This window comes from Shewanella xiamenensis, assembly GCF_014647135.1.
Classification (GTDB): Bacteria; Pseudomonadota; Gammaproteobacteria; order Enterobacterales; family Shewanellaceae; genus Shewanella; species Shewanella xiamenensis.
The window spans coordinates 1-57521 of record NZ_BMOP01000012.1 but is presented as its reverse complement, the minus strand read 5'-3'; the positions used below and the strand labels follow the sequence as shown (position 1 = coordinate 57521).

At 45.6% G+C, this 57521-nt stretch carries 57 protein-coding genes and 2 tRNA genes (1 of these 59 running past the window's edge); 41 read left to right on the top strand and 18 right to left on the bottom strand.

Annotation, left to right across the window (positions count from 1 at the left end):
• From IEY09_RS11995 to lolE, 3 genes are all read left to right on the top strand, one after another.
• On the top strand, positions 1-74 hold the end of the coding sequence (locus IEY09_RS11995) for a lipoprotein-releasing ABC transporter permease subunit (RefSeq protein ID WP_069454850.1). The gene continues 1159 nt to the left of window position 1, outside the view; the window shows 74 of its 1233 coding nt (coding positions 1160-1233); its start codon lies beyond the left edge, outside the window; it ends in the stop codon at positions 72-74.
• A 98-nt stretch (positions 75-172) separates the two neighbouring features.
• Positions 173-865, top strand: a complete 693-nt coding sequence (gene lolD / locus IEY09_RS11990; protein ID WP_037418293.1) for a lipoprotein-releasing ABC transporter ATP-binding protein LolD — start codon at positions 173-175, stop codon at positions 863-865.
• The gene (lolE, locus tag IEY09_RS11985) at positions 862-2112 is read left to right on the top strand and encodes a lipoprotein-releasing ABC transporter permease subunit LolE (protein ID WP_140907026.1); all 1251 of its coding nucleotides are present in this window, start codon (positions 862-864) and stop codon (positions 2110-2112) included. Before lolD ends, lolE begins: the two co-directional genes overlap by 4 nt.
• Positions 2113-2204: 92 nt before the next feature.
• Here the strand turns inward: lolE and suhB are convergent, their stop codons facing one another.
• Positions 2205-3008 (bottom strand): inositol-1-monophosphatase, encoded by an 804-nt coding sequence (gene suhB / locus IEY09_RS11980; protein WP_011072272.1) that lies wholly within the window; start codon positions 3006-3008, stop codon positions 2205-2207.
• 154 nt (positions 3009-3162) lie between these two features.
• Between suhB and trmJ the strand changes: the two genes are divergently transcribed.
• From trmJ to IEY09_RS11910, 14 genes are all read left to right on the top strand, one after another.
• Positions 3163-3888: a tRNA (cytosine(32)/uridine(32)-2'-O)-methyltransferase TrmJ gene (gene trmJ / locus IEY09_RS11975; protein WP_188871209.1), complete on the top strand. Its 726-nt coding sequence runs from the start codon at positions 3163-3165 to the stop codon at positions 3886-3888.
• 45 nt (positions 3889-3933) lie between these two features.
• The gene (gene cysE / locus IEY09_RS11970; RefSeq protein ID WP_037418369.1) at positions 3934-4755 is read left to right on the top strand and encodes a serine O-acetyltransferase; all 822 of its coding nucleotides are present in this window, start codon (positions 3934-3936) and stop codon (positions 4753-4755) included.
• A 351-nt stretch (positions 4756-5106) separates the two neighbouring features.
• Positions 5107-5568, top strand: a complete 462-nt coding sequence (gene iscR, locus IEY09_RS11965) for a Fe-S cluster assembly transcriptional regulator IscR (RefSeq protein WP_006081858.1) — start codon at positions 5107-5109, stop codon at positions 5566-5568.
• A gap of 78 nt (positions 5569-5646) precedes the next feature.
• Complete coding sequence (locus IEY09_RS11960) at positions 5647-6861, top strand: IscS subfamily cysteine desulfurase (RefSeq protein WP_037418361.1); 1215 nt, start codon at positions 5647-5649, stop codon at positions 6859-6861.
• A 37-nt stretch (positions 6862-6898) separates the two neighbouring features.
• Entirely contained in the window at positions 6899-7282 is a 384-nt protein-coding gene (iscU, locus tag IEY09_RS11955; protein WP_011072277.1) for a Fe-S cluster assembly scaffold IscU, read from the top strand.
• 14 nt (positions 7283-7296) lie between these two features.
• Positions 7297-7620 carry an iron-sulfur cluster assembly protein IscA gene (iscA, locus tag IEY09_RS11950; protein WP_011072278.1) on the top strand — a complete coding sequence of 108 codons (324 nt, stop codon included), beginning with the start codon at positions 7297-7299 and terminating at the stop codon, positions 7618-7620.
• A 15-nt stretch (positions 7621-7635) separates the two neighbouring features.
• The gene (gene hscB / locus IEY09_RS11945) at positions 7636-8160 is read left to right on the top strand and encodes a co-chaperone HscB (protein ID WP_188871207.1); all 525 of its coding nucleotides are present in this window, start codon (positions 7636-7638) and stop codon (positions 8158-8160) included.
• Positions 8161-8227: 67 nt separating this feature from the next.
• A complete protein-coding gene (gene hscA / locus IEY09_RS11940; protein ID WP_069454854.1) occupies positions 8228-10090 on the top strand; it encodes a Fe-S protein assembly chaperone HscA in 1863 nt (620 codons plus the stop codon).
• An 8-nt stretch (positions 10091-10098) separates the two neighbouring features.
• A complete protein-coding gene (fdx, locus tag IEY09_RS11935; RefSeq protein WP_037418353.1) occupies positions 10099-10434 on the top strand; it encodes an ISC system 2Fe-2S type ferredoxin in 336 nt (111 codons plus the stop codon).
• A gap of 154 nt (positions 10435-10588) precedes the next feature.
• Complete coding sequence (gene rimK / locus IEY09_RS11930; protein ID WP_037418350.1) at positions 10589-11488, top strand: 30S ribosomal protein S6--L-glutamate ligase; 900 nt, start codon at positions 10589-10591, stop codon at positions 11486-11488.
• A gap of 68 nt (positions 11489-11556) precedes the next feature.
• Complete coding sequence (iscX, locus tag IEY09_RS11925) at positions 11557-11754, top strand: Fe-S cluster assembly protein IscX (RefSeq protein ID WP_037418347.1); 198 nt, start codon at positions 11557-11559, stop codon at positions 11752-11754.
• A 207-nt stretch (positions 11755-11961) separates the two neighbouring features.
• A complete protein-coding gene (locus IEY09_RS11920; protein WP_037418345.1) occupies positions 11962-12129 on the top strand; it encodes a hypothetical protein in 168 nt (55 codons plus the stop codon).
• A gap of 232 nt (positions 12130-12361) precedes the next feature.
• Entirely contained in the window at positions 12362-12793 is a 432-nt protein-coding gene (gene ndk / locus IEY09_RS11915) for a nucleoside-diphosphate kinase (protein WP_011072285.1), read from the top strand.
• Between the two features lie 298 nt (positions 12794-13091).
• Positions 13092-13535, top strand: a complete 444-nt coding sequence (locus IEY09_RS11910; protein ID WP_037430809.1) for an Hsp20 family protein — start codon at positions 13092-13094, stop codon at positions 13533-13535.
• Between the two features lie 112 nt (positions 13536-13647).
• Here the strand turns inward: IEY09_RS11910 and ilvN are convergent, their stop codons facing one another.
• The 3 genes from ilvN to IEY09_RS11895 form a co-directional block, all read right to left on the bottom strand.
• Positions 13648-14142 carry an acetolactate synthase small subunit gene (ilvN, locus tag IEY09_RS11905; protein ID WP_011072288.1) on the bottom strand — a complete coding sequence of 165 codons (495 nt, stop codon included), beginning with the start codon at positions 14140-14142 and terminating at the stop codon, positions 13648-13650.
• The gene (locus IEY09_RS11900) at positions 14142-15860 is read right to left on the bottom strand and encodes an acetolactate synthase 3 large subunit (protein ID WP_109277758.1); all 1719 of its coding nucleotides are present in this window, start codon (positions 15858-15860) and stop codon (positions 14142-14144) included. The genes ilvN and IEY09_RS11900 overlap by 1 nt, the downstream gene beginning before the upstream one ends.
• A 449-nt stretch (positions 15861-16309) precedes the next feature.
• A complete protein-coding gene (locus tag IEY09_RS11895; protein ID WP_188871205.1) occupies positions 16310-17533 on the bottom strand; it encodes a multidrug effflux MFS transporter in 1224 nt (407 codons plus the stop codon).
• 481 nt (positions 17534-18014) lie between these two features.
• On the opposite strand from IEY09_RS11895, the gene IEY09_RS11890 reads away from it, so the two are divergent.
• On the top strand, positions 18015-19889 hold the full coding sequence (locus IEY09_RS11890) for a choice-of-anchor I family protein (protein ID WP_188871203.1): 1875 nt from the start codon (positions 18015-18017) through the stop codon (positions 19887-19889).
• A 128-nt stretch (positions 19890-20017) separates the two neighbouring features.
• Here the strand turns inward: IEY09_RS11890 and IEY09_RS11885 are convergent, their stop codons facing one another.
• On the bottom strand, positions 20018-21376 hold the full coding sequence (locus tag IEY09_RS11885) for an aminotransferase-like domain-containing protein (RefSeq protein WP_188871201.1): 1359 nt from the start codon (positions 21374-21376) through the stop codon (positions 20018-20020).
• Between the two features lie 91 nt (positions 21377-21467).
• Between IEY09_RS11885 and IEY09_RS11880 the strand changes: the two genes are divergently transcribed.
• Together IEY09_RS11880 and IEY09_RS11875 are read left to right on the top strand one after the other, a co-directional pair.
• On the top strand, positions 21468-22094 hold the full coding sequence (locus tag IEY09_RS11880; protein ID WP_188871199.1) for a LysE family translocator: 627 nt from the start codon (positions 21468-21470) through the stop codon (positions 22092-22094).
• A gap of 224 nt (positions 22095-22318) precedes the next feature.
• Positions 22319-24076 carry a SulP family inorganic anion transporter gene (locus tag IEY09_RS11875; protein WP_037418330.1) on the top strand — a complete coding sequence of 586 codons (1758 nt, stop codon included), beginning with the start codon at positions 22319-22321 and terminating at the stop codon, positions 24074-24076.
• Positions 24077-24626: 550 nt separating this feature from the next.
• Here IEY09_RS11875 and IEY09_RS11870 read toward each other — a convergent pair.
• Entirely contained in the window at positions 24627-25298 is a 672-nt protein-coding gene (locus IEY09_RS11870) for a glutathione S-transferase (RefSeq protein ID WP_188871197.1), read from the bottom strand.
• 272 nt (positions 25299-25570) lie between these two features.
• On the opposite strand from IEY09_RS11870, the gene trhO reads away from it, so the two are divergent.
• Complete coding sequence (trhO, locus tag IEY09_RS11865; RefSeq protein ID WP_037418375.1) at positions 25571-26572, top strand: oxygen-dependent tRNA uridine(34) hydroxylase TrhO; 1002 nt, start codon at positions 25571-25573, stop codon at positions 26570-26572.
• Between the two features lie 383 nt (positions 26573-26955).
• Here trhO and ylqF read toward each other — a convergent pair whose 3' ends face one another.
• Both ylqF and IEY09_RS11855 read right to left on the bottom strand, forming a co-directional pair.
• Positions 26956-27897: a ribosome biogenesis GTPase YlqF gene (gene ylqF / locus IEY09_RS11860; protein WP_011622949.1), complete on the bottom strand. Its 942-nt coding sequence runs from the start codon at positions 27895-27897 to the stop codon at positions 26956-26958.
• 124 nt (positions 27898-28021) lie between these two features.
• The gene (locus IEY09_RS11855; RefSeq protein WP_188871195.1) at positions 28022-28861 is read right to left on the bottom strand and encodes an isopenicillin N synthase family dioxygenase; all 840 of its coding nucleotides are present in this window, start codon (positions 28859-28861) and stop codon (positions 28022-28024) included.
• A 377-nt stretch (positions 28862-29238) separates the two neighbouring features.
• Between IEY09_RS11855 and IEY09_RS11850 the strand changes: the two genes are divergently transcribed.
• Positions 29239-30144 carry a bifunctional methionine sulfoxide reductase B/A protein gene (locus tag IEY09_RS11850; protein ID WP_188871194.1) on the top strand — a complete coding sequence of 302 codons (906 nt, stop codon included), beginning with the start codon at positions 29239-29241 and terminating at the stop codon, positions 30142-30144.
• A 95-nt stretch (positions 30145-30239) separates the two neighbouring features.
• On the opposite strand, the gene hemB is transcribed toward IEY09_RS11850, so the two are convergent.
• The gene (hemB, locus tag IEY09_RS11845; RefSeq protein ID WP_140907016.1) at positions 30240-31238 is read right to left on the bottom strand and encodes a porphobilinogen synthase; all 999 of its coding nucleotides are present in this window, start codon (positions 31236-31238) and stop codon (positions 30240-30242) included.
• Between the two features lie 378 nt (positions 31239-31616).
• Between hemB and tsaB the strand changes: the two genes are divergently transcribed.
• The 7 genes from tsaB (at position 31617) to rnd (ending at position 38363) form a co-directional block, all read left to right on the top strand.
• Complete coding sequence (gene tsaB / locus IEY09_RS11840) at positions 31617-32327, top strand: tRNA (adenosine(37)-N6)-threonylcarbamoyltransferase complex dimerization subunit type 1 TsaB (protein ID WP_069454863.1); 711 nt, start codon at positions 31617-31619, stop codon at positions 32325-32327.
• A 143-nt stretch (positions 32328-32470) separates the two neighbouring features.
• Positions 32471-32779 (top strand): hypothetical protein, encoded by a 309-nt coding sequence (locus IEY09_RS11835; protein WP_069454864.1) that lies wholly within the window; start codon positions 32471-32473, stop codon positions 32777-32779.
• Entirely contained in the window at positions 32772-33479 is a 708-nt protein-coding gene (locus tag IEY09_RS11830) for a M50 family metallopeptidase (RefSeq protein ID WP_037430432.1), read from the top strand. Before IEY09_RS11835 ends, IEY09_RS11830 begins: the two co-directional genes overlap by 8 nt.
• A gap of 130 nt (positions 33480-33609) precedes the next feature.
• Complete coding sequence (locus IEY09_RS11825) at positions 33610-34422, top strand: class I SAM-dependent methyltransferase (protein ID WP_037430429.1); 813 nt, start codon at positions 33610-33612, stop codon at positions 34420-34422.
• A gap of 21 nt (positions 34423-34443) precedes the next feature.
• The gene (locus IEY09_RS11820) at positions 34444-35310 is read left to right on the top strand and encodes an alpha/beta hydrolase (RefSeq protein ID WP_144346188.1); all 867 of its coding nucleotides are present in this window, start codon (positions 34444-34446) and stop codon (positions 35308-35310) included.
• Between the two features lie 199 nt (positions 35311-35509).
• Positions 35510-37183 (top strand): long-chain-fatty-acid--CoA ligase FadD, encoded by a 1674-nt coding sequence (gene fadD, locus IEY09_RS11815; protein WP_188871192.1) that lies wholly within the window; start codon positions 35510-35512, stop codon positions 37181-37183.
• 70 nt (positions 37184-37253) lie between these two features.
• A complete protein-coding gene (gene rnd / locus IEY09_RS11810; RefSeq protein WP_188871249.1) occupies positions 37254-38363 on the top strand; it encodes a ribonuclease D in 1110 nt (369 codons plus the stop codon).
• Between the two features lie 179 nt (positions 38364-38542).
• Here the strand turns inward: rnd and minE are convergent, their stop codons facing one another.
• Genes minE through minC form a run of 3 tightly spaced genes read right to left on the bottom strand, consistent with a single transcriptional unit; the run spans position 38543 to position 40305 of the window.
• Positions 38543-38800 (bottom strand): cell division topological specificity factor MinE, encoded by a 258-nt coding sequence (gene minE / locus IEY09_RS11805; RefSeq protein ID WP_007648439.1) that lies wholly within the window; start codon positions 38798-38800, stop codon positions 38543-38545.
• Between the two features lie 2 nt (positions 38801-38802).
• Positions 38803-39612: a septum site-determining protein MinD gene (gene minD, locus IEY09_RS11800; protein WP_037419172.1), complete on the bottom strand. Its 810-nt coding sequence runs from the start codon at positions 39610-39612 to the stop codon at positions 38803-38805.
• A 27-nt stretch (positions 39613-39639) separates the two neighbouring features.
• Positions 39640-40305 carry a septum site-determining protein MinC gene (gene minC / locus IEY09_RS11795; protein WP_037419169.1) on the bottom strand — a complete coding sequence of 222 codons (666 nt, stop codon included), beginning with the start codon at positions 40303-40305 and terminating at the stop codon, positions 39640-39642.
• Positions 40306-40427: 122 nt separating this feature from the next.
• On the opposite strand from minC, the gene IEY09_RS11790 reads away from it, so the two are divergent.
• The 3 genes from IEY09_RS11790 to IEY09_RS11780 all read left to right on the top strand — a co-directional run bounded on the left by IEY09_RS11790 (position 40428) and on the right by IEY09_RS11780 (position 41830).
• Positions 40428-40706 carry a YcgL domain-containing protein gene (locus IEY09_RS11790; RefSeq protein WP_037430455.1) on the top strand — a complete coding sequence of 93 codons (279 nt, stop codon included), beginning with the start codon at positions 40428-40430 and terminating at the stop codon, positions 40704-40706.
• A 222-nt stretch (positions 40707-40928) separates the two neighbouring features.
• On the top strand, positions 40929-41087 hold the full coding sequence (locus IEY09_RS11785) for a hypothetical protein (protein WP_188871189.1): 159 nt from the start codon (positions 40929-40931) through the stop codon (positions 41085-41087).
• A gap of 302 nt (positions 41088-41389) precedes the next feature.
• Positions 41390-41830 (top strand): YcgN family cysteine cluster protein, encoded by a 441-nt coding sequence (locus IEY09_RS11780; RefSeq protein ID WP_037419163.1) that lies wholly within the window; start codon positions 41390-41392, stop codon positions 41828-41830.
• A gap of 189 nt (positions 41831-42019) precedes the next feature.
• Here IEY09_RS11780 and IEY09_RS11775 read toward each other — a convergent pair whose 3' ends face one another.
• Positions 42020-42514 carry a peptidylprolyl isomerase gene (locus tag IEY09_RS11775; protein WP_037419214.1) on the bottom strand — a complete coding sequence of 165 codons (495 nt, stop codon included), beginning with the start codon at positions 42512-42514 and terminating at the stop codon, positions 42020-42022.
• 22 nt (positions 42515-42536) lie between these two features.
• Positions 42537-43952, bottom strand: coding sequence for a DEAD/DEAH box helicase (locus IEY09_RS11770; RefSeq protein ID WP_188871187.1), 1416 nt, complete (start codon positions 43950-43952; stop codon positions 42537-42539).
• A gap of 352 nt (positions 43953-44304) precedes the next feature.
• Between IEY09_RS11770 and IEY09_RS11765 the strand changes: the two genes are divergently transcribed.
• On the top strand, positions 44305-46083 hold the full coding sequence (locus IEY09_RS11765; protein ID WP_188871185.1) for a DUF885 domain-containing protein: 1779 nt from the start codon (positions 44305-44307) through the stop codon (positions 46081-46083).
• A gap of 165 nt (positions 46084-46248) precedes the next feature.
• On the opposite strand, the gene IEY09_RS11760 is transcribed toward IEY09_RS11765, so the two are convergent.
• A complete protein-coding gene (locus IEY09_RS11760; protein WP_037419155.1) occupies positions 46249-46569 on the bottom strand; it encodes a hypothetical protein in 321 nt (106 codons plus the stop codon).
• A 218-nt stretch (positions 46570-46787) separates the two neighbouring features.
• Between IEY09_RS11760 and IEY09_RS11755 the strand changes: the two genes are divergently transcribed.
• On the top strand, positions 46788-47282 hold the full coding sequence (locus IEY09_RS11755; protein WP_037419152.1) for a putative 4-hydroxy-4-methyl-2-oxoglutarate aldolase: 495 nt from the start codon (positions 46788-46790) through the stop codon (positions 47280-47282).
• A gap of 38 nt (positions 47283-47320) precedes the next feature.
• Entirely contained in the window at positions 47321-49141 is a 1821-nt protein-coding gene (locus IEY09_RS11750; protein WP_188871183.1) for an AsmA family protein, read from the top strand.
• Between the two features lie 219 nt (positions 49142-49360).
• Here IEY09_RS11750 and IEY09_RS11745 read toward each other — a convergent pair whose 3' ends face one another.
• Both IEY09_RS11745 and gloB read right to left on the bottom strand, forming a co-directional pair.
• The gene (locus tag IEY09_RS11745; protein ID WP_037427661.1) at positions 49361-50908 is read right to left on the bottom strand and encodes a LysM peptidoglycan-binding domain-containing protein; all 1548 of its coding nucleotides are present in this window, start codon (positions 50906-50908) and stop codon (positions 49361-49363) included.
• Positions 50909-51159: 251 nt separating this feature from the next.
• The gene (gloB, locus tag IEY09_RS11740) at positions 51160-51963 is read right to left on the bottom strand and encodes a hydroxyacylglutathione hydrolase (protein WP_188871181.1); all 804 of its coding nucleotides are present in this window, start codon (positions 51961-51963) and stop codon (positions 51160-51162) included.
• Between the two features lie 160 nt (positions 51964-52123).
• Between gloB and IEY09_RS11735 the strand changes: the two genes are divergently transcribed.
• The gene (locus IEY09_RS11735; RefSeq protein ID WP_037419144.1) at positions 52124-52858 is read left to right on the top strand and encodes a methyltransferase domain-containing protein; all 735 of its coding nucleotides are present in this window, start codon (positions 52124-52126) and stop codon (positions 52856-52858) included.
• Between the two features lie 23 nt (positions 52859-52881).
• Positions 52882-53781: a LysR substrate-binding domain-containing protein gene (locus tag IEY09_RS11730; protein ID WP_188871179.1), complete on the top strand. Its 900-nt coding sequence runs from the start codon at positions 52882-52884 to the stop codon at positions 53779-53781.
• Between the two features lie 23 nt (positions 53782-53804).
• On the opposite strand, the gene rnhA is transcribed toward IEY09_RS11730, so the two are convergent.
• The gene (rnhA, locus tag IEY09_RS11725; protein ID WP_037419137.1) at positions 53805-54281 is read right to left on the bottom strand and encodes a ribonuclease HI; all 477 of its coding nucleotides are present in this window, start codon (positions 54279-54281) and stop codon (positions 53805-53807) included.
• A 70-nt stretch (positions 54282-54351) separates the two neighbouring features.
• Here rnhA and dnaQ point away from each other — a divergent pair, with 70 nt between their 5' ends.
• The 4 genes from dnaQ (at position 54352) to IEY09_RS11705 (ending at position 56935) form a co-directional block, all read left to right on the top strand.
• Entirely contained in the window at positions 54352-55080 is a 729-nt protein-coding gene (gene dnaQ / locus IEY09_RS11720; protein ID WP_037419134.1) for a DNA polymerase III subunit epsilon, read from the top strand.
• A gap of 10 nt (positions 55081-55090) precedes the next feature.
• The gene (locus IEY09_RS11715; RefSeq protein WP_229777884.1) at positions 55091-56560 is read left to right on the top strand and encodes a TIGR03503 family protein; all 1470 of its coding nucleotides are present in this window, start codon (positions 55091-55093) and stop codon (positions 56558-56560) included.
• Positions 56561-56724: 164 nt separating this feature from the next.
• A tRNA-Asp gene (locus IEY09_RS11710) sits at positions 56725-56801 on the top strand.
• Between the two features lie 57 nt (positions 56802-56858).
• Positions 56859-56935 (top strand) — tRNA-Asp (locus IEY09_RS11705).
• Positions 56936-57521: the final 586 nt, after the last annotated feature.

The following is a 57521-nucleotide window of genomic DNA, read 5'->3' as shown; positions in this document are numbered from 1 at the left end:
CCCTAGTGGCAACTCTTTACCCTGCGCTACGGGCTGCAAGGGTGCAGCCAGCGACAGCGCTGCGTTATGAATAACGGTGTTTTCAACGACTAAAAAAATTGCGCCAAAGTAAAAGTCGAATTTAGACGTGGCACTTAACCCATGTCATATAGAATCAATAGCGAGAATCTCAATGCAAGATGTGTTACTGCAAGTGCAGGCGGTGAGTAAGAGTTATCACGATGGCGATGTGACCACGCAAGTGTTATCCGACGTCGATTTACAGGTATTTAAGGGCGAGCAACTGGCGATTGTGGGCACTTCTGGCTCCGGCAAAAGTACGTTACTGCATATTATGGGGACGCTTGATAAACCTTCATCGGGCAAAGTGTTGTTGGCAGGTGAGGATTTATATCAGGTGAGCAGTGCGCGTCAGGCGCAGATCCGTAATCAGGATTTAGGCTTTATTTATCAATTCCATCATTTATTGCCTGAATTTACCGCCCTGGAAAACGTGGCAATGCCGGCATTTATCCAAGGTCGTGATCGCAGCCAAGCGCAAGCCGATGCCAAGGTTTTGCTCGAGAGAGTGGGTCTTGGGCACAGAATGAGCCATATTCCTGCTGAGCTTTCGGGCGGTGAACGGCAACGAGTGGCAATCGCCCGTGCGCTTATCAATAAACCCAAACTCGTACTGGCCGATGAACCTACGGGAAATCTCGATGCGAAGAGCGGCGAGGCCGTGTATGAACTCATTCGCGAATTGGCCAATCAACTCGGTACCGCGTTTGTGGTGGTCACCCACGATCCTAAATTGGCTGCGCGGATGGACAGACAACTCACCATGAAAAATGGTTATCTACAAGTACCGGATAGCGCCCAATGAAAGGACCATTAGCCCTCTCGATTGGTTGGCGCTTTTACCGTGCGCGCCAATCCAATAGTTTTATTAGCTTTATTTCCTTTGCATCGACAGCGGGTATCGCCTTAGGCGTCGCCGTATTGATTATCGTGCTCTCGGCGATGAATGGATTTGAGCGCGAGCTGGAGCAACGTTTACTCGGGGTGATCTCCCAAGCCGATGTGGTAGGCGTGAATGAGCCGATTGCTGACTGGCGCGCTGTTGAGCAAACCGCGTTGCAGATTGAAGGCGTTACGGCGGCGGCACCTTTTATTCGTATGCAGGGTTTAGTGCAAAAGCCCGGTGGTTTTCAGGGGCTTGCTGTCGTTGGCATTGATCCTGAACAAGAGGCAAAAGTCTCTACATTGTCGCAATTTATGAATCCCGAGACTTGGCAGAGCTTGAGTGAAGATGATAATCACATCGTCCTTGGTGAAAGTTTGCTGAAAAAATTAGGCCTCGAAGTCGGCGATACGCTGGCGCTGTATGTACAAGATCTTGACCCTGAACATGCGGGAAGCTTACGTGCTGCAAAAAGCCATCGCTTTGTGGTGTCAGGTGTGTATCGCTTAGGTGGAGAGCTTGAATTAACCACCGCGTATATTCCCATGCGTTATGCGGCAAATATCCTTAATTTACATCAAGGCGTGACGGGGGTTCGCATCAGCGTGGCGCAGGTGTTTGAGGCGCCAGCGAAAATTCGCGAGTTAGGTTATGCGTTGAATCAGTCAGTGTATATTAGTGATTGGACTCGAACACAAGGTCATTTATATCAAGATATTCAATTGGTTCGCACCATAATGTACCTCGTATTAGTACTGGTGATCGGTGTGGCCTGTTTCAATATTGTCTCGACCTTGGTGATGGCGGTGCGCGATAAGGCCAGTGAAATTGCGATCCTGATGACCATGGGACTGAGTCGTTTATCGGTAATGGGCATTTTTATGGTGCAGGGAGCATTAAACGGTTTAGTGGGGTGTGCGCTCGGAGGGGTGATTGGTATTGCGACAGCCATTAATCTCAGTGCTATTGCTCGTGGCATTGAGCAATTACTTGGGATCCAATTGTTATCTGCGGATGTGTATTTTGTGGATTTTCTTCCCTCCGAACTGCATATGGCGGATGCCGGTTTAGTGATTGCCACCGCGTTTATAATGAGCCTGATTGCAACCCTGTATCCTGCATGGAAAGCAAGTCAAATTGGTCCTGCACAGGCATTGGCGGGCAGATAACTGGCGCTACCGTTCTGCACTTAAAAGCTCAAAAACAAAAGGCCAGTGATAATATCACTGGCCTTTTTGGTCTTGTTTTGCGCTAAACGTGATTAACGCTTTAAGCCTTCGTTTAGTAAAGGACGCATGGTTTTTACTAATTCGGTCGTCACTTTCGGAGAACCCGCAACGATATTGCCAGAGATCAGATAGTTATGACCGCCAGTAAAGTCAGTGACTGTGCCACCCGCTTCACGACATAACAGATCGCCAGCAGCGATATCCCATGGCTTTAAGCCAATTTCAAAGAAACCGTCTAAACGGCCTGCGGCCACATAGGCTAAATCTAATGCTGCAGAACCTGTGCGACGTAAGTCTGAACAATGACCAAACACTTCGCCGAAAATGGCCATATAGGTTTCGGTATGTTGACGGGCTTTAAATGGAAAACCTGTACCGATAATGGTTGGTGCTAGTTCGTTAACATTGGTCACGCGAATACGGAAATCGTTTAATTTGGCGCCTTTACCACGGATAGCGGTAAATAATTCTTCACGAACTGGATCATAAACAACGGCAACTTCAGTTTTGCCTTTGTATTGGAGTGCGATAGAAACCGCAAAATGGGGAATGCCTCTAACGAAGTTGTTAGTGCCATCCAGAGGATCGACTATCCAAATATAGTCTTTGTTTTCACCGCGGTTTTCGCCTTTTTCTTCACCCACGATAGTGTGATCTGGGTAAGATTTACGAATTTGATAGGTAATAGCGGCTTCTGCTTCCTTGTCTACACTGGTAACAAAATCGTTGATACCTTTAGCACTGACTTCAACTCGGTCAAGTTCAGTGTAGGCACGCATAATAGTTTGGCCGGCCGCGCGAGCAGCGCGAACAGCAATCGTCAGCATCGGATGCATTGCAATCCCCTGGATGTTAAAGAACGTTAAAAATAGCGGGCGGCATTATACTCGATTTGATTGTTATATCAAATACCGATTTTCATATAAGCATTCGCGCACGCCTGTGATAGTATTCGCTCCCTGTGTTTTGTGAATTAAATTAAGTCGTTTCATGCTAAGTAATATTCGGGTGATTTTAGTGGGGACATCGCACCCCGGCAATATTGGCTCAACCGCCAGAGCGATGAAGACGATGGGGTTATCAACCCTGTATCTTGCCGAACCAAGATGTGAAGTGGACGGTCAATCCATTGCCTTGGCCGCAGGCGCTTCGGACATTTTAAAACATCTGGTTAAAGTGAATTCCTTAGAAGAAGCCATCGCCGATTGCAGTTTGGTGATTGCCACCAGTGCCCGTAGCCGTACCTTGGATTGGCCTATGCTCGATCCGCGAGAAGCGGGACAAAAGCTGGTGACCGAAGGGATAACTGGGCCTGTCGCCATCGTCTTTGGTCGTGAAAATCATGGGTTAACTAATGAAGAATTACAGCAATGTACTTACCATGTGGCGATTCCTGCTAACCCTGAATACAGCTCATTGAACCTCGCGCAGGCTGTGCAAATCATTTGTTATGAGACGCGTGTGGCACATTTAGCCCAAACGGCGGTGTCACAAGAGGTTGAAGAATATCCACTCTCTGCCGATCTTGAGCGTTTCTTTGTACATCTTGAAAGTACTTTATCATCGACTGGCTTTATTATTAAAAACCATCCCGGCCAAGTGATGACAAAGTTACGCCGTCTATTCAGCCGTGCACGTATCGAAAGTCAAGAAATGAATATTCTTCGGGGAATTTTGACTTCGATTGATAAAGTGGTGGGTAATAAACAAAAATAGCCAAAGCAAATTTGGTAAATAACGGTAATCGCGAAGGATTGAGTAATGGGTGTGATAGCTAGGCTAAAAGAAGACATTGAATCTATATATCACCGTGATCCCGCGGCGCGTAGCGCCTTTGAGATCTTGGTTAATTATCCTGGCATGCACGCCATTTGGCTGCACCGGATAAGCCATAAATTATGGAAGCGTGATTGGCGCTTAATGGCTCGTTGTTTATCGACTTTTTCGCGTTGGTTGACCGGAGTGGAGATCCATCCTGGTGCTACTATTGGCGATCGTTTCTTTATCGACCATGGTATGGGCGTAGTGATCGGTGAAACCGCTGAAATTGGCGATGATTGCACCTTGTATCACGGCGTGACATTGGGCGGCACCACTTGGCAAGCAGGTAAGCGTCACCCAACACTGGGTAATAACGTCGTTGTTGGTGCTGGCGCCAAAATCTTAGGTCCTATCACCATGCATGATGGGGCGCGTGTCGGCTCAAATTCTGTTGTAGTAAAAGATGTGCCTAAGGATACGACAGTGGTTGGTATTCCTGGGCGTGTGGTAGCAACGCCCTCACCACAATCAAAAGAAAAATCCGAACGCCGTAGTGCTATGGCTAAGAAGTATGGTTTCGATGCTTACGCGGTCTCACCTGATAATCCCGATCCCGTTGCTAACGCGATTGGTCAAATGCTGGACCATATGCATTTGATGGACTCAAAGGTGCAGGAATTGTGTCAAGCTATCCAGCGTTTAGGTGGCGATGTGTGCACCGAAAGATTGCCAGAGCTGAATGTTGGCGATTTTAACGATGTCGAAAAGGCGGCTGCTGATAAGCGCCAAAGTGCGCTTGATGAGTTTGATCCAAGTATATAGTCCTGAAAATAGTAGAGTAGAAGCAATTTCATTAGAGTGTCACCACTCTGCTAACGCTTTTATTTCGATAGTGCAAATCCCATTGCATAGCTTTTGAACACTTTGGGCATGCGTGCTCTGCTTTCATTTCAAGATAGTGCGTTAGATCCCGATATCAGGCCAATTTGGGTGATTAATTGCCCCTTTGGCATTGAATCTTAGGGCAGAAAAAGGTTAAATACCCCACCAAGATGAAAGGGTATTGGTTAACGGCACGCTTAAATACTTGAGTGTTTTACTCGGTTTTATACTTGACTGATTTACTCGGGTATGTTGAAATAGCTCCATACCTGTTCGGGAGCTATGGTAGTTATGAAACTTACATCTAAAGGTCGTTATGCAGTAACCGCAATGCTTGATGTGGCTATCCACTCAGCTTCAGGACCAGTTCCCTTGGCGGATATCTCTGAAAGACAAGGGATTTCGCTTTCCTATCTGGAACAACTCTTCGCAAAGTTACGCAAACATGGCCTAGTGGCAAGTGTCCGTGGTCCTGGTGGTGGTTACCGTTTAGGCCTAGAGGCAAATGATATTTCTGTTGGCATGGTGGTTCATGCCGTTGACGAGTCTGTCGATGCGACTCGTTGTCAAGGATTAGGCAATTGCCAGAGTGGAACTCGCTGCTTAACGCACTCGCTTTGGGGCGATTTAAGCAAACAAATTTCAGATTTTTTAGATGGTATCAGTCTTGCGGGCTTAATGCAGAAACGAGATGTGCAATTTATTTCGCTTAAGCAAGACACTATGCAAAAGGAGCAAAGAGTCAGCTTATAGGCTTTTTGTTATACGATAAAAATTATTTTTGTACGTTGTATGTAGCCTCGGCAGAGACTGCTAAGTACGGAGTGTGTTATGAAGCTTCCTATCTATTTAGATTATGCCGCCACCACGCCTGTTGATCCGCGAGTTGCGGAAAAAATGTTCCAATACATGACGATGGATGGCATTTTCGGTAACCCAGCATCACGTTCTCACCGTTATGGTTGGCAAGCTGAAGAAGCGGTAGATGTCGCTCGCAACCAAGTGGCTGATCTTATCAATGCAGATCACCGTGAAATCGTGTTTACCTCTGGTGCAACTGAGTCGAATAACCTCGCCATTAAAGGCGTTGCGCATTTCTACAATAAGAAAGGCAAGCACATTATCACCAGTAAGACTGAACACAAAGCTGTGTTAGATACTTGCCGTCAACTTGAACGTGAAGGTTTTGAAGTCACCTATTTAGAACCAGAATCTAACGGCATTATTCCGATGGCGCGCTTAGAAGCGGCAATGCGTGACGACACTATTCTCGTCAGCATTATGCACGTCAACAACGAAATCGGTGTGATCCACGATATCGATGCAATCGGTGAGTTATGCCGTTCAAAAGGCATTATTTTCCATATGGATGCGGCGCAAAGTGCTGGTAAAGTACCGATTGATGTGCAACGCACTAAAGTAGATCTGATCTCCATTTCTGGCCACAAAATGTATGGTCCTAAAGGGATTGGTGCCTTGTATGTTCGTCGTAAACCTCGTATCCGCTTAGAAGCGCAAATGCACGGTGGTGGTCATGAGCGGGGTATGCGTAGTGGTACTCTGCCAACTCACCAAATCGTCGGTTTAGGTGAAGCTGCGGCGATTGCAAAAGCTGAAATGGCAACAGATGACGCGCGTATTGCTAAGCTGCGTGACAAATTATGGAATGGCATTAAACACATTGAAGAAACCTATATCAACGGTGATATGACTCAGCGTGTGAGTGGCAGTCTCAACGTTAGTTTCAACTATGTTGAAGGTGAGTCACTGATGATGGCCTTAAAAGATTTAGCGGTTTCATCGGGTTCGGCTTGTACCTCAGCCAGTTTAGAACCGAGCTACGTGTTACGTGCACTGGGCTTAAATGATGAAATGGCGCATAGCTCGATTCGTTTCTCTATCGGCCGTTTTACCACCGAAGAAGAAATCGACCACGCTATTGAAGTTATTACTCAATCTATTGATAAATTAAGAGAAATGTCTCCATTGTGGGAAATGTTTAAAGATGGCATCGACCTGAATCAGGTGCAGTGGGCCCATCATTAATTCGACTAATGACAATAGATAATTTTGGAGCAGTATCATGGCTTACAGTGAAAAAGTGATAGATCATTACGAGAACCCACGTAACGTTGGTTCTTTCGATAAAAACGATCCTTCAGTCGTAACCGGTATGGTGGGTGCACCAGCTTGCGGTGACGTGATGAAGTTACAACTGAAAATCGGTGCTGACGGCATTATCGAAGATGCTAAGTTCAAAACCTATGGTTGTGGTAGTGCGATTGCATCAAGCTCACTGGTCACTGAGTGGGTTAAAGGCAAGACAATTGAGCAAGCTGCGGCGATCAAAAACACTGATATAGCTGAAGAGTTAGCTCTGCCACCCGTAAAAATCCACTGTTCTATTTTGGCTGAAGACGCCATTAAAGCGGCGATTGACGAGTACAAATCTAAACAAGCTAAGTAACATCTGGAGTTAAGATGGCAATTACAATGACCCCAGCGGCAACTGAACGCGTCAGGTCTTTCTTAGCAAATCGAGGCAAGGGCATTGGTCTGCGCCTCGGCTTAAAGACGTCAGGCTGTTCAGGTATGGCTTATGTGCTTGAGTTTGTTGATGCACTGAACGATGACGATGAAGTATATGATATTGATGGTGTAAAAATCATTATTGATGCGAAAAGCTTTATCTATCTTCAGGGCATTGAATTGGATTTTGTTAAAGAAGGACTGAACGAAGGTTTCCAATTTAACAACCCGAACGCAAAAGGTGAGTGCGGTTGCGGTGAGAGTTTCACTGTTTAATTGCCGAATTGACGCATGAATTATTTCGAGCTGTTTAAGTTTTCTCCTACCTTCGATATTGACACCGCATTGCTTGCAGAACGCTACCGCGACCTGCAACGTGCGGTTCATCCCGATAAGTTTGCCAATGATACCGAGCAACAACGGTTGTTGTCGGTGCAACGCACCGCACAAGTCAACGACGGTTATCAAACCCTAAAAGACCCCATCCGCCGTGCTGAGCATATGCTCTCCCTGCGTGGTATTGATTTAAGTCATGAGACCACGACAGTGAAAGATACTGCATTTTTAATGCAGCAGATGGAATGGCGTGAAGCACTTGAAGATATTCGTGATAGCGCCGATCCCCAAGCCAGCATTGATGAACTGTACGATTCTTTTGCGACTTACCGCGCTCAGTTGAATAAAGTATTGGCTTCACAGCTGAGCAGTGGCCGTGACGAAGACGCCTTGCTAGCGGCAGATCAAGTTCGCAAACTTAAATTTATGGCAAAATTACACGATGAACTGACGCGTATCGAAGACGCGTTGCTCGATTAATTTTTCTTATTGCAGTTATTTTGCCGATTCCGATTGATTTGAGTCGGCGTTACTAAGTTGGATACATATGGCCCTTTTGCAGATTGCTGAGCCCGGACAAAGTGCCGCGCCGCACCAACATAGACTTGCCGTTGGCATCGATTTAGGTACAACCAATTCACTTGTGGCTGCTGTACGCAGTGGCGTAACGGCAACCTTGCCTGATGAAAACGGACAGCATTCTTTACCTTCGATAGTTCGTTACACTCATGATGGAATTGAAGTGGGTTATGTGGCGGCGTTAAGTTCAGCGCAGGATCCTAAAAACACTATCGTTTCCGTTAAACGTTTCATGGGGCGTAGTCTTGCGGACATCCAAGCTGGTGAGCAATCTTTCCCATATCAATTCGAAGCCAGTGAAAATGGTTTACCGCTGTTTGTGACGCCCCAAGGTCGAGTGAATCCGGTGCAAGTTTCTGCCGAAATTTTACGTCCCCTAATTGAGCGCGCCGAAAAAACCCTTGGCGGTGAGCTGCAAGGCGCAGTGATCACTGTGCCTGCGTATTTCGATGATGCCCAGCGTCAGGGAACTAAGGATGCAGCATCGTTATTGGGTATTAATGTTTTACGCCTATTAAATGAACCCACTGCGGCTGCGATTGCCTATGGCTTAGACTCTAAGCAAGAAGGTGTTATCGCCATTTACGATCTCGGTGGCGGCACCTTTGATATTTCTATTTTGCGTTTAAACCGTGGCGTATTTGAAGTACTGGCTACGGGGGGCGATTCGGCGCTCGGTGGTGATGATTTTGATCATCTTTTACAAGCACATATGCAACAAGTGTGGCAACTGACTGATATCGACTCTCAGTTAAGTCGCCAGCTATTGATTGAAGCACGCAGGGTGAAAGAAGCCTTAACCGATTCGAGTGATACTGAGGCTAGTCTTACCCTTGCCGATGGTTCGGTGCTCAAACAAGTGGTTACTAAGGCGCAATTTGAGAGCCTCATCGCTGCGCTTGTGAAGAAAACCATCGCAAGTTGTCGCCGCACCCTACGTGATGCGGGCGTAACGGCTGATGAAGTGCTTGAAACCGTCATGGTTGGCGGCTCTACCCGCGTGCCTTTAGTACGTGAGCAAGTTGAAGCCTTTTTTGGTAAAGCGCCATTAACTTCAATCGATCCTGACCGTGTTGTCGCCATTGGCGCGGCGATTCAGGCTGATATTTTGGTTGGTAACAAACCCGAATCTGAATTATTACTGCTCGATGTGATCCCCTTGTCGTTAGGGATTGAAACCATGGGCGGTTTAGTGGAGAAAGTGGTGTCTCGTAACACGACTATCCCCGTGGCACGCGCCCAAGAGTTTACCACCTTCAAGGATGGGCAAACGGCGATGGCGTTCCATGTCGTGCAGGGTGAGCGCGAGTTAGTTGACGATTGTCGCTCTCTAGCACGCTTCACTTTAAAAGGTATTCCACCGTTAGCGGCAGGAGCTGCCCATATCCGGGTGACCTTCCAAGTGGATGCTGATGGATTATTAAGTGTGACGGCCATGGAGAAATCCACTGGCGTGCAATCGAGCATTCAGGTCAAGCCTTCGTTTGGTTTATCGGATACTGAGATCGCGACTATGCTCAAAGACTCGATGAAGCATGCTAAAGAAGATATCAGCCGCCGTATGCTGGCTGAGCAGCAAGTTGAGGCGGCGAGGGTGCTTGAGTCCTTGAATGCGGCGCTCTCTAAAGATGGTGACTTACTCACAAGCGATGAGCGTCAGCAGATTGATACTGTGATGGCAGAGCTGGTTCACGTCGCTGGCGGTGATGATGCTGATGCAATTAAAAATGCGATCGAAACTCTTGATGAACATACTCAAGATTTTGCCGCAAAACGTATGGATAATTCTATTCGAGTGGCCTTTAAAGGTCAGTCAATTGACAAGATATAGGTGATGTGATGCCCCAGTTAGTCTTTCTTCCCCATGCTGAGTTGTGTCCCGATGGCGCAGTGTTGGAAGCTGAAGTAGGTGAAACGATTCTCGATGTGGCGCTGCGCAATGGCATCAATATCGAACATGCCTGTGAAAAATCCTGTGCTTGCACTACGTGCCATTGCATTGTGCGTGAAGGATTTGATGAGCTAGAGCCAAGTGATGAACTTGAAGACGATATGCTTGATAAAGCTTGGGGACTCGAGCCTGAGAGCCGCTTATCCTGTCAGGCTAAAGTGGTAGATTGCGATTTGGTGATTGAAATGCCTAAATACACTGTCAATATGGTGAGCGAAGGCTAAGTCACTTTTGTGCTGAAATCGCCAAAAACCAGTCCTAGTGACTGGTTTTTGGCTTTTGTAGACTAGCATTTGCGCAAGCAATAATAGCCATGATTGATTTATCCTTAAGCAAGCGTATTATGCGCTCAAAATGAAATGGTTGTCGGAGACCAGAATGAGAATCGCGATCCTATCGCAAGGGCCTGAGCTATATTCCACAAAGCGACTCGTTGAGGCTGCGACATTACGTGGTCACGAAGTCAAAGTGATTAATCCGCTCGAATGCTATATGAACATCAATATGCGCCAATCGAGCATTCATATTGGTGGTGAAGAATTACCGCCCTTTGATGCGGTGATCCCACGCATAGGCGCATCAATTACTTTTTATGGCTCTGCGGTATTGCGCCAGTTTGAGATGATGGGCGTCTATGCGCTCAATGATTCTGTCGGCATTTCGCGCTCCCGCGATAAGCTGCGTTCAATGCAGTTGATGTCACGTCGTGGTATTGGTTTGCCGATCACCGGCTTTGCGAACAAGCCAAGCGATATTCCTGATTTAATCGATATGGTTGGTGGTGCGCCGCTAGTGATTAAATTGCTTGAGGGCACTCAAGGTATTGGCGTTGTTTTGGCTGAAACCCGTAAAGCGGCCGAAAGCGTGATTGAAGCTTTTATGGGATTAAAGGCTAATATCATGGTACAAGAATATATCAAAGAAGCTAACGGTGCGGATATTCGTTGTTTTGTCCTTGGTGATAAAGTAGTCGCCGCGATGAAGCGCCAAGCCATGCCTGGGGAATTTCGCTCAAACCTCCACCGTGGTGGTACGGCGAGTTTAGTTAAACTCACGCCAGAAGAACGCTCAGTGGCTATTCGTGCCGCTAAGACCATGGGCCTGAACGTTGCGGGGGTGGATTTATTGCGTTCCAACCATGGCCCATTAGTGATGGAAGTGAATTCTTCACCAGGCCTTGAAGGGATCGAAGGTGCTACAGCTAAGGATGTCGCTGGGGCGATAATCGAGTTTGTTGAGAAAAACGCAATTAAGACAAAAAAAACAACTCAAGCGTAAAGTGAGTGGTGATTAAGCTAAACTCAGGTGAAATGCGTTGAAATGTCCGTTTGCATAGGGGAAAGAGGATGTCATTAAAGTGGATTGATTCATTAGATATCGCCTTGGAATTACTAGAAAAACATTCAGATGTTGATCCCCGCAAACTGCATTTTACCGAGTTGTATGAGTGGGTGTTAGCGCTAGAGGATTTTGATGACGATCCTAAACATTGCAATGAAAAGGTATTAGAAGCTATTCAACAATGCTGGATCGAGGAAAAATAACATCAGTTACTCACCTTGTTGTTGCGGCAACTTGTCCACGAAAAAACTAATTTGTGTGACATTCATCACGCTTATTTGGCTGTGAAATGGGATTTTAGTCGGAGTTTGATCAGTATCAACTTCCTTTTTATTGAATAACGTACCTTGTTACTTATCGGTTAAGCAGTTAACCGCTTAATATTATTCTCGCAACGCAAGGATGTTCACATGAAACTTTTGTTTGCTATGTTATTCACACTGTTACCCGCGTTGGCATGGGCTCATCCTGGTCATGGCGGTGTCGGTTTATTCCATCATTTGCTCGATTTAGCGCCAGCGGTTATTTTGGTTGCTTTGATTGCTTGGGCAGGAATTTGGGCAAAAAATAGAAAGTAAGCTAATTTGATAATACTTACTCCTGTATTTATCTCCTTAGAGATATCTCGATAATAAATTGCCAGTTGCCCTTAAATGACAACTGGCGTTTTTTTGTGTGATCAATCTGGTTACAAATCCAGCCAATGTGCGCAATATCTCAGACTTATGTGCTTTAAAGATAGGATTTACTTTTTAAATTTCGTATAATCCGCGCGAATTTTTTCAAACTTGCTGACAAAGGAAGCTTGTTATGGCGATCGAACGCACATTTTCTATCATTAAGCCTGATGCTGTTGCTAAAAACCACATCGGTGCAATCTACAACCGTTTTGAAACTGCTGGTCTGAAGATCGTTGCAGCTAAAATGTTACACCTGACTAAAGAACAAGCTGAAGGTTTCTATGCTGAGCATAGCGAGCGTGGCTTCTTCGGCGCTCTGGTTGCTTTCATGACTTCTGGCCCAATCATGGTTCAAGTATTAGAAGGCGAAAACGCTGTTTTAGCTCACCGCGAAATTTTAGGTGCAACTAACCCAGCTCAAGCAGCTCCAGGTACTATCCGTGCTGATTTCGCTCAAAGCATCGACGAAAACGCAGCTCACGGTTCAGATTCTTTAGCATCTGCAGAACGTGAAATTGCTTACTTCTTCAGTGCTGAAGAACTGTGTCCACGTACTCGTTAATTTGAGTGCGGACCGAAGAAGGGAGCCTTAGTGCTCCTTTTTTATTGGCTGGAATTGGCTAACGGAATCGCGTTGGCGTGTTTGTAATGCACTATTTTTATTTGGTTTTTAAATTTTTTTAAATTTCTTCCTTGAAATCCGCTTTCCTATCCTTATATCTATTGCAGGATCGCTCGATGAGGATCCCAATCGATTCTGTGCCGTTAGGACAGAAGTTAATTTAGGCGAAACAAATGTGTGTTTTCAACCTGAAAACCGTTCGCCAATTTCCCATATTGCTTAAGATAAGGATATGAATATGCGTACTTATGATTTAACTCCTCTTTACCGTAGTGCTATTGGTTTTGATCGTTTAGCCCAGATGGCAGAACATGCTGCCGCGAATAATGGCAACTCAGGTTATCCTCCATATAATATTGAACTCCTCGGCGAAAATCGTTATCGCATTACGATGGCCGTGGCAGGATTCTCGATGGAAGAGCTTGAGATCAGTAGCGAAGGTGAGAAATTACTGGTTAAAGGCAATAAGGCCGAAAGCCAAACTGAGCGTAAATACCTATACCAAGGTATTGCCGAGCGCGGTTTTGAGCGCACCTTCCAACTGGCGGATTATGTGACTGTATTGGGTGCCAGCTTAGAGAATGGTTTATTGAACATTGATTTAGTGCGTGAGATCCCAGAAGCGTTAAAACCACGCAAGATTGAAATCACCACCTCGCGCTTATTAGATAGTCAATCCTAATTCAGCATCGCGCGGATAAGGAAGGGGAGCTAAATGCTCCCCTTCCTTTTTGTTATCTCTTATCTGGCTCGAATTGGAGATGTTTTCTAAGCGTTATCTTAATAAAAGTTCTTTAGGCTTTCATCGCTTTTTCGCCGCGAGCTAAGCCGACAACGCCCGAGCGTGATACTTCAACGACTTTGGTCACTTCACCCATGGAATGAATAAAGGCATCGAGTTTTTCGGTCGTGCCCACCAATTGGATGGTGTAAAGATTGGCGGTGACATCGACAATCTGCCCACGGAAGATATCTGCGGTGCGCTTAATTTCTTCCCTAAGCTCCCCTTGGGCACGGACTTTAACCAGAGCCAGTTCCCGCTCAATATAAGCTGACTCGGTAACATTCGACACCTTAAGCACATCGACCAACTTGTGCAGTTGTTTCTCGATTTGCTCAAGCACTTTCTCATCTGCAACCAGTGAGATATTAAGACGTGACAAGGTATTATCATCGGTCGGCGCCACGGTTAAGCTTTCAATGTTATAACCGCGCTGGGAAAAGAGGCCGACAACACGGGATAGGGCGCCGGACTGGTTTTCGAGTAATACAGATATAATTCGACGCATTAGCATTTCTCCGTTTTGCTTAACCACATTTCATTCATCGCGCCGCCGCGGATAAGCATCGGATATACGTGCTCAGTCTCATCCACCATAATGTCGATAAATACCAGTCTGTCTTTCATGGCAAGGGCTTCGGCCATCTTAGACTCAAGCTCAGCAGGATCGCTAATCGTCATACCAACATGGCCATAGGCTTCGGCAATTTTGGCGAAGTTGGGTACCGAATCCATATAGGAATGGGAATGGCGACCCGAGTAGATCATATCCTGCCACTGCTTAACCATGCCGAGGAAACGGTTGTTTAAGTTGATAATTTTAACCGGCGTATCGTATTGCAGAGCGGTTGAAAGCTCTTGAATATTCATCTGAATCGAACCATCGCCCGTTACGCACACGACGGTTTCGTCTGGCATCGCCATTTTGACCCCCATGGCTGCGGGTAAACCAAAGCCCATGGTGCCAAGGCCACCGGAGTTAATCCAATGGCGGGGTTTATCAAAGGGATAATAGAGTGCGGCAAACATTTGATGCTGGCCCACATCCGAGGCGACATAGGCCTCACCATTAGTGAGTTTGTAGAGAGTTTCAATCACTTGCTGTGGTTTGATCCGATGACTTTCCTTATCGTATGCCAAGCAGTTACGCTCGCGCCACACAGTGATTTCTTGCCACCATTGATTGAGCGCCTCGCTATCGTTGCTCTCCTTCGATTCTTCAAGCAGGGCTAACATGCTGTCTAATACAATATCGGCCGAGCCAACGATCGGGATATCCACTCGTACGGTTTTTGAAATCGATGAGGGGTCGATATCAATATGTAAGATGGTGGCGTTAGGGCAGTATTTTTCGATGTTGTTGGTGGTTCTGTCATCGAAACGCACGCCAATTCCGAAGATAAGATCGCAGTTATGCATGGTCATGTTAGCTTCATAGCGACCGTGCATCCCCAACATACCTAAGCTGTTTTTATGGGTGCCAGGGAAGGCGCCAAGGCCCATTAAGGTGCTGACAACGGGGATATTTAACTTTTCTGCTAGGGTTAAGATCTGCTTTTCACTGCTAGAAATAATCGCACCGCCACCCACATAGAGCACGGGTTTTTTCGCTGCTAATAATGCCTGTAATCCTCGACGAATTTGACCTTTATGGCCCGATGTCGTTGGATTATAGGAGCGCATTTTTATGCTCTCGGGGTAAATATAGTCGTGCAGTAATGCCGGATTGAGGCAATCCTTGGGCAAGTCTACCACGACGGGGCCAGGACGACCCGTGGAGGCAATATAAAAGGCTTTTTTAATGATCTCAGGAATTTGAGTGGGATCTTGGACTAAAAAGCTGTGTTTGACGACTGGGCGTGAAATCCCAATCATGTCGCATTCTTGGAACGCATCGTTACCGATTAGATTGCTCGGCACTTGGCCAGATAACACCACTAATGGAATCGAATCCATATAGGCAGTGGCGATGCCAGTAATGGCATTGGTGGCTCCTGGGCCTGAGGTCACGAGTACTACGCCCACTTTACCCGTGGCGCGGGCATAACCATCGGCCATATGCACGGCGGCCTGTTCGTGGCGAACCAGGATGTGTTCAATACCGGGGATAAGGTGCAGGGCGTCGTAGATATCTAACACTGAGCCGCCAGGATAACCAAATATGTGCTTTACCCCTTCATCAATAAGGGAACGCACAATCATGCTGGCGCCGGATAACTTCTCCATGTGAAACTCCTATTGCATAGTACCGTTACGGTAAACAGTATCTTGTTACAGCGACGGTAATCGCTCTAAAAATAAGCCTGAAGGGTAATTCAGACTCCGTTTGCTGAACTTGAAATCATCGATTTCAAGCGCTCATCCCTTTGGATGCAGCAGCTGTTGCAATGAACAGAATTTCATCATATTCAAAAAAGAACACATTTCAAGGGTTTTCTGTAAAAAATAACCAACTTGAGACAATTTCATATTTAGGCGCGATAAATGCTCATGAAACGGGAGTTTTTGTGTGGGATAATTTTATTTAATCACTTTAATTAGAATGGGTTAGGTGGTGTATAATGAAAAACGGCACCTGAGCGCCGTTTGTTTAGGGAAGGCTTAATTTGTTACAAATCAACCACAAAAGCGATGTAAACTATGATTGCTTCGCTTACGCGGCATAAAGGCGCAGATTATTGCTTTGGTTTGGCTTGATGAGTCTGTCGGTTAAATTGACAGAATCCCACCAATAATACCGCCGTCAACATTAATGCCGAGAAGGGCACTGCGGTGCCATTGTAAAACAGCGCGAGTAATGGTCCTGCAAGGGCACCAAAGCCAAATCTTAAGGTGCCAATCACCGCCGTTGCCGTGCCGGTTTCCTGCTTAAATTTCATTAACACAATGGCATCAGCATTAACTGACATAATGCCAAGAGAACCCATCAGTGGAATAAGCATTAATACCGTAAAGTGGTAACTGAGACCCAATAAATTCACTCCCAGTAAACCTGCAGCTGCGAGCGCTCCTAAGAAAGTCGACACGTGCAACATCCTTAACGAGCCATAACGGCCCACAATTCGGGTATTGATGATATTTGCCAGCATCAGAGCGCCCACATTGGTACTAAAGAGTAGGGCAAATAAGGATTTATCTAATGAAAAAACCTCCATATAGACAAAAGGCGATGCCGTTAAATAACAGAAAAAGGCAAAGGAGGTGAGCACTCCGCTGGCAATATTCATTTTGACGCCTGGGCGTGAAAACACAGTGGCATAGGCGCCCAAAAAAGATTTTTGGCTGCGGCTACTTTGATCTTTATCGCTGGGCATTCTCAGCAGCGTAATGACCAACATCAGTAATAACAGGGCATAGGCTGATTGGATAAAGAATATCAAATGCCATTCGCCAAGTTCGAGGATAAGACTACCAATACTGGGGGCTAATAATGGCGCTAACATCATGATCAAACTGACATAAGACATACCTTTAGCCGTGTTTTCACCATAGACTTCTTTGATATAGCCAGGGACAACCACAGTGGCCGCTGCGCCGATAAAAGCTTGTAAAAAGCGCAGGCCCAAAAACACTTCAATCTGCTCAGCTAAGCCTAACAACAGGCTAGCTAACATAAAACCTGATAGCCCCATAATCACCATGGGACGACGGCCAATACGGTCAGCAAGCGGCCCAAAGCACAGCATGCCGAGGGCATAGCCGCCTAAGTAAACACTCAAGGATTGTTGCACTAAGGTGATATCGGTATGAAAGCTATGGGCAAGTGTTGCCATAGCGGGCAAATACATGTCAATCGCGAGCGGCGTGATCGCGACAATGGCGGCAAGCATTGGGATAAGCAAGGCCAAATGGGGAATATTACGCTGTGTGGTTGAATTAGTTGACGATTGTAGGTCCACAGTTACCTCGAGTGGCGAAAGAAGGCGATATAAAGTGTTATGTCACTCGAAAATCAAAATTGTAGGGTAACAATTTTGCCTATTGGCGACTCATTTCGCCTCGATTGACATAGCATATCGTGCCATGAGCATTGGAGGATTATAGGGGAGAAATGAGTGACCAGCGTAGACCCAACCAACAGTTGAACTGAGTGATTGGTCTTGTCATCGAGTATAAGGATATTAAGCCATAACATAGTAAAACGCTCAGCCGAATAAGCCAATCTCGATGACGATATCTTTACACTTAAATTGTAACCAAAATCGATTTACTGCCTTTTTATTGCATTGATGCACCAATGTACGCCTGAGCGTCATTCCTTCGACTGGGATTGTCACGTCACCGTCATCTATATGTCATCTAACCGTCTTGAATGCGGATTAGTTTATTGGGCTTTAGTTTAACCCTACGACTTATAACAACACATTCAGGAATGAAGCAATGAACACAAAACGACTGCCGCTGGCTGGTGCGATACTGGCAAGTTTACTCCTTAGTGCCTGTAATGGTGATGACGGTACCAATGGTGAACAGGGGGATAACGGCTTAAATTCATTAGTGAACGTGACTCCACTCTCTATTGGTGATGCAAACTGTCCCGCAGGTGGTCAACGTATCGATACCGGGCTTGATGCGAATCGTAATGGTAAGTTGGAAGAGACTGAAATCGATGCGGCGCAAACACAATTTATTTGCCAACCTCAAGCTGCGGGAGTCACAGCCGAGCTGATTGGCCGCCATCAAACGGGCGTTTATGGCCTGAGTGCAGCTGAGATTGTCGAATATCACAGTACTTCTCAGCGTATTTTTGTGGTTAATGCGAGAAGCGGTAAAGTTGACATTATCGATGCTCACTTACTTGGTAATGCGACCACGGCAACTGCGCCATTAGCCTTGAATAATCTTGATAAGTTCGGCGAGCTGGATGTCGCCAAGGATGTGGGTTTAAGTTTTATGGGCAGCGTTAACAGTGTCAGTATTTCTGGTAACTTGTTAGCGGCGGCCATTGAGCGCGGCGATGCGGCGGGCAATAAGACTCAAGCCAATGGTTATGTGGCTTTCTATCAACTCAATGGCAATGACGCGCCGCAGTATCTCAGCGCGGTAGAAGTTGGTGCATTACCGGATAACGTGGTGTTTAGCCATGATGGCAAAACGGTACTCGTTGCGAATGAAGGCGAACCAAATCAAGACTATAGTGTCGATCCTGAGGGCAGTGTAGCGATTATTGCCATTGCGGATGGCAAACCCGCAGCAACGGCGACGCTAGTGACATTCACCGAATTTAATCAGGGTAATGCTCGCTATAATGAAATCACCAAGGACATTAAAATCAATGGCCCTATGGCCACAGTCGCGCAGGACTTAGAGCCTGAATATATCAGTGTCAGCCCCGATAACAGCCGTGCCTTTGTGAGTCTGCAGGAGAACAATGCCATCGCTGTGATCGATATCGCCAATGCCAAAGTAACGAAGATTTTACCCTTAGGGCTGAAAGATTACGGTCTTAATGTGAATAAAATTGATGCAAGTGATAAGGATGATATGATCAACCTTCAGGCCTATACGGGCGTGTATGGCATGTATCAGCCCGATACCGTAGCGAGTTACCGTTGGAATAATGCTGATTTTATTGTTACCGCAAACGAAGGGGATTCCCGCGACTATGCAGGGTTTTCGGAGGAGGCCCGTGCCGGAGACTTAACTTTAGATCCTAATCATCCACAATTTGCTGCCGCAAAAGATAAGACCCAATTAGCCCGTTTGAAAGTGACTAAGAGTATGGGTGATGACGATAACGACGGCGATTATGACAAAATTGTGAGCTTCGGCGCGCGTTCTTTCTCAATCTGGACCGCCGATGGTCAACAGGTGTTTGACAGTGGCAGCGATTTTGAGCGGATCACCGCAGCCTTGTTAGGCAATAACTTCAACAATAACAATGAAGAAAACAAAGGCGATAGCCGCAGTGATGATAAAGGATCCGAGCCAGAAGCCTTAGTTCTAGGCAAAATTGGCCAAAAACGCTATGCCTTTATCGGGCTTGAACGTACCTCTGGTTTTATGATGTACGACGTGACAAATCCTTTTGATGTGCATTTTGTGGATTATGTAGTAAACCGTGATTTTGACTCGAGTTTCAGCATTAATACAGATACAGGTGAAGTGAAAGGTGATGCCAGTTTAGCGGGAGATTTAGGGCCAGAAGGCATGAAGTTTGTGAGTGCCGAGAAGAGTCCTAATGGTCAGCCTCTGTTGATCATTGGTAATGAAGTCAGTGGCACAACCAGCGTGTACCAGATCAAGGTGCAATAGCCATAGCTTCTGTTCAAGGTGCGATAACTTTAGATCTCAACATCTTAAATGCTTGTAAGTAAGCTTAAAACGCCAGAGCATCACTCTGGCGTTTCTTTTTGCTTCTTTCTCGCGATAAAAATGCAAGGTTAAACGACTGAATAGGCGTTTTGCTTGAGTGCGTTAAAGGTGGATTCGATGCATTCGAGCGCAAGCTGGAATTGGGTATCGTTTTCGGCGCCACCTAAACTTAAACGGATAAAGTTATCATGACAGTTAAAGTCATCCCCATTGCGGATCAGTACACCTTTTGCTGCTAAGGCGGTCACCAGATGATGGGCTTTAATGTCTTCGGGTAACTGGATCCAGCCATTTAAACCCCGCCAGCGCTGAGTTAACCCTAGCTTGTCGCCCAATGCTATGCATTGCTGCTGACGCGCGCGAATAATTGCATCGCGATTGGCCGTGATGTGCCCGCGCTTAATCAGCTGACAGGCTAACTCCACATTGAGCGGTGAAACCATCCAACATTGGCTATGAATGGCGAGGCGCAATGGCGCGATAAGCGGCTCGGGTACGAGGATAAAACCTTGCCTTAAGCCCCCTGAAAACAGCTTAGAAAGGCTTGAAATGTAAATGACCCTCGGCACATTCAGCGTCTGCGCTAACTGCCACAGTGGAGGGTGCCATTCCTCGGGGAGAGAATAATTCACATCATCTTCAATGATATAAAACTGGTACTGCTCCGCGAGTGCCAACAGTTTTTCTCTCTGTTGCTCACTGTATTGAATGCAAGTGGGGTTTTGATTGTTGAGGGTTAAGTACACCAATTTAGGTTGATGGATTTGTACTAAAGCCTCGAATCTTGCCAGATCGACTCCGTCAGCGGTTAATGGCACGCCAATGCTATTGATATCCAATTGTTTCGCGCAAATACGCACACCGGGATAGCTGTACTGCTCGTGCAGTAGCACCTCGCCCTTGGTGAGGAAGGCATTAAGGCAGGCAAAAATGGCCTGTTGCCCACCATGGGTAAAGATCAGTTGCTCGGGTTGCTGTTCAATACCGCGTTGTAAAAGCCAGTGGTGGAATATCTGTTGATGTTGATCTAAGGGGCTGGCGCGATAGCCAAGGAGTTGACTCAGTTTCGCTGGATCCTTAGCCAGTTGGCTTAGGCAATCACTCAGCGTACTTATTTGATCCGTCAGCGGTTGCTGACAAGTCGCCATATTGAGCTGCAAATGACTGAGCTCTGGCACGGGAGAGGCGTTGACATAGGTACCATCACCGATACGCGCTTCCACATAACCGCGTTGCTCCGCTAGAGCATAGGCCCGAGTGACAGTGCCTATGGTCACTCCAAGTGCATCGGCTAAACGCCGCTGTGGTGGGAGTTTTGTGCCATGGGGCAGGGTCTTACACAAAATGCCTTGTTCGATCGCACTGACCAGACGTTGATATTTAGGACCTATAAATGCTTCTAGATCCGGCGTCCAAATTGTACCCATGACAATAAATCCATTGATCTCCGCTAATCTCCCTATATTATTTATTGTATCTTTTATTGTCAAACATTGTATGCATACAATTTAGGTGTTTATGGATATTCAACTTTTTAATGATCCACAACTCTGGACTTTAATGGCCTCAGCGGCACTTTTTTGTGCAACCATGACCATGACTCCGGGGCCGAATAATATTTTACTCGCCAGCTCCGGCGCTCATTTCGGGGTGATGCGTACCATTCCACATATTGCAGGGATCCGCTTAGGTTCGACCTCTTTGCATCTGTCGGTGTTATTGGGTCTTGGCGCTTTATTCGAGGCGTTTCCCGTGTTGCATCAAGCGCTAAAGTACGCAGCGTTACTATATTTGTTGCACCTTGCCTATCGATTAGTCACCACTCCTGTTAAGGCGGCGCATTTGGATGACGGGCGTCAGCCGATGAGTGTGATGGAGGCGGCGCTGTTTCAGTGGATTAATCCTAAATCTTGGATGTCGACCATTACACTTTGTAGTGCGTTTACCTTAGGGGGCGATGGTTTTTGGCTCAGTGCATTACTAGGCGTGTTAGTGTTTAATCTGGTGGGATTTCCCGCGTCCTTCACTTGGGTGTTTGTTGGTGCAGCAATCAGTAAAAAACTGAATACGGATAAACGTCGACGCCATTTTAACTGGTTTATGGGCAGTTTATTGTTAGTTTCATTGCCGATGATCCTGCGGTAAGCAGAGCTAATTAGGCTAAAAGCTTAAATATTCTGGGATACTGACTCGCTTAATGATTGGCTTTATGCCATAACCAACATAATATTGATGGCTTTTTTAGATAACGGTTTTATATACCTAAATAAACTGAAGAAGTTGGTGCCGTGGGTATTGCACCGATATAAGGTGAGTTATCTAACCATAACAAGTTAGCAATTGACTTGGGAGTATATGGAGGTTAGCGCGTGAAGTTTCCCAGTTTAGTATCATTTATGCCTGGTTTGGCGCAGATGCTGCAGTACGAGAAGCAATGGCTCAGGGATGATGTTCGAGCCGGATTATCCGTGGCGGCGGTCGCTTTACCTGTAGCCATTGCCTATGCACAACTTACAGGGGTTAATGCCGCTGTCGGTTTATACTCCTGTGTATTGCCAATGTTAGTGTATGCATTGTTTGGTACTTCTAGACAATTAATCGTTGGTCCCGATGCCGCGACTTGTGCCGTGATTGCCGCAGTTGTGACGCCACTTGCTGCTGGCGACAGCATGAAGCACTGGCAACTCGTGATGACCATGACGGCCATGACCGGTTTTTGGTGTTTAATCGCCAGCCGTTTTCGCCTTGGCGTCTTGGCGGACTTTCTCTCAAAACCGATTTTAATGGGGTTACTTAATGGTGTGGCGATCACTATTATCGTCGGTCAATTCTCAAAGATTTTTGGTTTCACCTTCGATGAGCGTTATTTGATTGAGCGCTTATCCGGTGCGCCTTCCTATCTCACCAAAACACACTGGCCCACCTTATTGATGGGATTGGTGACCTTAGCCACCTATGCCTTAATAAAACGTTATCGTCCACAATGGCCTGCTTCAATGTGTGCAATGGCAATGGCTGCATTTTTGGTTTGGGCCTTTAACTTAACCAGCTTCGATATCAATGTGGTGGGCGAGGTGAGTGCAGGCTTACCTTCGTTTCAAGCGCCGGTTTTTAATATTGGTATTGCCCGTGAACTAGTTGTGCCTGCGCTTAACTTAGCCATGGTGAGTTTTGTGAGTATGATGCTTACTGCACGCAGTTTTGCGGCTAAAAATGGCTATGATATCGATGCGGACAAGGAGTTTCGAGCCCTCGGCATTGCCAATATTGCTTCAGCTTTATCACAAGGTTTTGCGGTCAGCGGTGCTGATTCGCGTACAGCTGTCAATGATGCTAACGGCGGTAAAAGTCAGCTTGTATCAATCATCGCGGCGTTATTGATTGCGATCGTCGCGTTGTTTTTTACTGCACCATTGAAATATATCCCCAGTTCTGCGCTTGGGGTCGTGTTGGTGATTGCCTCAATTTCATTGATTGATTTAAAGGCGCTGTGGAACCTGCGCGTACGGGATCGCTCCGCCTTTTTACTCGCCTGTACAACCTTGTTTTCGGTGCTGTTTATTGGGGTGATCCCTGGTATCACCTTAGCGGTATTGTTGGGCTTATTCCAATTTTTAGCGACTGTGATGCGTCCTACCGATCAAGTACTTGGACTAGATCATAAAGGCGTTATTCGCAGTGTGGATGATTCGGGTAAGGCTAAATCTGTCCCCGGCGTATTTATTTACCGTTTCAATTCACCATTAACCTACTTTAACGCCACTTACTTTAAACGCCGCTTACTGGAGAAGTTTATCCGTGAGCCTGAACCCGTCGATTGCATCATTATTGATGCCGTGCCGTGTTTTACCCACTTGGATTTAAGTGTGATGGCCATGCTTGCAGATCTCCATCAATTATTGAAGAAGCGTGGTATACGTTTAGTCTTGGCGGGGCGTAAAAGGCAGATGCTTGGCTGGTTTGAACAGGCGGGGATCCCGTCAGGCGAAGGCGGCATTTTAATTCGGCCAGATTTATATCTTGCGCTGAAAATGAACCAAAGTTACAAGCAAGCACTAGCTGAAGGCCAAGCACCTGTTATCAAAAAAGCGCCTGAGGATGATGTGCTACTTCATAGTCATTTATAGGATACTATTTTAACGAAAATCGCGGTAATGTCCGCGCTTTTTGGTTTATTGTTCAAGTGCATAGAGTTATGCACTTTATATTTGATGCCTCAAAAGTATGATGGTTGTGGCGTAAAGAGCCGCTCGTCATTTGAGTATCATAACTACGCGTCATTCCTCGTTTCGCGAGCTTGCGCAACATCTAAAGCTTAAACATCAACCCGTTCTAGTCATTTTGCAGTTTATCTAAAGGGATTAAACCATGATAGGCATAGTAGCCTATGGGGCCTAAAAATAAGCTTAGCAGGCACCATAAACATTTTTTGTTAGTGCTGAGATTAACTTGGCTCTTAAATACTCGAGCTGCGAATAAGCAATGCAGTAGGGCTAAACCGATGAGCATCGCTATGATTATAATATCCGTATTATCCAAGTACTTTATCCCTGTAATTCATCGTGATGATTTAGCATAAAATGTTAAAAAGGATTTACTCACTTTACCTAAGTGAGAGCTACTTTACGTGAACATTTTACCGATTGCTATGGGGTATATAAAAATAAACGTTAATTCTTATTTACTTATAGAAGTTCCTAACAAGTAATTTGGGGTATTACCAGACTGCCAGATCACATATTTAGTCATGGCATGTTGAAATATGTCAGTGCTTGTTAGCTCAGTTAACCATGCCATAAGCCGTGGGAAATCCCCGTTCAAATCCCGTTTGGCATCCACCGCAGTAAATTGGCGGATAAAAGGCATAATGGCAAAATCAGCAAGGCTTAACGCAGGGCTGATAAGATAAGGATGTTGCTGAAGCTGTGCTTCGAGTCGTACCAGAAAAGTGCTGGCCTTGGCGAAATAATCCGCCTGCGAGTATTCTGGATACCGGTCTGCATATTTGTACTTATCCAGCCAAGGTTTAAATTCAACATCATTTTGCACAATAAGCTCATTAATCAGGCTTTGCGCTGAGGTGGTTTGTCCGAGTAACTGCTGTGCGGCTGGCGAGTCAGCCTTATGCAGTCCCCAGATCATAATATCCAAGCTCTCAGCAATCACCTCTCCAGTAGGGAGCTGCAATATGGGCACTGTGCCCTTGGGGGAGATGGCTAACATCTCCGCGGGTTTCGCTTTAAGGGTGATTTCTCTCACTTCCACTTGGCATTGGCCGAGCAATAGCCCAAGTCTAGCGCGCATAGCATAAGGACAGCGGCGAAAACTGTAGAGTATGGGTAAGGGCATAGTCTTATTCCTTAATACAATGATAAAAACGATTTAGTCACGACTGTGGGTTAAAAGTCGGCAATAGTAGTGACTTTAAAACAGAAATACTGCGTTTATTACTGATTATTCCACCGTTTGCCTGTAAATAAGCAATGACCTTGGTTTTTGTCTGTGTTTATCCGACTGTGACTCAGGTAGAATTTCGCCCTATTTTTGCGACCTAGCTTAGGCTTGGGTGATTATTGGTTAATGCACTGGAAATTAAGTTCCAGCCAGCAGTTGAGGGTGTTATGTCTAACGTTGTTGTTTGTGCTTTATATAAGTTTGTTTCATTACCGCATTTTGAGTCGCTGCGTGAGCCACTCCTGTCCATGATGGAACAGGCCGAGATTAAAGGCACATTGTTGCTGGCAAGTGAGGGAATTAACGGCACAGTGGCCGGCACTCAAGCGGCTATCGACGCACTGCTGGCTTGGCTGAATAACCAAAATGGCCTTGAAAACATCGTTTACAAGTTATCCTTTGACGACGAAATGCCTTTCTACCGCACTAAGGTGAAGCTCAAAAAAGAAATCGTCACCATGGGCGTCGAGGGTATCGATCCGCTTAAAGTGGTGGGCACTTACGTTAAGCCACAGGACTGGAACGCGCTGATTTCCGATCCTGAAGTCATCCTAGTGGATACCCGTAACGACTATGAAGTGCAAATCGGCACCTTTAAAAATGCCATTAACCCCGTGACCGAAACCTTTAGAGAATTCCCTGAATATGTGAAGCAGAATCTCGATCCTGCCAAGCATAAAAAAGTGGCGATGTTCTGCACTGGTGGTATTCGCTGCGAAAAATCAACCGCTTATTTAAAAGAGCAAGGCTTTGAAGAAGTGTATCACCTCGAAGGTGGCATCCTTAAATACCTTGAAGAAGTCAAACAGGAAGAAAGCCTGTGGGAAGGCGAATGTTTTGTCTTCGATAATCGTGTGGCGGTCGACCATGATTTAAAGAAAGGCCAATACGATCAATGCAATGCTTGTCGTATGCCAATCACTGAAGCGGAAAAACTATCCCCAGCTTATGTGCAAGGCGTGAGTTGCCCACATTGTATTGATAAGATTTCTGAGGAGCAGCGAAAGCGTTTTGTTGAACGTGAACGCCAAGTGAATTTAGCTAAATCCCGTAATGAGGCTCATATTGGTAGTGATGTGAATCATGTGATTGAAGCCCGTCGACAAAAGAAAGAAGCACTGCGCAAACAAGCTGCAGAGAAAAACAAAACCAAGCAAGCTAACACTTAACGTATGCACAGCTAAGGTGATGCTGTTCAATTATGGACAGCCTCACTTTTTTTACCGGACGATTATGCAGCAGAAATGGCAAACTAAAGGCTGTCAAAAGGAAGGGCAGGCAAGCTCTGGCCCTTACTTTCTGTCATGATAGCCGCTTGTCACCTGAGTCAAATGGCGACATGTCACTCCTCGTTTCGTAAGCACGAGCTTGCTAGAACGATCAAAATTTAATTCTGAATGTCTTAAAGAATGTCCTATATGGCAAAATCGATTGGTCGCGCTAATGATAAAAATGACCACTGGTTATCTTTAATGAACATCCGCCCCATTAACGGGGCGGTAAAGCATTTACCAATGGACTTTGCCAATATTTAAGAGTGTTCAACCTAATATTAAACGTTATGACGTTTGCCTGAGCGTTTCAGTTTTTCTGCTTCTAGCTTAGCGGCTTTCTCGGCGGCTTTTTCAGCCAGAATGCGTTCCACTTCGGCTTTTTCGATTTCAGCCATCGCTGGGGTTTCGAGGGATAATAGGCCAATTCGACCAGAGCGGTAATCGTGTAACACGACTTCCGAGGCTTTATGTAAATCGATGCGACCACCGGGACGCAGGGCACCGCGTTTACGGCCGATTTCTTCGAGTAACGCCATATCATCCTTAGGTAACTCGCTGATGTTATAACGCTCGCAAATTTCCTTCGGGTACGCCTTTAAGAAATAACCAGCGGCAAACAGTGCCACATCTTCGTATTCCATGGCGGTATCTTTAATGGCACCCGTGACGGCGAGGCGATAGCTACTAGCTTCGTTATCGACTTTAGGCCATAAAATCCCTGGCGTGTCCGAGAGCACTATGCCATTACGTAGATTAATACGCTGCTGGCTTTTGGTGACGGCGGGTTCGTTACCGGTTTTGGCGATAACGCGACCGGCTAAGGTGTTGATAATGGTGGACTTACCCACGTTTGGGATCCCCATGATCATAGTGCGAATATCTTTTTCAGTTTTATCGCGACTCGGTACTAACTTACGACAAAGATCCGGCAGCATTTTCAACATACCCGGTTGCAATGTGGTAATCGCTGTGGCTTTTACCCCTTGTTCACGCTCAAGATATTCAATCCACTGGGCGGTAATGTCGGGATCGGCTAAGTCGGATTTATTCAGTAGCTTAATACAAGGTTTGTCGCCGCGAAGCTTTGACACCATGGGGTTTTCACTACTGTAGGGAATACGGGCGTCCAGCACCTCAATTACTAGATCGACCTGAGGCATAGCCTCTTCGATCTCTTTGCGTGCCTTGTGCATGTGCCCCGGATACCATTGAATTGCCATGATAGCGCCTTGTTCTAAATGACCTAAAGACGGCTATTCTACCTTGAAGGCGACGAATGTCATAAAAAAAGCGCCCGAAGGCGCTTAATTGCTTAATCTTGATGCGAATTTGGGCATATATTGCTTAAAGTACGCCTAGCTCGCGTAATCTTTCCATTAGGTAGCTGTCGGCGGTATAACGCTCAGATAGCACGACCGAAGGTTTAGGGTGTAAGAATAAGGGCAGTGAAATACGCGACTTAGTCTTATCTGTGCCTTCTGGGTTAATCACGCGGTGTGAGGTCGATGGGAAGTAACCACCCGAGGCTTCCTGCAACATATCACCAATGTTGATGATAATATTGCCAAAATCACTTGGCACATCTAACCAAGAGCCGTCTTTGGCTTTGACTTGCAACCCTGGCTCGTTGGCCGCGGGCAGCACAGTGATAAGGTTAATATCTTCGTGGGCCGCTGCGCGAATAGCGCCCATTTCTTCATCGCCTGTCATCGGTGGGTAATGCAGAATGCGCAGCAGGGTTTTGTGGCTGTCGGCAATCATTTCTGGCAGTGGGATAGAGAATTTGGCTTTTACCTCGTCTGGTGAGTAGGTTTCAATCCACTCTAACAGTTCAGAGGCTAGCGCATTGGCTTTTTCATAGTAAGCCAGAATATTGGTGCGCAAAGAATCTGGAATACGACCCCAAGGGTACACGTGGTAATACTCTTTGATGTCTTTAACCGTGTGGCCTTTTGCTGTTTCAGAAATCGACGCGGGGAAAAAGCCATCGTGGGTTTCACGATTGAACATAAACTCGTTCTTAGCGTCAGAATTGAAAAAGGCTTGCCACTCAGCGTAAATGTTTTCGACCAGCTCTTTATCGATAGGGTGGTTAGAGAGCACACCAAAGCCCGTTTCACGTAGGGATTCGACAAAGCGTTTGGCGCTATCGGCTGCGCGATAATCAATGGTTTCTAATTTCATATTGTTTCTACTTGTTATATATGGTTGTTAACCAAACACTTTCTAAGGATAAAGGTAAGGAGTCATTGCCACTTATCTCATTATCGGTATGGTGCGCTAAGCCCTAGTGCAAAGCGGCCAAAATAGAAAGCATTTGGGTAGAGAATTGACCCGCAGCAAGTGTAGCTTTGCACTTTGCTTGGTGCAAACACTCAAGACGATGGACTGAGATTACTGCTGAATTTTCCTCCAGTTATTTAAGCAATGGCTCAATCAACAGGATTTTATCGACTAAAGCGGCTACTATGCCAAAAAGCCAATTCAGGCCGAGGCGCAATAAACCTAAGGAATAAACGGTCTTATGCAGGCGAATACCTTAGGAGCTAAAGGAGACTTTTATGAACAAACTGACTGATTTTGAACGCTATGTCATAGAAGAAAAGGGCACTGAACGTCCCTTTAGCGGTGAGTACTATAAACATGACGCCAAAGGCGTGTATTTGTGCAAAAAATGCCATGCGCCGTTGTATCGCTCAGAAGATAAGTTTAATGCCCACTGTGGTTGGCCAGCCTTCGATGATGAAATTCCGGGCGCAGTGAGTCGTCATGTCGACGCCGATGGTCGCCGTACCGAAATCGTGTGTAGTCAGTGTGGCGGTCATTTAGGCCATGTGTTTGAAGGGGAATATTTAACGCCGAAGAATATTCGCCACTGCGTTAATTCTGTCTCCATGGTATTTCAAGCGGCCGATGAGGCGGCTGCATCGACGCATAACACAGCCTTTGCCACCTTTGGTGCGGGCTGTTTTTGGTGTGTTGAAGCGATTTTTAAGAGCCTTAAGGGCGTGCTGAACGTCAGCTCAGGTTACGCGGGCGGCGAGGCGAGCGATGCCGATTATAAGTCGGTGTGTTCGGGATTAACTGGGCATGCCGAAGTGGTGCACATCGAGTTTGACCCCGCGCAAATCAGCTTTACGACGCTGCTGCAGGTGTTATTTGAGAGTCACGATCCCACCACGCTTAATCGCCAAGGCAATGATAAAGGGCCGCAGTATCGCTCCGTCGTCTTTGCCCACGATGCGGCGCAGATTGAAGAGACCAATGCCATGATTGCCAAATTAACCGAGGCAAGGGTATTTGATGCGCCGATAGTGACCCAAGTGGTGGCTTTTGAGTCATTTTATCCCGCTGAGGATTACCACAATGACTATTTCGCCCTGCATGGCGAGCAGCCCTATTGCCAAATTGTGGTGCGGCCAAAGGTTGAAAAGATCAGAGCCATTTTTGCAGAGCTACAAGCATAGGCTTAATGTGCGACCAAAATGACGGATAAAAAACGCCACCGATTAGGGTGGCGTTTCCGTTAATTGCTTGCCTGATAGGCTGAAGACTCAGTGCATTAACGGGATTGCGCTAACCACTCGGCATATTGTTTTGCGTAATAACTGACAATTAAATCGGCGCCGGCACGCTTTAACCCTATAAAGGTTTCGGTGACGACGGCGCGCTCATCGAGGGCGCCCGCCAGTGCGGCAAACTTAATGCCGGCATATTCGCCGCCGACTTGATAAGCCGCTAAGGGAAGGTGGGTTTCTTGTCTTAGGCGACTTAACACATCCAAATAGGGCGTGCCGGGTTTCACCATCAAAATATCCGCGCCTTCCTCTTCATCGAGCAGCGCTTCGAGCAAGGCTTGGCGACCATTGGCGTAATCGAGTTGGTAGCCTTTACGGTTTCCACTAAGTTCACAATCCACCGCGGCCCTAAAAGGCCCATAGAAGGAGGAGGCGAATTTGGCTGCATGGGCCAAAATGGCAATGTGTTCAAATCCTGCCTCATCCAGTCCTTGGCGAATGGCTTTTATCTGGCCGTCCATCATCGCCGATGGCGCCAGCATATCGGCTCCGGCTTTGGCGGCGGTAATGGATTGTTTGACTAAGTTAGCCACGGTTTGATCGTTACAGACTTCGTCATGGTGCAATACGCCGCAGTGTCCATGGTCGGTATATTCACAAAAACAAATATCGGGGATCACCATTATCTCTGGCGCGGCGGTTTTGATGGTGCGGATCATCCGTGCGAGTAAGCCATTGTCATCCCAAGTGTCGCTGCCCTGTGCATCTTTGGTGTGGGAAATACCAAAGGGCATCACATAGCGGATCCCTAGGGCGTAAAGCCTTTGGATTTCATCGGCAAGCGCACTTTCGGGCAGACGGCAGATCCCCGGTAAGGTTGAAATGGGTACGGCTTGGTTGATGTGCTCTTCAATAAAAAGTGGGTGAACTAAGTCGCTTAGGGAAATCTGGGTTTCACGCACGAGATCACGCATGGCTTCAGTGCGGCGTAGGCGTCTTAAACGGCGAAGAGGTTTGAGGGATTTTTCTTGTGTACTGCTCATTGAATTTCCTTATTAACAGTGTAAAAGCATCACGCGAAGTTTCGCGTCAAAGGGAGAGAGTTAAAACGATGCTTAGGTTGTACTTGTTGGTGCTTTAGTGAACTTGATTAAGTGAGACAAAAGCTTCAGCACTGTTTGCTCAGACCTAAAATAGGGCAAAAGTTTCCCTGTATTTGGACCAAGGCCGAAGAGGTTGTTGAGTTAGTGATGGCGATCACAAACCCAGCGCTAAGCCAATCGAGCCATTCACCGCTGTTTTTAAGCCTTTGCTTTCGATTATTTGATGTTATCATTTGCGCCAATTTACACTTGGTATAGTGCAGGATTTCGATAAGTCGCTATTCGTCTGTCCAACTATACCCACAGCGCGGTTTTTATATGACAACACCCCAAGACTCTGTTTGTATTCTCGCCCTCGACACTTGTACCGAAGCTTGTTCGGCTGCCCTGTATTATCAAGGACAGGTTTTTGCTGAGTTAGCCGATGCGCCTCGGGAGCATAGTCAGCGTTTATTGCCTATGGTGGAAGCAGTATTAAAACAAGCCAATGTCGGCTTAGATAAACTGGATGCCATTGCTTACGGCCGTGGGCCAGGCAGTTTTACGGGCATCCGTATTTGTACCAGCATGACCCAAGGTTTAGCCCTAGGGTTAGACTTACCCGTTATCGGCATTTCCACCTTAGCGGCCATGGCACAAATGGCGATTGCTGAGCACGCTGCCGAGCAAGTGCTCTGTTGTATCGATGCGCGCATGGGAGAAGTGTACTGGGGTCAATTTGTTGCCGTCGATGGCATTGCTACATTAGTCGGTAAAGAGGTGGTGAGCGCGCCTGAACAGGTTGAGCTGGCATTCGATCTTAATAAAGCCATTGTCGGCTGTGGCACTGGATTTGATGCCTATCCCGAGTTATTAGCTCTAGGCAGCGGCATTACCTCCTTAGCGGCGGTGAAGTATCCCGATGCCCGAGCCATGTTAGCGCTGGCCGAAGCGGGTATCAAAGCGGGATTAACCACCAGTGTCGATGAACTCGAGCCTGTATATCTTCGTGATACTGTGACATGGAAAAAGTTACCGGGACGTGAATAAACTGTTCATTATTCCCCGTGATACGTTAGAATCTAAAGTGTCTGCATTGGCTCACGATGTAGACATCAAATCTTAGTTAGGCGTTTGTCACAACAGCCTAACAATACTAACTAGGGCTACTAGGATATTAACTGGGCATTTCGATGCAGGTAAATTCGCTTCAAACGAGTTTGACACAAGCGGTTGCGAGTAATCGCCCCGCAGTCATACAGGGAATGTCGCCGACGGAAGCGCCGCGCCCTGTGATTGAGCTCGATGCGGTTTCAGCCTTAGCCCTTGATGATACCGATGAAGGATCGTCACAAAACCTACAATCCAGACTCGGTGCCCAACTCGAATACGAGCAAAGTACCCGAGGACATCAAGGGGCTATCGCCCAATACCTACAAACGCAACATGCCGCCAAACGTGAAGAGATTCAGCAGATGGTGGGTGTGGATATTTATGCCTGATAGTGCGCCTGTGTCTTCTCAATCCCGTTTTACACCTCGTTTAACTGGCGGCCTTCCGAGCCGCGGTTTGTTTATCATCGAACTGATGCTGGCCCTCATTTTGACGCGCATTCCTTATCTGAGTGTGCCTTTTAAGTGGTTAGAGAGCTATTTCCACGAGTTGTCCCATGGGATAGCGACAGTGCTCAGTGGCGGCATAGTGAGTCATATTCAACTCTTTCCCAATGGTGCGGGGTTTTGCTTTAGCCAAGGTGGCTCGCCACTGGTGATTGGATTTGCGGGCTATTTTGGCGCAGCCTGTTGGGGATACCTTATTTATCTGCTGGCGACTTGGCCTAAGGGCATTCGCCTAAGCTTTGCGTTTTTAGGCGGTTTAGTGGTGCTAAGTGGTCTGCTGTGGGGGCGAGATTTGCTCACCTTAGCCATTTTAGCGGTACTGACGATAGTGTTGTTACTGCCGTTAAAACTCAGCAAAAATAAAATCCTCACGCAATTTTTACGCATTATTGGTTTGATGATCATGCTCAATGCGCTGGCAAGCCCAACGGTATTGCTCGGACTCGAAGGGCAGGGCGATGCGGTGCTGCTGGCTGATCGTTCATGGATACCAGCGTGGATTTGGGTCGCCATTTGGTTGTTTTGCAGTATCTGCGCCTTGTATATGGCTTGGCGGCGGGTGGATTCCGCCATCTCTCGTTAATACATCGCACATTAATGCTCCCATGACATCACAAATATTTACAGCCTAAATGGTCAACTTATGCGGCTAATTCTTGGATTTTTTTATATAGACTGCTAGCTTAAGTCTTCGGTATCCAAGGAGAATTATTATGAAAAAAGTCACACTCATCGCCAGTATGCTGATTGCTGGTCTCTGTTCAGGTATGGCCAATGCAGATGAAGCATTAGATAAAGCCATTAAAAGTGATTTTCGCCAAGCCAAAAACGCTAGCCGCGATATTTATCGTCACCCCGCAGAAACCCTTACATTTTTTGGTATAACCCCAACACAAACCGTGATTGAACTTTGGCCAGGTAATGGCTGGTACACTGAAATCCTTGCCCCTTATCTTGCGCCTAAGGGACAATATATTGCCGCCAGTTTCGAAACTACCCCCAGCACGGACACCCCTGGTAATCGCTATCGCGCCAATGCGGGCGTGAAATTCGATACTTGGATGACGGCCAATAAAGCCTTATTTGGTAATGCGAAAATGGTGGTTCTCGACCCTCCAGCCAAAATGAATTTAGGTGCCGATGGCAGTGCTGACTTGGTATTAACTTTCCGTAACTTACATAATTGGGCTTCAAGCGACCAGCTCGAAAACGTGTTTGCCGCTTCTTACAAAGTGCTTAAAGATGGCGGTGTATTTGGCGTCGTCGAACATAGAGCCAATAAAGGCATGAATATGAGCACGGGCTATATGGATCAAGACGAGATGATCGCGCTGGCCAAAAAGGTCGGTTTTACCTTAGCCGAAAGCTCCGAAATCAACGCCAATCCGAAAGACACTAAGGACTATGCCAAGGGAGTATGGACGTTGCCACCTTCCTTTGCTTTAGGTGATACAGATAAAGAAAAATACCAAGCAATTGGTGAGAGTGATCGCATGACGCTCAAATTTGTCAAAAAATCCCGCTAATCACCTGACATTAGAGGCAATATGTGGCAATCTTTCGCCCCCAAAAATCAAGTCGAGTTTGTGTTACCCCATATCAAGCTGAGTGGTCGATTATGGGGAGCGAAAGATAAGCCATTATTGCTCGCGTTGCATGGCTGGTTAGACAATGCCAACAGTTTTGAGCCTCTCGCTGAGTATTTGTCAGATTACCAAATTCTTGCCATAGATTGGCCCGGTCATGGTTTTTCGGCGCATCGGCCGGGACATTACCCATTACACTGGATTGACTATTTATACGATCTCGATGCGTTACTGGCGATTTTGCCACAAAAGCCACTGGCTATTATTGGGCATTCATTAGGGGGGATTATCGCCTCTGCGTATACGGCAGCATTTCCAGAAAAGGTTAATAAGCTGATTTTAATTGAGGCCTTAAGTCCCTTATATGAGTCAGCAACCCAAGCCAAATCGCGGCTGAGGAAAAGCTTTTACCAACATGAGAAATTTTTAGCGCAAAAACACAAACGGATGAGAGTCTACGATAGTCTGGAAACGGCAGTTAAGGCTAGAGTGCATTTAACCGGATTGGCCGAACCGTGGTGTCGACTATTACTTGACCGCAATATGCAAGCGACTTCTGATGGAGTTGTTTGGCGAAGTGATCCAAGACTAAGGCTCGACTCGCCAATGCGACTGACCTTTGAGCAAGTCGATGCTTTAATGCAAAATATTTCGGTGGTTACCTTACTCATCTGCGGCAAACAAGGTTTTAGCCAATTACATACGGCGCTACCTAAAGCAAGGAAATGGTTCAGCAATTTGTCTGAACATATGCTTGAGGGGGACCATCATGTGCATATGGATAATGCGCAAGCGGTTAGTCAGTTAATCCAACGTTTTGTCGAATAATGGCTTTTACTAACATAAAAAAGACACTAGGTTTTTTGTTTCTTTTATGTGATGATGATCAAAATTAAAACGCCCGTATGATTTATCCGGGTAAATCAATAACAATAAAATGTAAGTCGGTATTTTAACTCGGTATTTGTCGAGTATTGGCGGTAGTAAGGGTACCGTATCCGCAGTTGTGGGGATTTAGGAGAAAGTAGTGGATCAGCCTTGGATTAAACATTTACCAAAAGATGTGCCTGCTGAGATTAATGTGGATCAGTATTCATCGCTTATCGATATGTTCGAGACCGCGGTGGCTAAGTATGCGGATCAACCTGCATTTATCAACATGGGGGCCACGCTAACTTACCGTAAACTTGAAGAAAGTAGCCGTGCTTTTGCTGCTTATTTACAAAATGAATTGAAGCTACAAAAGGGCGATCGTGTCGCACTGATGATGCCCAATCTGTTGCAATATCCTATTGCGTTGTTTGGGGTATTACGTGCTGGTATGGTGGTGGTTAACGTTAACCCACTTTATACCCCGCGAGAGCTCAAACATCAGTTGATTGACTCGGGCGCCAAAGCCATTGTTGTGGTGTCTAACTTCGCCCGCACCTTAGAAGAAGTGGTCGATCAAACGCCCGTGAAAAGTGTCATTATCACTAGTTTAGGCGATCAACTAAGTGCGCCAAAACGCACCTTAGTTAACTTTGTTGTTAAATATATTAAAAAACTGGTGCCTAAATACGATCTACCCCATGCCCTTTCGATGCGCGAAACCTTGTCAAGAGGTCGCAGAATGCAGTATGTCAAACCCGTAATCACTGGGGGTGACCTTGCCTTTTTGCAATATACTGGTGGTACGACTGGGGTTTCAAAGGGCGCCATGTTAACCCACCGTAATGTGGTGGCAAACGTGTTGCAGGCCAACGGTGCTTATTCTCCGGCACTGCGGGATGGTACTGAATTTGTTGTAACTGCATTACCGCTTTACCATATTTTTGCCTTAACAGTGAATTGCTTACTGTTTTTACATAAGGGCAGTCAGAACCTCTTAATCACTAACCCTCGGGATATTCCAGGGTTTGTGGCTGAACTCAAGAAATATCCTTTTACCGCCCTGACAGGTGTTAACACCCTGTTTAATGCCTTAGTGAATAGTAGTGATTTTGCTGAGCTGGATTTTTCTCGCCTCAAATTATCCATTGGTGGTGGTATGGCAGTGCAAAAAGCCGTGGCCGATAAATGGCAGAGCATCACTAAAACCCGTTTACTTGAAGGTTATGGGTTAACTGAAGCCTCGCCCCTGTTAACATGCTGTCCCTATAACTTAGACGGTTATAACGGTTCTATCGGTTTTCCTGCGCCATCTACACTCATTCAAGTGCGTGATGATGCGGGTAATGTGTTGCCCCAAGGCGAGACAGGTGAGCTATTTGGCAAAGGCCCACAGATCATGAAAGGCTATTGGCAGCGTCCAGAAGAGACCGCCAAAGTGATTGATAAAGACGGCTGGCTCGCCACGGGCGATATTGGTTATATGGATGAACAGGGTTTCTTCTATATTGTTGATCGTAAGAAAGACATGATTTTAGTTTCTGGCTTTAACGTCTTCCCCAATGAAGTGGAAGAGGTTGTTGCTTTACATCCTAAGGTGATAGAAGTTGCGGCAGTAGGGGTTCCTAATGATGCGAGTGGCGAGTTAGTGAAGGTGTTTGTGGTGGCGAAAGATAAATCTTTAACCGCTGAAGACATCATTAAGCATTGCCGAGTGCATTTAACGGGATATAAAGTGCCGAAGCTGGTAGAATTTAGGGACGAGTTACCTAAAACCAATGTGGGTAAGATCTTGCGACGAGAACTGAGAGACGAAGTCAAGCGCGCGTAAGATTGAAGCCGGCAATAAGCCGGCTTTTGTTTTTATGGATGTGATTATCCCACAGGAACTGGAGAAGAATTTGTCAGTGTTTCACTATGTGAGCGACGAAGCGAGCCTCAATGACCTCGTCGCTCAATATCAACAGAGCGCAGTACTGGTATTAGATACCGAGTTTGTGCGCACACGTACGTATTACGCTAAGCTTGGCCTGATCCAAGCCTATGATGGTAACACCTTAGCTTTGATTGACCCTGTGGCTTTGCCCAATCTCGGTGCATTTTGGGCTTTGTTAGATAATCCAAACATTATCAAGCTAGTACATTCCTGCAGTGAGGATTTAGAAGTCTTCGCCCATTATGGCCAGCGCCAACCTACGCCCTTATTTGATAGCCAAATTGCGGCTTCATTATGCGGTATGGGCCATGGCTTAGGTTATGCCAAGTTAGTCGAAACCTGCTTAGGTGAAGTGATTGATAAAGGTGAGTCACGCACCGACTGGATACGTCGTCCCTTAACCGAGGCGCAACTTAGCTACGCCGCTAATGATGTGTTGTATCTTTATCAACTTTATCCGCAACTCGCCGACAAGCTTAAAGCGCAAGGCCGTTTAGATTGGCTTTATGAAGAAGGCGAGCGGATGACTGAAGGGCGTTTAGCTCCTCCCGATCTCGAGACTGCATACCTTAAAGTAAAAAACGCATTTCAATTAACCGAGCCTCAATTGGCTTACCTTAAAGTGCTGGCTAAATGGCGTTTAGAAAAAGCTTTGGCACGGGATTTAGCCTTAGGCTTTGTGATTAAAGATCATGGTTTAATTGCGCTAGCGAAAAAACAGCCTAAAAGCATGAGTGATTTGTTTAAATTGAACGATTTAACTGAGCAGGAAAAACGCATCCATGGTAAAGATATTTTACGGATAATGCAGACTGCTGACTTAAACAATCCGCCGGAGCTAGTTGATGTTTTAGCGCTTAAACCGGGTTATAAATCCGCTTTTAAGACCATTAAAACCTGTTTAACCGAACTCTGTGAACAACATGCCATTCCGGTGGAAATGCTGGGCTCTAAACGTCATATTCATGAGTATTTACAATGGCGTTGGGATACACAGCAGGGCGAATTGCCGACGGTGTTAAATGGCTGGCGCGCAGACATTGCGGCCGAATCGTTGGCAAAGCTTGAAGTTTAAGTTTTACTGATTAGGCGCCAATATTTTGCTTTTAACATTTCGGTTTTGACCTAAGATTTGATGCCTAAATTCGCATTTAAGGTGTTAGGCCTTGATTTTACCCCAGCTAAAGCATGGGGGTAGGAGAAAGGCGCAGCAGAACGCGTCATCCCCATTTGAGGATGACGCCAACGCTCGACTTATCTGTCTGGCAACGTCACGTTAAGTTCGAGTACCGACAAGTTATCGTCATTCTGATCTAATTGCACTGAAACTTGATCATCCGAAATCTGCACATACTTGCGGATCACGGCGATGATTTCTTGCTTCATCTGCGGGAAATAGTCAGGTGTGTCGCGTTGTCCACGCTGATGGGCCACAATAATTTGTAGTCGCTCTTTTGCCATTACCGCGGTGCTAGGCTTTTTCTTGCTTTTGAAATAGTCGAGTAAAGACATAATTAGCTACCAAATATCCGTTGTAAGAAACCTTTTTTCTCTTCCGTAATAAAGCGTACTGGGACATCTTCACCCAATAAACGCGCGACAGTGTCACTATAAGCGGCGCCTGCATCACTTTCTTGATCGATAATCACAGGTACTCCGGAGTTTGATGCCTTGAGTACGGATTGTGATTCAGGGATAACACCAAGCAAATCAATGGCAAGGATTTCTTTTACATCGTCAACACTTAACATTTCGCCCGATTTTACCCGACTTGGAGAATAACGAGTCAACAGTAAGTACTCTTTTATCGGCTCTAAACTGAGTTCTGCGCGGCGTGACTTACTTTGCAGCATTCCTAGAATACGGTCAGAGTCGCGAACCGAGCTTACTTCAGGGTTGGTCGTCACAATGGCGATATCGGCAAAATACAATGCCATCATCGCGCCTTGCTCAATACCTGCAGGGGAATCACAGATAATAAATTCAAATTCTTTGGCTAAATCGTCAAGCACACGGCCCACGCCTTCTTTTGTTAGGGCGTCTTTATCACGAGTTTGCGAGGCTGGCAGTACAAACAGTTTTTCACAGCGTTTATCTTTGATAAGTGCCTGATTTAAATTCGCTTCACCGTTGATGACATTGACAAAGTCATAGACGACGCGGCGCTCGCAGCCCATGATCAGATCCAAGTTACGCAAGCCTATATCGAAATCGATAACAACAGTTTTATGCCCTTGTAGTGCAAGTCCAGTTGCAATCGCCGCACTGGATGTGGTTTTACCAACACCACCTTTACCTGAAGTGACAACAATAATTTGTGCCATGTTTCTCTCTATCCTTTTTTGTGCCATTTAGAGGGGCAATGATTCAACGATAAGCGACTCGCCATTTAAGCGAATGCAGCCGCCTTTATCTGAGCTATGTTGTTGTAGATTTTCAGCGAGCCAATATTGCCCTGCTATTGAAACTAATTCTGCCTCGAGGGAATGAGCAATGATTACCGCGCTGCTGTCGCCAGCTGCGCCCGCCATGGCCTTTCCTCGTAACGCACCATAAATATGAATGCTACCATCGGCGATGACTTCTGCGCCATTACCTACCGCACCAAATATGATTAAATCGCCATTTTTTGCATAGACCTGCTGACCTGAGCGGATATTTTGCTTCAAAATCTTAGTTTGACGCGGTGCTGGTGGAGGGGCGACGCTTTGTTTACCCGCTTTGACTATGGCAAGTCCGAGTGTTTTAGCTTGGTTGCTTAGGACGTTAGTTGCACCAGTAATTCCTACAATAACTAACTGGCGGGAAAGTAATAACTCTTTTAAGCCCTGTAAATTAAAATCGTTATCTTGAATGGCGCTGAGGTTGACGACTAAAGGGGCACCCAGAAAAAATTGGGGAGCTTGTGCCAATTTGCTATCTAATTCAGCCATGACAGCATTTAAATCGCTGTTATTAATATGAAGCACTGAAAGAGTAAAAGAAGCGCCTTTTAACTCTAAGCTAGGTTTTGACATCCCGGCACTATTCTCCAGAAATCATCAGTCGGTTCGCTGATTTGCAATTAAATTACTAGGCGACCATGTTATAGTGTGCCCCATTGACTGGCAAGTTTGAACTATTGGATATTTATACTCTTATGCTATGTGCGGTTTATAAAAGTAGTCGAAAGGCTGACACTTACTTATTTGTAAACAAAAGGGACTGTTTTGACGACGTCCCGCAGGCGTTGTTAGATATGTTTGGTGTGCCTCAGTTAGTGATGGTATTCCCGATTGCTAAGCGTGAATCACTCGGTATTGCCGATATTCATAAGGTCAGAGCAGCACTCAAGGAAAAGGGATTTTATTTACAAATTCCGCCACCGCAGGTTAATTTATTGGCCGAGCACAGAGAAAGCCTTGGGATTCAAGACTAGTCTGTAACTGTGCACAGGGTAACTGCCAAAGACAGTCTTTAAATCTGTTGCAGCATATACAAAGCTCTTCTTGCCCTTAATTCGTAAGGGCAAATCTCCTTCTTTAATGCTCGCCTCTTAAATTTAAGCAGCCGCAGACNGATTTTGTTCGTTCTGGCAAGCACGTGCTCGCGAAACGAGGAATGATGTGTAGTTATTCTACTCAAATGACGAGCGGCTCTTATGACAGAAAGTAAGAGCAAGGGCTTGCCAGACGAACCCTTCGGGCAGCGTTTGGCTGACGTTTCTGCTGCGTTATCGTCCGTTTATGTAGAACAACTACACAGCACGGACTTTGCCTTGCATAAACGCAAGCCAAATTGCTGCAAAAACAACCCTTAAACGTCAACACGCCCTAGTAAGTGGCAACCATTGGGGGAAGGCATCTCGATAATAGTGATTTGCCCAATCATCAAAATATTCATGCCTTCGTCTCACATGTCTTATGGCGCTGAGTCATCAAGGTCTTTCGTCTATAACAATTACCGTGTCTTAATGCGCTGGCAAGCGGTGAATTATTTAGGTGAGTGCGATTATTTAGGCATCTTTGTGGTGCATGTATCGGAGAGAATTAAGCATCCCCACTAAATTGGTGTAAAATGGCCCGCATTGAGCGGATTTTTTATATGAAGATAAGCGTAAACATGGCATTTTGGCAGAATAAAGCGTTAACCGAGTTGACGTCGCAGGAGTGGGAGTCCCTCTGTGATGGTTGTGGTAAGTGTTGTTTAAACAAATTGATTGATGATGAAACTGAAGAGCTGTATTACACCAATGCGGCTTGTCTATTACTCGATCACCAAAGTGCCAGCTGCAAACATTATAGTGACCGTTTTAGCCATGTTCCCCAATGTACTGTGATTACTGCGCAAAATGTCCATGAACTCACCTGGCTACCCGATAGCTGCGCCTATCGCCGTTTGGCATCAGGCAGAGACTTACCAAGCTGGCATCCATTACTTACGGGCTCTAAAGAGGCCATGCACCTTGCGGGCATGTCGATTCAAGGCAAAGTGGTAGATGAGCGCAGGATAAAGGATATAGAAGATCATATCGTGCTGTGGCCGCTTAAAGATCTGGATTAATACCATTCAAGCAGCTTTTATCTGTAATATCAGATAGTAATGAATAAAAAGGAGCAACTAACCATTTCGGTTGATTGCTCCTTTTTTCTATCTAGAGTTTAAAACCAAAGCGTTATTTATCAAGGAATGGTGGCGTTATTGCTGGACCATTGCTCAGTCACGCAAAACAATTTTATCGATTAGATAAAGTCATTCAATAATCGTCACTTTTTCGATAATGATGGGTTCACGGGGCACGTCTTCATGGCCCGCTACTCGCGTGGTTTTTACGCCTTCAATTTGCAGCACAACCTCGAGTCCCGCTGTGACTTTACCAAATACCGCATAACCCCAGCCGTTATTGGTGGGTGCCGTATGGTCTAGAAACTCATTATTGGCAGTATTGATAAAAAACTGCGCGGTTGCCGAGTGTGGCGCATCGGTACGGGCCATGGCGATAGTACCAAATACATTCGATAGGCCTTTGTTGGCTTCGTTGACAATTGGTTCGTGGGTGGGCTTTTCTTTCATTTTGGCGGTAAAGCCACCGCCTTGGATCATAAAGCCTTTGATTACACGATGGAAAATCGTGTGATCATAAAAACCTTCTTTACAGTAACGAATAAAGTTTTTGGCGGTAACGGGGGCGCGCTCTACATCAAGTTCGAGGGTTATATCGCCAAAATTTGTTGTGAAAATAATCATATGCTGCGCTTCTGTTAGTGAGTTATTTGGTGTGAGATCCACTAAGCCAAGGATTAAATGATGGAGATGTTTCACCTTGTGTTTGTTGTTTCTCGGAGCTTTCGCTCACATCGGGTTGTGTTAACCTTGTCGCTTGCTTAGGTTGCGGCTTGGATTTAGCACTACGGTGCTTTTTCGCCTGAGTTGCTTCAAAGGTGCCGGGTTTTCCACTGAAATAGGGCAAGGCTTGAGCTTTTTTATTGGGTTTATGCGCTGATGTAGAAGCCGATTTAGGCACAAAATCGAGAATTGAAATAGGCACCGCTTTTTTAGGCTCAAACCCCTCGATGTGTTTGCGCTCGATAATATGGCCTAAACGGCGCTCTATAGCGCACAGGTTTCTAAAATCATCTTTAGAGACAAAGGATATGGCTTCACCTTGATTGCCCGCGCGGCCGGTGCGGCCAATACGATGGATATAATCATCGGCCTCATCGGGTAAATCGTAGTTAATCACCCGCTCGAGCGCATCGATATCGATACCGCGTGACGCAACACCGGTCGCGACTAAAAAGGAGACTTTACCCGCTTTAAAATCGATAAGTAGTTGCTCGCGCACCGCTTGGCTGCGACCACTGTGAAAAGCCTCCGCGGTAATGCCACGCTTTTCTAACTGGCTAACCAATTTGGCGGCGCCGTGTTTGGTTTGGATAAAAATTAATGCCTGTGCCCAGTTATTCTCTTTAATTAAATGGCTCAATAGTGCGGATTTTCGATCTTTATCAACGGTCGTTAACCACTGCTCAATTTGTGTTGAAGCGGCATTTTTACGACTGATTTCAATCTCAATGGCATCCGGAATAGCGGTTTTAGCCAGTGCTTTGACCTGTTTTGATAAGGTTGCCGAAAATAGCAGGTTTTGCCGCTGCTCAGGCAGCTTTTCAATAATGCTATTAATATCTTCGATAAAACCCATATCGAGCATGCGATCGGCTTCATCCAGCACTAATACGGAGACTTCATCAAAGCGAATGGCTCTTTGAGTATACATATCCAGCAAACGCCCAGGCGTTGCAATGAGCAGATCAACCCCTTCAATCAGACGTTTTTTTTGCGGCGCAGCATCAACGCCGCCGTACATGGCCATGGCCGTCAGCGGCAGGTACTTGGCATATTGATTGATGTTTTGTTCAACTTGTAGCGCCAGTTCCCGAGTGGGGGTAAGAATGATGGTACGTACCCGTTTAGGCCGAATTTTGGGTGCGTCAGCAAATCGATGTAGCAACGGCAATACAAAACTAGCCGTTTTACCTGTACCGGTTTGAGCCGCGGCTAGCACATTTTTCCCCGCAAGAATGCTGGGAATGGCCTGAGCTTGTATTGGCGTAGGGCTTTGGTAACCCAGTTCAGTCACGGCTTTGATAAGCGCGCTGTGTAATCCAAGTTGGGTGAATGGCATTGAGGATCTCAACTAAATGATTTATTGGCAAACTGTTGGCGTGGCGCAAACAGCGAAGCAGGTCGCTATTATAGCAGTAGCATTGTTGAAATAGGGGATTATCTCAACTTTGCGGTTAGTTCGAGGGGTTAATAAATGGGCTTACAAATTTGTAACTGGGCATGTATTAGATATTAACATTGCTGCAATTAGGCGGCTGATATGATTAACTAAAGTAATGTTAAATACGCCTGACGAGCGAGCTTTCAGGCGTTATCGCCAAATTCAATACGCCTAGCATTCGTTTTACCAGCTTGCTTAGGGTAAGCATTACAACAACGCGTTGGTATAAATATAAAAAGGACAATAAAGAATGAGAAAAACCACCCTATCCCTTGCGATATTGTTATCGTTCACCGGCCTTGTAGGCTGCCAATCCCAATCAGACCAAACCTCGCCAAGTAAAGTGGTTAGTGGTGAAGTTAGCACGGTTTCTTTTGCGCAGTTTAGTAATGCTTTTATCGATGATTTGTGGCAATTATCACCAACATGGGCGCTATATAGCGGCAAGCATGTTAATGATGGCTATTTAGAAATCCCCAATGAAGCTAGCCGTGTTAAGACACTTGCCTTTGTAAAAACCCAGCAGGCGAAGCTGAAACAGTTTGAAATTAAGTCTCTGAGCTCTAACGAAACCATCGATTATCATTTGATTGATAACCTGCTAAACAGCATGGCGTGGGATATCACTGACTTTAAATCTTGGCAATGGGATCCCTCTAGCTATAACGTGGCGGGCGGTTTTGCACAAATCATCAATGAAAACTTTGCGCCGCTGGATGACAGATTACGCTCGGTATTGGCCAGGATGGAAAATATCCCAGCTTATTACGCCGCAGCAAGAAGTAATATATCGAAACCAACCCTAGAGCATACGGAACTTGCTGTAATGCAAAACCAAGGTGCGTTTTCGGTATTCTCCGATGATTTATTAAAACAAGTGGCGGATTCCGGTCTGTCGGATGCGGAAAAATCGCTATTTAAATCCCGCTTCGATACGGCAACGAAAGCAATTAATGAACATATTCGTTGGTTAAATACCCAGGTCAGCCAACTTAAAAAAGACGGCGCCCGCAGCTTTAGAATTGGTGAAGAATTATACGAGCAAAAATTTGCCTTTGATATCCAAGCGGGCATGACGGCTAAACAGCTCTATCAAAAAGCCATGGCAGATAAAGATAGGGTCCAAGGTGAAATGGCCAAGATCACCGATAAACTTTGGCCTAAATATTTTACAACGCCAAAACCAAGTGATAATAAAATCGCCATCCGCCAATTAATTGATAAATTGTCGACTGAGCACGTTAAACGCGACGACTTTGTTAGCGAAGTCCGTAAACAAATTCCTGAGTTGATTGAGTTTGTAAATCAAAAAAAATTAGTGACTTTAGACCCAAAAAAACCATTAGTGGTTCGTGAAACTCCTGAGTATATGCGTGGTTATGCTGGAGCGTCGATTAGTGCCCCTGGCCCCTATGATAAATTAGGCAATACCTATTATAACGTCACGCCACTCGATGGTATGAATGATGAATCCGCTGAAAGCTATTTACGCGAATATAACCATTGGATATTACAGATTTTAAATATCCATGAGGCGATTCCAGGGCATTACACTCAATTAGTGTATTCCAATGAATCGCCAAGCTTAGTGAAAAGCTTATTTGGTAATGGCGCAATGGTCGAAGGTTGGGCTGTTTATACCGAACGCATGATGCTTGAAGAGGGTTATGGCAATTTCGAGCCTGAAATGTGGTTGATGTATTACAAGTGGAATCTACGTGTTATCTGTAACACGATCTTGGATTACAGCATTCATGTTAAAGACATGACTGAAGATCAAGCCATCAGCCTGATGATGGATGAAGCCTTCCAGCAACGAGCTGAGGCTGAAGGCAAGTGGCGCCGTGCTACCCTAAGCCAAGTACAGCTGACCAGTTACTACTCGGGTTACCGTGAAATTTACGATTTCCGCGAAGAATATAAGCAGCTCAAAGGTAAGGATTTTGATCTCAAAGCATTCCATGAGAAGTTTTTAAGCTATGGCAGTGCGCCAGTGAAATATATTCGTCAGTTAATGCTAGAAAAATAAGCCAATAATTGAAAGGGTGCCATCAATGGCGCCTTTTCACTGGCTGTTTTGATATACATTGCGTGGATGAATACGTCTGAATTGATACAACGATTAATTTAGGCCATACAGCAGATTCTGTACGGCCTTGTTATAATTGTTCTTTCTGGAAGGCTGTTTTCGGTATTATTTTTTGTTGGGTAACTCAGCCATAATAGCTAATACATCTTCGTATGAAATGTTAAACTCTCGAGAAAGGTTAATAATTTTAGTCTTATAGGTTTGAATATTTTCTTGCTGTGCAAGTTGGTGTTTCTTTTCTTCAACTAGTTCGTTAACAGTTTCTTGCAATATTAATAAGCGACGTAAACTGTAATCAAGGGATTTGATGTATTTCCCCATTTGTTGTTTATTACGGGCTTGCTCAAGATCCGTTGAGACTTTTTTCTCATATCCATATTCATCGAGTGCAGCGATAGCGCTTTGCAAATCTAGATCAGTTGTCATTTGGTGTTCACTTTATTACGAGACGTTGAGAAGCGAAAGAATGAATGCCTTAACCCAAGAGGGTATCACAAGCATTTTACTATCGCAGATTATAATGTTTATGCCAATGCTGACCAAGTATTAAAGTGCTAAAACCAATAAAAAGCTGGTTTTCTCATAGTACTTGTCGGCGTCTACAATAATGAGTAGTCTAAACTTTTCGCCAAGTGGAGATTGAAATGCTTGATCTATTACCCGATTTGTTTGATCACTATCCATCCAAACTCACTTTGTTGCCGCTAGCGTTTCGTGCTTATGGTGGTAAGAAGTTGTTTTGGGGTGAAGTTGTGACGGTCAAATGTTTTGAAGATAACTCCAAAGTGAAAGAAGTTTTAGCACAGCCAGGTCAAGGGAAAGTGCTTGTTGTTGATGGTGGAGGCTCATCCCGTCGTGCACTGCTGGGAGATTTAATCGCCCAAAGCGCCATGGATAATGGTTGGCAAGGCGTGATTATCAATGGTTATGTTCGGGATGTTGCTAGACTGAATACTTTTAATTTAGGGGTTTATGCCTTAGGCGCGATGCCCATCAAGACTGATAAGAAAGATCAAGGGCAAGTCAATGTGCCTATCGAGTTTGGCAGTGTTACAGTCAAACCCGGTATGATGGTTTATGTTGATGAGAATGGCATTGCCATCAGTGAGGAGTGTTTAAATTTCGCATTTTTAAGTTAAGTTTTTAAATTCAAGATGTTATTGATAAGGATGTTTTCATGAAATTCATTAAGTGGTTTTTAGCCATTCTGGCGACCTTCATTGTCGCTGTCGCCTTATATCTTACTGTTTTCTTTGACCCTAATGATTTTAAACCCGAAATTGTCAACGCTATTAAAAAACAAACTGGGCGCGAGTTAGTAATAACCGATGACTTGTCATGGACATTTTTTCCGACCATAGGGATTAATTTAGGCGGTGTTTCCCTATCTAACCCTGAGGGATTTACCCCAAAATCGATGCTTGAAGTTAATAAAGCCGTAGCTGAGGTTGAGCTTATACCACTGTTTAGCAAGCAAATTGAAATCGCTCAGCTCACTCTTGATGGCGCAAAAATCAATTTGGTCACCCGTAAAAATGGTAGCTCAAGCCTAGATGGCTTAACGGGCAAGAGCACTGAGCTATCTGCTACCCCATCTGAACCAAGTGCTAAAGCACAATTAGCTAGTATCGATGTAGGTGGTATTTCTATTACGAATACGCAAATCAATTTAATTGATGAAGCTAAAGGGCAAACCCAAACCTTAACTTTAAAACAGTTCACTTTGGGGGCATTTTCACTCGATAAATTTGCGCCGATGGCCTACGAATTTGCCGCGACCTTGCCGGATATGACAGTGAGCAGCAAAGGCGAAGGGCAAATCAAGTTAAGTCATGATTTTAATCAGCTGGTGATTGAGAAGCTGGATATTGAGACTCAAGTTGAAGGAGAGGGGATCCCTAATAAAAAATTGACCGCCGAGATTAGTCTAAACAGCCAAATCGCATTAGATAAAAAGCAGTTATCGGCGGACATCAGTAAATTAACGGCAATGGATATCAATGCAGCAGGTAAGTTGACCGTCAATTACGGGAGCAAAGTGCCGAAAATTAGTGCGGATTTCCAACTTGGGGATATTGACCTCGATGCTTTGCTACCAAAATCTGACACTTCAGAAAAACAAACCGCAGCTGCGTCTTCACAGACTCAGGCCGTTGAACCCGATTTAACGGCGCTTAATGGTTTGGATGCGAAGCTAATATTGGCGGTTAAATCGATCAAAGTCGCGAATTTGTCTACGCAAAATTGGTTAATGGATTTAGGCATTAAAAATGGTGAGGTTGATCTTAAGCAGCTAAGTGCAGATCTCTACCAAGGTAAGTTAATGCTCAATGCCCAGGTTGATGCGCGATCAAAAGTGGCAAGTTACCAATTTGATAAGCAAATCTCGGGTGTACAAATTCAACCATTACTTAAGGATGCGGCCAAGCTTGATATTCTGGCGGGAACGGCAAGTTTTAATGTAAAAGGCAAAGGTAAGAGTTTGATTCCTGAACAATTAAAGAAAAACCTCCTCGCGAATGGTCGTTTTGATATCACCGATGGTGCCCTTTACGGTGTCAATATCCCGCAGATGATCCGTAGTGCTCAGGCTAAATTAAAGGGGGATTTGTCTGCGGACACGAAAGAGGAGCGTAAAACCGACTTCTCGAGCCTAACCGGTAACTTCTCCCTTGAACATGGTGTAGCGACAAACCCTGATCTCGCAATGTCTTCACCTTTGCTTAGGCTTGCGGGTAAGGGCAGCGCGGATCTCTTGACGCAAACTCTGGATTATCGGTTAACGACCAGTTTAGTCAATTCCCTTAAAGGTCAAGGTGGCAGTGAGAAAGATGCGCTGGCAGGAATTGATATCCCTCTCGCGATTACCGGTACTTTCCAAAAGCCGGAATATGCCTTAGATACTCAAGCGTTATTAAATAATCAGTTGAAGGAAGAGACTGATAAAGCGAAAGAAAAATTAAAGGATTCGCTACTTAAAAAGTTGGGCGGCTTGTAGGTATGCAAGATTTGCGTGCTCGGTCATCTCCTACGTCAACAGTCGATGTGTGAGCGTAACCGGCAACGTTCTGCTCGAAAGATAACGGCGTATTGAGCCAATAAAAAAGCAGTAACCCAGAGGTTACTGCTTTTTTATGTTGATCTTTATTTTAGATGCAAGACGATTTTATTAACAAATTAAACATAAGGTATTTAGAGTGATTCACACTTAAATGCTTTATGTATTTAAATTGCTTTCATCTACAACCAGTTTCAACACTTGACCGGGTTGAATATATTGTGATGCGGTTAAGCCGTTCCATTCGCGAAGTTCAGGAACAGTCACCTTAAACTTGTTTGCAATTCGTGCGAGTGAATCACCAGCCTTAACTTTGTAGCTGACGGTTCGGATCTGCTCGTTATCGTGTTTTTCTTGTGGTGCAACAATCGTCAATTGCTGACCACTTTGTAATTTGCTGTCTTTGCTTAAATGGTTCCAAGTCATTAATTGTTTGACGCTAACATTATGTGCTTGGGCAATTTGCCACAAACTATCACCGGATTTTACTTTATAGGTCAACTTGTTACCCGAGGTGGCAACAGCGGCCTTTTTAGGTAATTTCTGACTGGTTGATAGGGCATACAGTTGTTTATCATCAGCAGAGACTGGGATAATTAGCGGTCTTCCAGCAATGATATTGTTGTTTTTCATACCATTAGCAGCACGGATCGCATTGATGCTTGTATGATGTTTTTCTGCAATAGACCCTAAACTATCTCCAGGCTTAATCGTATATCTAAGCCAGCTTACACGGGCCTCACTTTCAGTTTCTGCAAGTGCTTTTTTGAACTCTTCAGATTTATCAATGGGTAATACTAAAGTGTGTGGGCCCATTGGTGAGGTTGCCCAGCGATTGTAACCTGGATTGAGCTTTAATAGCTCATTGGTGGTCATATTGGCGAGACCTGCTGCCATGGCTAAGTCAATTTGACTGTCTATATCAACCACTTCGATTGAAGGGCTGTTATCAATGGGTGCCAGAGTAATGCCATATTCATCGGCATGTTTAATCACTTCGGCGAGCGCCAATAACTGTGGCACATAACGTTTGGTTTCTTTAGGGAGATCGAGCGACCAAAAATCGGTTTTAAGACCTTTATCTTCGTTGCGTTTAATCGCATTGAGTACGCGTGACTCTCCTGAGTTGTAGGCCGCAATTGCATAAAGCCAATTATTATTGGTTTTATCGTACAAATATTCGAGCATATCTAGGGCTGCTGTCGTGGATGCAGGCACATCGCGACGGCCGTCATACCACCAGTTCATCTCTAACCCAAAGTGGCTCGCCATCGGGGTGGTAAATTGCCAAAGCCCTGAGGCAGCACTGGCCGAAGAAGCACTGGGATCGAAAGCGCTTTCTATAATCGGTAGCAGGGCTATCTCGATTGGTAGATGGCGTTTTTCAAGTTCTTCGACGATTAAATACATGTAAGGCGCTGCACGCTCAGAAATCAATTCAAGGTGTTTAGGGTTGTTAATGTACCAATCGCGATAATAGTTAACGAGTTTCTTGTCTGGAATGGGTAACTGCATTCCTTGACGAATTCGTTCCCATACATCAGTAATTTGCGCCGATTCAGGTTCGGTTGCGAGATAATACTGTGGGACGGTATTTTCGGTCGTGACGGTTTCAGCTTCAGGTTTGGGCACCTGAGGGTTGTCTAACGTCTGACAACCTGTGAGTAGGGCAAATCCCCCTACTACAACATAAAGTGATACTCTCATGGAAAACGATAGTCCTCTGTTAGTGCATTGCCACTGCACTCTTCGTACAACGTAAATTATCTAACGAATTGATTATGTGAAAAAAAGTGGCAACACAGAGCGCAAAGTATTCACGCAAAAACGAGCCATTCTATGGGATCTTTTCGAGCTTGTCCCTAAATTATCGTACATCTTGTAGGGTCACTTTTGATTTACGTCATCAAAAGTGGAAAAATCTGTATAAATTTCAGCCATAAATGGATCGTTTTTTACTAAAAAATATCTTTCCACTGCCGAAGTAGGGCAAAACAGCTTAGTTCATCAGCTTTAGTCAGATCTTGGTCACAAAACTTACTTTTTATGCTGTTGACTATGGTAGGCGCTAACGGACGAAGGAAGGGATTGATTGCCCGCTCTAATCCTATGGTGGAGGGGATAGTGGCTTTGTTTTGGGCACGCATTGTGGTGGCTTGCTCTACATACTTGTTGAGTGCGGCGTTATCTGCATCTACCTCTTGGGCGAATTTAAGATTCGCAAGAGTATATTCATGGGCGCAGTACACTCGAGTCTCATCGGGTAACGCCGCGAGCAAACTTAAGGATTGCCACATTTGTGCAGGGGTGCCCTCAAATAAACGACCGCAGCCTGCACTAAAGAGTGTATCACCACAAAATAGCGCACCATCAAGTAGATACGCTATATGACCAGCAGTATGCCCAGGTACAGACAAGATGTGTATGGGCGCATCGATAAAGGGCAATGTAAGTGTATTGCTCTGTGTAGGGTCGATTGGCTGATTGATGCCTTGAATAGCTTCACGTTGCGGACCGTAGACAGCCAGGATCTGGTCTGTTGTCTGCTTAACATGGGCGGCGAGGGCGGTTATTCCACCTGTATGATCATTATGATGATGAGTGATCAAAATACCCGCTAACGTAAGTTGATGTTTACGTAAGTAGTCGAGCACAACATGTGGATCGCCAGGATCAACCACATACACCGTTTGCAGGGAGTCTTGTCGCAACACCCAGATATAATTGTCATTAAAGGCATTAATCGCTGTTATAGTGAGCATAGCACCGCCGATAGCTGTATTTTGATTCCAAGATGAGGTTATTATCCACAGGTGGATATCAGTTGGCGACTATTGTGATTTTTAAATCACCTAATGATGGATGTTCAATGAAGGTCTTAACTCGGTAAAAGTAATAAGATAACGGAAAGGGAGGTGAGTTGTGTCGTATAACAGTTCTGTGCGTAAACCTGAGCAATGGGAAGATTTACCCAATGGCGACGCACTCCAGCAAGCTGTTACCGATAAGCTCACTGATTGGTGGCCAAGGGTGTTTGGTTATCATTTGTTGAAGTTGGGCCCCTTAAGTGCACAGCTCTCCAGTATGGCATCCCCTGTTGCTCATCATTTTTCACTATGCTCAGCACCAACAGCCTCGTTAATGGGGGATTTTTGTCATTTGCCGATACAAAATGGGGTGATTGATGCTGTGGTGATGAGCTTGCTACTAGAGTTTGAGGCTGATCCTTACCGTATTTTACGGGAAACCGACAGAGTGCTGATCGCCGGTGGTTATTTATTTATTGTGGGCTTTAACCCCTTAAGCTCAGTGTTTCTTGGCAAGCTGTGGCCGAAATATCAAGATGATCTACCTTGGTGCGGACGCTTTTTTATGCCATCTAGGGTGCGAGATTGGTTAGGGCTACTTGGTTATCAAGTGGTGAGTGATGAGCGTTTGGTTTACCATCCCCTGATCGGCGAATTGAATCGTGGTCGTTTTTTACAGCAAACCTTAGCTTCATGGCTTCCCAGTGCGGGGAGTTTGTATTTGATTGTGGCTCGAAAATTAGAATCACCATTAACCCCAATCCGTGACAAACGTAAAGTTCGACAACCCAATTGGGCCACTGCGCCAAGTGCCGGACGCACTGGGCATTTATCCGAACATATAAAATAACATCATCGATTAATGAGTCCGATATGCGAATTACCCTAAGGCAACTTGCAGTTTTTGAAGCCGTCGCACGCAGTGGTCAGGTGGCAAAAGCGGCTGAACAAGTTAATCTATCGCCGCCTGCGACCTCTATGGCCTTAGCCGAATTGGAAAAACAGCTCAATGCCCGCTTATTTGAAAGAATTGGCAATCGTCTGCAACTGAATTCGCAGGGTAACCTCTTGTTGCCGTTGGCCACCGATCTTTTACATCGTGTTGAACAAATTGAGCAGGCATTTACTCGTCAAGATGGTGATTTGGTTGGACACTTAAGTGTGAGTGCAAGCTCAACGATTGGTAATTATTTACTGGCGAAAGCGGCAGTCGCATTTTGCCAGCAACATATCCAAACCCATGTAGACGTGGCGATCACCAATACCCAAGAGGTGATTCAATCCGTTGCACAATTTCGTGCCGAAATGGGGTTTATTGAAGGGCATTGTACTGATAACCGTCTTCATATCGAGCCGTGGCACAAGGATCGATTATTGGTGTTTTGCCATCCCGCTCATCCATTGGCAGGGCAAACGGTTAAGCCTTTGGCCGTAAAAGGCCAATCTTGGGTGCTGCGTGAAGAAGGATCGGGAACTCGGGAATATTTTGTTAATGCGGCCAATGAACTGGGTATGCAACCGGAGGCTAAGTTCTGCTTTACCACGCCAGATGCCATCAAGTTGGCGGTAAAACAAGGTGCTGGTTTGGGGGTTTTGTCAGAACTTGCGTTGGATAAAGACATTAGTCGAAAAGAATTGGCTCTAGTCACCATTGAAGGATTAGTGCTAGAGCGGCAGTTTTACCGCATCACTCATAAGAGTCGCCAAGCAACGTCGTTAGGGCTGGCCTTTGTGCAGTTTTGCAGTAATTTTTTCCATTTATCACGAGACTAATGGTGTTCTAGCAGCGATAAGAGTTAGGACTCCGCCTGATAACCAGCATCAATTTGCGTAGGATTTGCCTCTGCGGCGGCGCGAGCAAGTTGATCACAACGTTCATTTTCCGCGTGTCCGGCATGGCCTTTTACCCAGCGCCAATCAATTTGGTGGAGTTGAGCGGCGTTATCTAAACGTTTCCAAAGATCGACATTTTTCACCGGCGTTCGATTAGATGTCATCCAGCCTTTTTTCTTCCAGCCGTGGATCCAAGTGGTGATCCCTTGGCGCATATATTGGCTATCGCTGGTGAGAATGATTTTACAGGGTTCTTTTAGGGCCTCAAGCGCAACGATTGGGGCTAATAATTCCATGCGATTATTGGTTGTCAGGGCAAAACCATCGGATATCTCCTTTGTATGGCCCTTATAATTCATTACAATGCCATAGCCACCGGGGCCCGGATTGCCTAAGCAAGAACCATCGGTGAAGATGTGGATTAGTTTTAGTTCAGTCATCAAGTGGTTACCAGCGGCGTAAATATCGGCCGAGTATAACCAAAAAAAGTCATAAGAAGCGCATAAAAGTATGAATATTATCTCAAACGCAAGCCGTCAGGTTATTTTGGATACTGAAACCACTGGTATGAACCAGGGGAGTGGTGCGGTGTATTTAGGACACCGAATTATTGAGATAGGTTGTGTTGAGGTCATCAACCGCCGTTTAACGGGGCGTTATTACCATCAATATATCAATCCTGGACAAGCGATTGATCCAGAAGCGATTGCTGTTCACGGGATCACCGATGAGCGTGTTGCAAATGAGCCAAGATTTCATCAAATAGCGCAAGAGTTTATCGATTTTATCAGTGGCGCAGAAATTGTAGCCCATAACGCAAACTTCGACGTGAGCTTTATGGACCATGAGTTTTCCTTACTGCAACCGTTAGGACCAAAGACTCGCGACATTTGTGATATTTTAGACTCCCTCGATATCGCTAAGTTTTTGCATCCTGGGCAAAAAAACAACTTAGACGCTCTCTGCAAACGATATGGCATCGACAATTCCCGCCGCCATTACCACGGCGCATTACTCGACGCCGAAATTCTTGCCGATGTGTATTTGTCGATGACGGGAGGTCAGACTAAGTTCAATCTCTCTAACGAAGAAGTTGGTCAAGAGGCGGGAGGCATTCAACGCTTTGATCCCGCATCACTTAATCTTAAAGTGATCAGCGCATCGGCCGATGAACTCGTTATACATGAACAACGCCTTGATTTAGTCGCAAAATCAGGAAAGTGCCTCTGGAGAGGATAATTTTTAGCCTATGACGATGTCGCTGCGAAAATCTCTAGTCAATACCACGTTAATACTCGGCTACCTTAGCTTGAGCACGTCATTGTTTGCGGCTGATACGGAACCAGTGACCGCTAAGCCGATAAAGCCGACTACCGATATGGCAGCTAAGGTTCAAAATACTGCTGAGCCAAGTGCTGAGGTTAAGGTAAACAGTGCTGAGAGTAAGGTAAACACGTCGTCCAAGCCCTCGAATATGAAAGTCGTGCCCGTAGATACGGCTTCTGAGCTTAAAAATCGTTTTCGGGTGGATCATATGGTCAGCAGTATGACACTCATGATCCAGCGAGAATATGGTTCGGCCCCTGTGGTGATTGTCTTGCCTGATGGCAGTAAGTGGTACGCCAATCGTCATCCAGAAACGGTCAAATGGGTTGATGGTATGACCGGGGATATTATTTATATCGAATCACCTCAGCCAGGCCCTTGGCAATTGGTGGGTAAAGTGGTTGCGGGCTCGAAAATTAAACGGGTTTCAAAGCTTGAGATTGAAGTTCAACGATTACCTCAGCCATTATTTCAAGGCGAACAAACCAAAGTGATTGCCCAATTAATGGGAGATGCAGAGCGCGTTCGCATGCCTGGGATGGACTATTTAGTCGAGTGGACCGCTCACTTTGTCAGTAAGCATCGGACGGGCGATGAAAACTTTGCCGCAGGTGACATTATCGTTGGTTCCTACAAAGATAATGGTGAAAAGTTCGATGAAAGACCTGATGACGGCATATTTACAGGCGATATCAATCTTAAGCAGCCATGGGGTGAGTACGACTTTGTCGTTCAAGCGCGTAACAACGTATTTGAAAGGCAAGTCTCATTTCCTTTTAGCTTATCTCCACGACCCGTAAATGCAGAGGTGATAACTCCTGAAGATCCTTTAACGGGTCAATGGAAAATCATGCTACATGCCGATAGTAGCGTATTACAGCTAGCTGAAACCCATTTTTCATTTGAGCTTGTTGGACCTGCTGGTTTGCAACTTCCCCTCGTAGTTCATGGGCTTAAGGAGAGCGACACTGAATTGCCGATACCGCCTGTGACCGAGTTTGGCAGTTACCGAATAAAAGGCTCTGCTGCGACAACGACAGTCACTGGCCGTGAAATAGTACTCGATTTACCTGAACTGTTCTTCAACCTAGTGCAACCGCCCGAGCCACCACCTAGCGAAGAAGAGCTCGCAGCTGTGGCCGCGCAAAAGGCTGCAGAGGAAGAGGCTCTCGCTAAGCAGGAAGCGATCTTCTGGATTATCACCGTCAATGTGGTGTTAGTGCTACTGGGTGTGGTTGGGCTGATTATTTGGCGTAAGCGTCAAAGTTTGGCACAAGCATTAGCCGCGGCCGAACAGCGGATTTTAGATGAAGCGGAACAAAATAAAGCTGATGTCCCATCCCTTGATGAAATAGATTTAACTATGCCAGATGAACCTGATAATCGTAGATAAAAGTGAAGGAAAGGGTGAGATTTACATCGGAATTTGCAGATATTTTGTTCACTTATCATGGGGTTTTGTTAAGTTTGGCGAAATTTTAACTAATCGATGCAATTGAGTGAAAAAAACGGTTGACGCTTCGAACGCTCAACCGTATTATTCACCGCAACTTGAGTGGAGCGGTAGTTCAGTTGGTTAGAATACCGGCCTGTCACGCCGGGGGTCGCGGGTTCGAGTCCCGTCCGCTCCGCCAGTCAAGTTATTGAAAGTTAAAATTATAGTGCTGTTATAGCGGTATAATAAAAAGTTTGGAGCGGTAGTTCAGTTGGTTAGAATACCGGCCTGTCACGCCGGGGGTCGCGGGTTCGAGTCCCGTCCGCTCCGCCAACATTCATGAAGCCCATGCTATTAAATAGCATGGGCTTTTTGATTTTGCTCCCTTCACAATCCTATTCAACTCTTCGTGACCGTGACCAAAATGTGACCATTTGGTGACCCAAAGTCTTTTTTGAACGAGTGTCAATTCCCAGCGTTTTGTCCGCAGGAAACGCAGTCTTTTGCAAATTTCCCTACCCTATAGGCGCAATGTTGATCACAATGAGTGCATTTAGCAATGCATACTCTCGAAAAGCCCTGTCATAAAAGCACGCAAATCTGGTATCGTCTTGCTTCGGTCAACTGTTGATAATTCAGGTGATATTCTTTTATTTTAGCGAGATAAAGAGTACCACTTTTCAGTAGTTGGCTTTTCAACACCTTGATTAGCGTGTCGCAGTTATTATCTGAATTCAAGAATAATGGCTCTAACTATTGCGATTTCAGGGGCTGTTACGATTGGCTAATCCTCTAAATAGCTGTTCCAAATAGTAGATCAAAGGAAGGGAACTCAGTCCTGTTTGAGCGATCTGATCTATCGCCAAACAAACCCACCACTCGCCGAGGACTGAGAATGGCGATCTTACCACCACTTTGT

Coding starts and splice junctions, on each gene's coding strand:
- lolD (WP_037418293.1), top strand. CDS start 173: ATGCAAGATGTGTTACTGCAAGTGCAGGCGGTGAGTAAGAGTTATCAC.
- lolE (WP_140907026.1), top strand. CDS start 862: ATGAAAGGACCATTAGCCCTCTCGATTGGTTGGCGCTTTTACCGTGCG.
- suhB (WP_011072272.1), bottom strand. CDS start 3,008: ATGCATCCGATGCTGACGATTGCTGTTCGCGCTGCTCGCGCGGCCGGC.
- trmJ (WP_188871209.1), top strand. CDS start 3,163: ATGCTAAGTAATATTCGGGTGATTTTAGTGGGGACATCGCACCCCGGC.
- cysE (WP_037418369.1), top strand. CDS start 3,934: ATGGGTGTGATAGCTAGGCTAAAAGAAGACATTGAATCTATATATCAC.
- iscR (WP_006081858.1), top strand. CDS start 5,107: ATGAAACTTACATCTAAAGGTCGTTATGCAGTAACCGCAATGCTTGAT.
- IEY09_RS11960 (WP_037418361.1), top strand. CDS start 5,647: ATGAAGCTTCCTATCTATTTAGATTATGCCGCCACCACGCCTGTTGAT.
- iscU (WP_011072277.1), top strand. CDS start 6,899: ATGGCTTACAGTGAAAAAGTGATAGATCATTACGAGAACCCACGTAAC.
- iscA (WP_011072278.1), top strand. CDS start 7,297: ATGGCAATTACAATGACCCCAGCGGCAACTGAACGCGTCAGGTCTTTC.
- hscB (WP_188871207.1), top strand. CDS start 7,636: ATGAATTATTTCGAGCTGTTTAAGTTTTCTCCTACCTTCGATATTGAC.
- hscA (WP_069454854.1), top strand. CDS start 8,228: ATGGCCCTTTTGCAGATTGCTGAGCCCGGACAAAGTGCCGCGCCGCAC.
- fdx (WP_037418353.1), top strand. CDS start 10,099: ATGCCCCAGTTAGTCTTTCTTCCCCATGCTGAGTTGTGTCCCGATGGC.
- rimK (WP_037418350.1), top strand. CDS start 10,589: ATGAGAATCGCGATCCTATCGCAAGGGCCTGAGCTATATTCCACAAAG.
- iscX (WP_037418347.1), top strand. CDS start 11,557: ATGTCATTAAAGTGGATTGATTCATTAGATATCGCCTTGGAATTACTA.
- IEY09_RS11920 (WP_037418345.1), top strand. CDS start 11,962: ATGAAACTTTTGTTTGCTATGTTATTCACACTGTTACCCGCGTTGGCA.
- ndk (WP_011072285.1), top strand. CDS start 12,362: ATGGCGATCGAACGCACATTTTCTATCATTAAGCCTGATGCTGTTGCT.
- IEY09_RS11910 (WP_037430809.1), top strand. CDS start 13,092: ATGCGTACTTATGATTTAACTCCTCTTTACCGTAGTGCTATTGGTTTT.
- ilvN (WP_011072288.1), bottom strand. CDS start 14,142: ATGCGTCGAATTATATCTGTATTACTCGAAAACCAGTCCGGCGCCCTA.
- IEY09_RS11900 (WP_109277758.1), bottom strand. CDS start 15,860: ATGGAGAAGTTATCCGGCGCCAGCATGATTGTGCGTTCCCTTATTGAT.
- IEY09_RS11890 (WP_188871203.1), top strand. CDS start 18,015: ATGAACACAAAACGACTGCCGCTGGCTGGTGCGATACTGGCAAGTTTA.
- IEY09_RS11885 (WP_188871201.1), bottom strand. CDS start 21,376: ATGGGTACAATTTGGACGCCGGATCTAGAAGCATTTATAGGTCCTAAA.
- IEY09_RS11880 (WP_188871199.1), top strand. CDS start 21,468: ATGGATATTCAACTTTTTAATGATCCACAACTCTGGACTTTAATGGCC.
- IEY09_RS11870 (WP_188871197.1), bottom strand. CDS start 25,298: ATGCCCTTACCCATACTCTACAGTTTTCGCCGCTGTCCTTATGCTATG.
- trhO (WP_037418375.1), top strand. CDS start 25,571: ATGTCTAACGTTGTTGTTTGTGCTTTATATAAGTTTGTTTCATTACCG.
- ylqF (WP_011622949.1), bottom strand. CDS start 27,897: ATGGCAATTCAATGGTATCCGGGGCACATGCACAAGGCACGCAAAGAG.
- IEY09_RS11855 (WP_188871195.1), bottom strand. CDS start 28,861: ATGAAATTAGAAACCATTGATTATCGCGCAGCCGATAGCGCCAAACGC.
- IEY09_RS11850 (WP_188871194.1), top strand. CDS start 29,239: ATGAACAAACTGACTGATTTTGAACGCTATGTCATAGAAGAAAAGGGC.
- hemB (WP_140907016.1), bottom strand. CDS start 31,238: ATGAGCAGTACACAAGAAAAATCCCTCAAACCTCTTCGCCGTTTAAGA.
- tsaB (WP_069454863.1), top strand. CDS start 31,617: ATGACAACACCCCAAGACTCTGTTTGTATTCTCGCCCTCGACACTTGT.
- IEY09_RS11835 (WP_069454864.1), top strand. CDS start 32,471: ATGCAGGTAAATTCGCTTCAAACGAGTTTGACACAAGCGGTTGCGAGT.
- IEY09_RS11830 (WP_037430432.1), top strand. CDS start 32,772: ATGCCTGATAGTGCGCCTGTGTCTTCTCAATCCCGTTTTACACCTCGT.
- IEY09_RS11825 (WP_037430429.1), top strand. CDS start 33,610: ATGAAAAAAGTCACACTCATCGCCAGTATGCTGATTGCTGGTCTCTGT.
- IEY09_RS11820 (WP_144346188.1), top strand. CDS start 34,444: ATGTGGCAATCTTTCGCCCCCAAAAATCAAGTCGAGTTTGTGTTACCC.
- minE (WP_007648439.1), bottom strand. CDS start 38,800: ATGTCTTTACTCGACTATTTCAAAAGCAAGAAAAAGCCTAGCACCGCG.
- minD (WP_037419172.1), bottom strand. CDS start 39,612: ATGGCACAAATTATTGTTGTCACTTCAGGTAAAGGTGGTGTTGGTAAA.
- minC (WP_037419169.1), bottom strand. CDS start 40,305: ATGTCAAAACCTAGCTTAGAGTTAAAAGGCGCTTCTTTTACTCTTTCA.
- IEY09_RS11790 (WP_037430455.1), top strand. CDS start 40,428: ATGCTATGTGCGGTTTATAAAAGTAGTCGAAAGGCTGACACTTACTTA.
- IEY09_RS11785 (WP_188871189.1), top strand. CDS start 40,929: ATGACAGAAAGTAAGAGCAAGGGCTTGCCAGACGAACCCTTCGGGCAG.
- IEY09_RS11780 (WP_037419163.1), top strand. CDS start 41,390: ATGGCATTTTGGCAGAATAAAGCGTTAACCGAGTTGACGTCGCAGGAG.
- IEY09_RS11775 (WP_037419214.1), bottom strand. CDS start 42,514: ATGATTATTTTCACAACAAATTTTGGCGATATAACCCTCGAACTTGAT.
- IEY09_RS11770 (WP_188871187.1), bottom strand. CDS start 43,952: ATGCCATTCACCCAACTTGGATTACACAGCGCGCTTATCAAAGCCGTG.
- IEY09_RS11765 (WP_188871185.1), top strand. CDS start 44,305: ATGAGAAAAACCACCCTATCCCTTGCGATATTGTTATCGTTCACCGGC.
- IEY09_RS11760 (WP_037419155.1), bottom strand. CDS start 46,569: ATGACAACTGATCTAGATTTGCAAAGCGCTATCGCTGCACTCGATGAA.
- IEY09_RS11755 (WP_037419152.1), top strand. CDS start 46,788: ATGCTTGATCTATTACCCGATTTGTTTGATCACTATCCATCCAAACTC.
- IEY09_RS11750 (WP_188871183.1), top strand. CDS start 47,321: ATGAAATTCATTAAGTGGTTTTTAGCCATTCTGGCGACCTTCATTGTC.
- IEY09_RS11745 (WP_037427661.1), bottom strand. CDS start 50,908: ATGAGAGTATCACTTTATGTTGTAGTAGGGGGATTTGCCCTACTCACA.
- gloB (WP_188871181.1), bottom strand. CDS start 51,963: ATGCTCACTATAACAGCGATTAATGCCTTTAATGACAATTATATCTGG.
- IEY09_RS11730 (WP_188871179.1), top strand. CDS start 52,882: ATGCGAATTACCCTAAGGCAACTTGCAGTTTTTGAAGCCGTCGCACGC.
- rnhA (WP_037419137.1), bottom strand. CDS start 54,281: ATGACTGAACTAAAACTAATCCACATCTTCACCGATGGTTCTTGCTTA.
- dnaQ (WP_037419134.1), top strand. CDS start 54,352: ATGAATATTATCTCAAACGCAAGCCGTCAGGTTATTTTGGATACTGAA.
- IEY09_RS11715 (WP_229777884.1), top strand. CDS start 55,091: ATGACGATGTCGCTGCGAAAATCTCTAGTCAATACCACGTTAATACTC.